The organism is Methylibium rhizosphaerae, from assembly GCF_006386545.1.
In the GTDB taxonomy this organism is placed as follows: domain Bacteria; phylum Pseudomonadota; class Gammaproteobacteria; order Burkholderiales; family Burkholderiaceae_C; genus Pseudorivibacter; species Pseudorivibacter rhizosphaerae.
This window is the reverse complement of sequence record NZ_SWAR01000008.1, coordinates 115,344-167,517: the sequence shown is the minus strand read 5'-3', so window position 1 is coordinate 167,517 and position 52,174 is coordinate 115,344. Positions and strand designations below refer to the sequence as shown.

Genomic DNA, 52,174 nt, shown 5'->3' with positions numbered 1-52,174 from the left:
TCCCGAGGGCGAGCAAAGAACTCGCCCTCAGCCTGCGGCTTCGGAGCTCAGACAGCTTTGCTCGACCGCTTCGCGGCAACCCTCGGGCCGCGACGCTGCGCAGGCGGCACAGACGGGGCCCCGCTTTACGAAGTGACCGACGAGCCGGCCTCGGGGCCGGCTACACCCGCCGCGTCCTACGCCGCCACCAGCTCCCCCGGCTGCCGCGCCAGCTTGAACACCGACACCGCCCGCACCAGCTGATCCGCCTGGCGCTTCAGGCTGGCAGCGGCCGCGGCGCTTTCCTCCACCAGGGCGGTGTTCTGCTGCACCGCCTGGTCCATCTGGGTGACTGCCTGGCCGACCTGGGTAATGCCGCTGCTCTGCTCGGCGCTGGCCGAGCTGATCTCGCCCACGATGCCGCTCACCCGCTCGATGGCCTGCACGATCTCGCTCATCGTGGCGCCGGCCTTGTCGACCAGCGCGGTGCCCTCCTCCACCTGCGCCACGCTGCCGCTGATGAGGGCTTTGATGTCCTTGGCTGCGGCGGCGCTGCGCTGCGCCAGGGTGCGCACCTCGCCTGCCACCACGGCGAAGCCCCGCCCCTGTTCGCCGGCGCGTGCCGCCTCGACGGCGGCATTGAGCGCCAGCAGGTTGGTCTGGAAGGCGAGGCCGTCGATCACGGCAGTGATGTCGGCGATCTTCTTCGAGCTGGCGTTGATGTCGCGCATGGTCACCACCACCTGGCTCACCACGTCACCGCCCTTGCCGGCCACCTCCGAGGCGCTGTTGGCCAGCCGGCTGGCCTGCTGCGCGTTGCCGGCGTTGTTGCGCACCGTGGCGCCCAGCTCGTCCATCGTGGCGGCGGTCTCCTGCAGCGCACTGGCCTGGATCTCCGAGCGCCGGCTCAGGTCGGAGCTGCCCACCGCAATCTGCGAGCTGCCGACTGCGATGGAATCAGAGGCCTGGCGCACCTGGCCGACCAGCTGCGCCAGGCCGGCCTGCATGACACCCAGCGACGACAGCACGCTGCCGTTGCCCGCCTTGTCGGCCTGCGGCAGCGGACTCAGGTCGCCGCCGGCCACCTTCTGCGCCGCCAGGCTGAGTGCCGCGGGCTCGTCCCCCAGCGCACGCAGCAGGCTGCGGGTGATGAGCACGCCGCCGCCGACCGCCGCCAGCACCGCCAGCAGGCAGGCGCCGAAGACAAGCAGCCGCTGTCCGGCGTAGTGCGCCTCGGCCTCCTCCACCAGGACCTTTTCGCGGCCTTCGGTGTAGTCCCTGTAGGTGTCGGCCGCCTTGTCCATGGCGGCGAGCAGCGGCTGGCATTCCCTTTCCATCTTCGCGATGGCGTCCTCGCGCCGGCCCTGCAGGGCCAGGTCCACGATGGCCAGGGCCACCGGGGCGTACTGGGCCTCGATGCGTTCGATCTCGCCGATCAGTTCGCGCGCCTTCTGCGAGATGTCGGTGGACTCGGCCGCCATCTTCTTCAGCAGCGCCAGCTGGGTCTTCACCTCCTCGTGGGCATGCTTCACCGCGGCCTTCTCCACCTCGACCTCGGCCGGCGACGTGAACAGCAGGAGGTTGCGTGCGGCGATGGCGCGCCGGTCCACCGCACTGCTCACGTGTGCGGCGACCGTCGCACGGGCGCTGATGCCCTCGACGTAACCGATGAAACGCTCGTTCGATGAGCTCAAGGCGTGCAGCGAAACCGCGCTCACCACCACCACGATGGCGGTGAGGGCGCCGAAGGCGAGGGTGAGCCGGGCACGGACGGTCAGGTCGGCGAAAGGCATGAAATGGGGCTCCTGCAGCTGTAGTGGGTGGTGCCGGCGTACGGCCGTGGCCTTCATATCGCCTCCCTTGCGGGCAGGCTGAAGGGCCGCTCATGCCAACTCCTTGGCGCTTCTCGCGCCGGTAACACCATGTGTATCAGCCGGAGCCGGGTTTCAGCCCCGGCGCGCATCCTCCAGCAGGTGCGTGAGCGCGCCGGCGGTGGCGATGACCGCCCAGAAGATCAGGAAGGTGACGCTGTAGACCGCCATCACCGGCCAGTCGAGCGCCGGGCCGCCGAACCATCGGAACGACTCCGGGTCGACGACCACGAACACCAGCGCCTCCAGCACGCCGGCCATCAGGAAGGCCGGCCACAGGATCAGCAGGACGCGCCGCGCGAACGGGTAGGCGTCGGACTCCCAGGGCTCGTCCGGCTCGTCGTCGAGCAGCGGGTCAGCGCTTCGGCGCGGCGGCATGGTTGCGCGCCTGCACGGCAGGCGTCAGGTTGACGTCCGGGGCTGCCCTCACCACCGGGTCGGCACCCGCGACGGCCAGCGCCGCGGTCAGCACCCCGGCCAGCACCACCGCCAGCGGCCCGGCGATGACCAGCCAGACCATGCCCACCCGCCACCAGGGCAGCACGGGCTTCGGATCGCCTTGTTCAGCTTGCATGTCGTGATCTCCTTGGCCGCCCTCAGCGCGGCACCACGAAGGTGGACTTCTCCTGCAGCGCGCGGGCCGCGCCCTCGCCCGGCCCGACCGCCACGATCTCGAAGCGGATCGGATGGGCGCCCGGGCCGATCGCCTGCGCCGCCTCGGGCGGAATGCGCACCGCCACCGGCATCCAGCGCGACTGCGCGGGGCCGACGTCCACTTCAGCAGGGCCCGACACCTGTGCGCCCTCGATGCCGCTCACCGTCACCCGGTAGCGCTGCTGGCGCTCGGTGGCGTTCATGAGCTGCAGCCGGTAGACGTTCTCGATGCGGCCTTCGTCCACCAGCCGCGCCAGCGACGCGCGGTCGCGCACCACGTCCACCTTCAGCGGGCTGCGCATCGACAGGCTCACCAGGAAGGCCACGGCGATCGCCAGCAGCACGCTGCCGTAGATCAGCACCCGCGGGCGCAGCACGCGGCGCAGCATCTGGCCGCTCGACAGCCCCTGCTCCACGCCGTTCTCGGTGGCGTAGCGGATCAGCCCGCGCGGGTACTGCATCTTGTCCATCACGCCGTTGCAGGCGTCGATGCAGGCGGTGCAGGCGATGCACTCGTATTGCAGGCCGTCGCGGATGTCGATGCCCACCGGGCACACATGCACGCACAGCTTGCAGTCGATGCAGTGCCCCAGCTTCGCGGCCTGCAGGTCGGCGCTGCGTGCACGCGTGCCGCGCGGCTCGCCGCGTGCCGCGTCGTAGCTGACGATCAGCGTGTCGCGGTCGAACATGGCGCTCTGGAAGCGCGCATACGGGCACATGTACTTGCACACCTGCTCGCGCAGGAAGCCGGCATTGCCGTAGGTGGCAAAGCCGTAGAACAGCACCCAGAACCATTCCCACGGGCCGAAGGACAGGGTGAACGACTCGGCCCACAGCGCGCGGATCGGCGTGAAGTAGCCCACGAAGCTGAAGCCGGTCCACAGGCCGATGGCCAGCCACACCGCATGCTTGGCCGACTTGCGGGCCAGCTTGTCGGCGGTCCAGGGGCCGGCGTCGAGCTTGATGCGGGCGCCGCGTTCGCCTTCGATGCGCCGCTCCACCCACAGGAAGATCTCGGTGTAGACCGTCTGCGGGCAGGCATAGCCGCACCACAGCCGCCCGGCCACGGCGGTGAAGAAGAACAGCGCGTAGGCGCAGATCACCAGCAGGCCGGTGAGGTAGATGAAGTCCTGCGGGTACAGGACGAAGTCGAAGATGTAGAAGCGCCGCGCCGCCAGGTCGAACAGCATCGCCGGACGGCCGTTCCAGGTGAGCCACGGCAGGCCGTAGAACAGCAGCTGCGTCATCCACACCAGTGCCCAGCGCCACCGGGAGAACCAGCCCCGCACCGAGCGCGGGTGGATGGTCTTCTGCTTCTCGTAGAGCGAGACGAGCTTCTGCGGCGCATCGTCGTGCGCTTCGCCGGCGGCCGCAGCCGCCGGCTGGATCGGAATGACGCGGCGCTCCGGCTTGCGCGTGACCACCTGTTCCTGCATGCCGTCAGCTTCTTCGGTTCGTCACTTCGCGGCGTTGGGCTGCGACAGGCGCCACACATAGGCGGCCAGCACCCGGATCTGCTCCGGCGTGAGGCGCGAGCCGTGGGCCGGCATCACGTTGGTCTTGCCGTTCTGCACCATCGCGGTCACCGCCTTCTCGCCCCAGCCGTGCAGCCACACCTTGTCGGAAAGGTTGGGCGCGCCCAGGGCCGGGTTGCCCACGCCGCCGGCGCCGTGGCAGGCGGCACAGGCACCGAACTTCTTCTGGCCCAGGCTGGCATAGATGCCGTCGTGAGGGCTGCCCGACAGGCTCAGCACATAGTGGGCGACGTGTTTCACGTCCTCGGCCGAGCCCACGGCGGCGGCCATCGGCGGCATGGCGCCCTGGCGGCCGTTGGTGATGGTCTCGACGATCTTCTCCGGCGTGCCGCCCCACAGCCAGTCGCGGTCGGTCAGGTCCGGAAAGCCCTTGCTGCCGCGCGCGTCGGAGCCGTGGCAGGTGGCGCAGTTGTTCACGAACAGCCGCTCGCCGATCCCTATGGCCTGCGGGTCGCGGGCCAGGTCCTCGATGGCCTTGCCGGCAAACGCGGCGTAGATGGGCGCCGCGCGCTGCTGGGCCCTGGCCTGTTCGTCCAGGTACTGCTTGTTGCTGCTCCAGCCCAGGCTGCCTTGCGCGCTGCCGAGGCCGGGGTACAGCCACAGGTAGGCGCCGGAGAACAGCACCGTCAGCACGAACAGCCACATCCACCAGCGCGGCAGCGGGTTGTTCAGCTCGCGCAGGTCCTCGTCCCACACGTGGCCGGTGGTGTTGTCGCTGGCCATCACCTTGCGGCGCGCCGCGATGATCAGCAGCGCCAGGCAGGCCAGCAGGCTCACCACCGTGGCGATGGCGATGTAGAGCGACCAGCCGCTGTTGAAGAAGTCACTCATGAGCGTTCTCCATTCCCGTTCGACGCGGGTTCGGCCTCACCCGCGAAAGGTGCCATCGCGGCACGTTCGAAGTCGGCGCGGCGGCGCGGCAGCCAGGCCCAGGCCGCGATGCCGACGAAGAGCAGCAGGCTCACCAGGGTGACGCCGCTGCGAAGCATGTTCAGGTCCATGTCGGCTCCTTCACTTCATGCTGGTGCCGAGCACCTGCAGGTAGGCCACCAGGGCATCGAGTTCGCTCTTGCCTTCGAGCGCCTTGGCGGCGCCGGCGATCTCGTCTTCGCTGTAGGGCACGCCCAGGCGGCGCAGCGCGGTCATGCGCGGCGCCACGCTCTGCGGGTCGACCTTGTTGCGCTCGAGCCAGGCATAGGCCGGCATGTTGGATTCCGGCACGAGGTCACGCGGGTTGAGCAGGTGCAGGCGGTGCCATTCGTCGCTGTACTTGCCGCCCACGCGGTGCAGGTCGGGGCCGGTGCGCTTGCTGCCCCACTGGAACGGGCGGTCGTAGACGAACTCGCCCGCCGTCGAGTAGTGGCCGTAGCGCAGCGTCTCGGCATGCAGCGGGCGCACCATCTGCGAGTGGCAGTTGTAGCAGCCCTCGCGGACGTAGATGTCGCGGCCCACCAGCTGTACGGCGTCGTAGGGCTTCAGGCCCGGCGCGGCCTGCGTGGTCGAGCGCTGGAAGAACAGCGGCACGATCTCCACCAGGCCGCCCACGGCGACGGTGACGAGGATCAGCACGATCATCAGGAAGTTGCTGGTCTCGATGCGTTCGTGACCGGTGGCTTTTTGGTTCGCAGCCATGTGTTGCTCCTTTCTTGTGGCCACTTCAGGCGGCCGCCGCCAGGCGCGGGATGGCCGCCGGGGCCACCCGGCCGCTGCGCACCGTCATCACCACGTTCCAGGCCATCACGCACATGCCGGCGAGGTAGAGCAGGCCGCCCGCCAGGCGGATCACGTAAAAGGGATAGGTCGCCTTCACGCTCTCGACGAAGCTGTAGACCAGCGTGCCGTCGGGATTGAGGGCGCGCCACATCAGCCCCTGCATCACGCCGGCGATCCACATCGCGGCGATGTAGAGCACGATGCCCAGCGTGGCGATCCAGAAGTGCACGTTGATGGCCGGCACGCTGTACATCGTGGTGCGGCCGAACATGCGCGGGATCAGGTAGTACAGCGAGCCCATCGACACCAGCCCCACCCAGCCCAGGGCGCCCGAGTGCACGTGGCCCACGGTCCAGTCGGTGTAGTGCGACAGCGCGTTGACCGTCTTGATGGACATCATCGGCCCCTCGAAGGTGGACATGCCGTAGAACGACAGCGCCACGATGAGGAACTTCAGGATCGGGTCGTCGCGCAGCTTGTGCCAGGCGCCCGACAGCGTCATCACGCCGTTGATCATGCCGCCCCAGCTCGGCGCGAGCAGCACCAGCGAGAACAGCATGCCCACGCTCTGCGCCCAGTCGGGCAGCGCGGTGTAGTGCAGGTGGTGGGGGCCGGCCCACATGTAGGTGAAGATCAGCGCCCAGAAGTGCACGATGGACAGGCGGTAGCTGTACACCGGGCGCTCGGCCTGCTTGGGGATGTAGTAGTACATCATCCCGAGGAAGCCCGCAGTGAGGAAGAAGCCCACCGCGTTGTGGCCGTACCACCACTGCACCATCGCGTCCTGCACGCCGGCGTAGGCCGAGTAGCTCTTCCACAGGCCGGCCGGCATGGCGGCGCTGTTGACCAGGTGCAGCAGGGCCACCGCGAGGATGAAGGCGCCGAAGAACCAGTTGGCCACGTAGATGTGGCGCACGCGGCGCATGCCGACGGTGCCGAAGAACACGACCGCATAGGCCACCCACACGAGCGTGATGAGGATGTCGATCGGCCATTCGAGTTCGGCGTACTCCTTGCCGCTGGTGATGCCCAGCGGCAGCGTCACCGCGGCCAGCACGATGACCGCCTGCCAGCCCCAGAAGGTGAAGTTGGCGAGCCAGGGCGCGAACAGCTTGACCTGGCAGGTGCGCTGCACCACGTGGTACGAGGTGGCGAAGAGTGCGCAGCCGCCGAACGCGAAGATCACCGCGTTGGTGTGCAGCGGGCGCAGGCGCCCGTAGCTGAGCCAGGGAATGCCGGCGCCCAGCTCGGGCCATGCCAGCTGTGCGGCGATGAACACGCCGACGGCCATGCCGACGATGCCCCAGAGCACCGCGGCGAGCGCGAACCCGCGCACCGCGAAATCGTCGTAGGTGGTTTCAATCGTTCTGTCGCTGGAGGCTGCCATTGCTTGCCCCTTTCTCCGTCGTGGGTACGGACGGATTGTTCGATCGGGCATCAGCAGGAGGCTTGATCGCTGTCAACCAAATGCGAGGCTTCGCGCGATTCGCTCGGCGCGTCGTCTTCGAGGATGCGTGCGCCTTCGCGTTCGACGTTGTCGAACTGCCCGCCCTGCAGCGCCCAGGCGAACACGCCGATGATGGCGAGCACCAGCAGCGCGGACAGCGGCACGAGCAGGAAGAGGATGTCCATGGTGTGTGTTCGATCGCTCAGCGCATGCCCATGCCGAGCCCGGGTCGCGCCCGCGATGCACTGCGGCGTGCCTCATGCAGCGGGCGTGTGTCGCTGCGCAGCCTGCCGGCGTTGAGCACCACCAGCAGCGAGCTCGCCGCCATGCCGAGCCCGGCGGCCCATGGCGGCAGCCAGCCCAGCATGGCCAGCGGCACGCACACCGCGTTGTAGGCAGCGGCCCAGGCGAGGTTCTGCCGCACCACCGACACGGTGCGCCGCGCCAGGCGACGGGCGGCGGCCACATCGGCGAGATGGGCGCCGAGCGAGGTGAAGTCGGCCTGGGCGCACAACTGCGGCGCGCCCTGCCCGATGGCGAAGGACACGTCGGCCCGTGCGGCCACCGGGCCATCGTTGACGCCGTCGCCCACCATGGCGACAGCCACGCCTTCGGCCTGCGCGGCCTGTACGAAGGCCAGCTTGTCCTCCGGCGTCGCGCCGCCTGTCACGTCCGCAATGCCCAGCGCCTGCGCGACGCGGCGTGCGGCCGCGGGCTGGTCGCCCGACAGCAGCGCCACGCGCACGCCTTCGGCCTGCAGCTGCGCCAGCGCCCCGCGTGCATCGGGCCGCAGCGTTTCGTCGAGGCAGAAGACGCCCATCGGCCGGCCGTCCATCGACAGCCAGGCCGTGGTGCGCTCCGCCGGTGGCGGGTGCGTGCCGGGGCAGGCGAAGGCCGGCGCCCCCAGGCGCCAGGTGCGGCCTTGCACATCGAGGCCGCACAGGCCGCGGCCGGCATGTTCCTCGACGTCTTGCATCACCGCGGCGCCGCCGGGCGGCGCGGCTGCGGCCAGCGCGCGTGCCACCGGGTGCAGCGAGGCCGATGCGAGGGCGGCGGCATGGCGCAGCAGGTCTGCCTCGGACATCTCGCCCAGGCGTTCGACGCCGGCCAGCTCCAGCCGGTCCTCGGTGAGCGTGCCGGTCTTGTCGAACACGAACAGCTCGACGCGGGCCAGGCTTTCCAGCGCCGAGAACTGGCGCACCAGCACGCCGCGCCGCGCGAGGGCGCCGCCGGCAGCCAGCAGCGCGGCCGGCGTGGCCAGCGACAGCGCGCACGGGCAGGTCACGATGAGCACCGAGACGGCCACCCAGACGGCCTGCCCCGGCTCGATGAAGCTCCAGGCCAGCGCCGACACCCCCGCCACCAGCAGCACGGCCCACAGGAACGGCCCGGCGATGCGATCGGCCAGTCGCGCGACCTCGGGCCGCTCGGTGGCGGCACGCTGCATCAGCGAGACGATCTGCGCCTGCCGGGTGTCCTGTGCGGTGCGCTGCACCAGCATGACCACCGGCGCCGACAGGTTGAAGCTGCCGGCGACGACCTCGTCGCCGGCCCTGCGCAGCACCGGCCTCGACTCGCCGGTGAGCAGCGCCTCGTCCACCTGCGCCTGGCCATCGAGCAGGCGCCCGTCGGCCGGGAAGGCCTGGCCGGGCCGCACGCGCACGCGGTCGCCCACGCGCAGGCGCCGCACCGGCACCGCTTGGCTGCCGCCTTCGTCCGAGAGGCGCTCGGCCGTCTCTGGCACCGCATTCACCAGGCCTTCGAGCGCCGCGGCCGTGGCATCGCGCGAGCGCATCTCGAGGTAGCGGCCGCCGAGCAGGAAGAACACGAACATGGTGAGCGAGTCGAAGTACACCTCGCCGCCGAACATGCCGCCCGGCTCGAAGGTGACCGCGGTGCTCGCCACGAAGGTGACCGCGATGCCCAGGGCCACCGGCACGTCCATGCCGACGCGCCGGCGCTTCAGGTCGGCCCAGGCACCACGGAAGAAAGGCCCGGCCGAGAACATGACCACCGGCACAGACAGCAGCCAGCTCGCCCACTGCAGCAGCCGCTCGATGTCGGCCCCCATGCTGCCCGGCTCGGCCACGTAGGCCGGCGTGGCGTACATCATCACCTGCATCATGCAGAAGCCGGCGACGAACAGGCGCCACAGCATCTGCCGGCGCTGCCGCTCGCGCGCCGCTTCGGCCAGCATCGACAGCGCGGGGAAGGCGCGGTAGCCGGCGTTCTCGACGGCTTGCGCGATGCGCGACGCGGTGGTGCGCTGCGGGTCCCAGCGCACGGTCGCGCGACCGGTCACCGCATTGACGTTCGCCGCCTCGACACCCGGCAGGGCCAGCAGTGCGCGCTCGATGTCGAGCGAGCAGGCGGCGCAGTCCATGCCTTCGATGCACAGCGCCGACTCGGCCAGCGGCTCACCGGCGGCGCCAAGGACCTGGCGCGTGAAGCGTGCCTGCTCGTCGGCGTCGTCCCAGGCCGCGCTGCTGCTGACCTCCTGCTCGGACATCGAGGGTGGTCGTTATCGGATGATCAGCACCGGCGTCCTGCACTGCGCGAGCACGCGGGTCGTCACCGAGCCCAGCACCAGCCCGCCCAGTGCGGAATGGCCGTGCGAGCCCATGGCCACCAGGTCGAAGCCGCGGCTGTTGGCCGCCTCGGCGATCAGGTCGGGCGCGTGGCCGACCAGGTGCTCGAACTCCGCCGTCCAGCCCTGCTGCGCGATGAAGCTTCGCACCGGGCCGAGCGCCTTCTCGGCTTCGTCCTTGTAGTAGTCCTGCAGTTCGGCGTTCGAGAAATACGCGCCGGCGCGCGGCGGCACCGGCGGCACCGCGGTCACCACGACGTACTGCGTGTCGCCGCTCAGGAACTCGTCATGCGCGGCCAGGTAGGCCAGCATGCGCTTGGTATAGGCACTGCCGTCGACGGCCAGCAGAACTTTCATGGGAACCTCCGCCTTGCTTGGTTGCGATGCGCGGATGTTGCTTGCACCGCCCCACTTGCGGCTTGATGCGCATCAAGCAGTCAGCGGCCGGCCGGCTGCGCCGCGGGTATGGCCTTGCGCGATGTCAACCGGCCGGCCGCACCGGCGTCGCGACAATCCGTCCCCATGCACAAGATTTCGTTGCCCGGCCAGCAGGAGCGCGCCGCCACCTTCGACGAGCCGTTTGCCATGCTCGACGCCTGCCACGACCGGGTGCGCCGCTCGCTCGCGCTGCTGCAGCGGCTGGTGCAGCATGCGGCCGCACATGGTGCCGATGCGCAGGCCCGCGACGCCGCGCGCGACGTGCTGCGCTACTTCACGCTGGCCGCGCCGGTCCATCATGAAGACGAGGAGCGGCACGTGATCCCTGTGCTGCTGGCCAGCGGCGACCCGGCGGCCGTGGCGGCTGCGCGGCAGATGCTCGACGACCATGTGCACATCCGCTCGGCGTGGGTGGCACTCGAGCCCCTGCTCAAGACGCTGGAGGCCGGCAACACGCCGGCACAGCCCGCGCTCCAGCCCGCGCTCGAGCACGCGGCGCAGCGGTTCGTCGACGTGCATGCGAACCACCTACCGCTCGAAGACGGCGTCGCATTCCCGCATGCGCACCGCCTGCTCGGGCAGCAACCTTCACAAGCGCTGGCGGCGATGGGCCGCGAGATGGCCGAACGACGCGGCGTGCGCCACGGCAACAAGCCTTGATGCGCCGCAACATGCGCGGCGGCAGGGCCGGATGAAATGTCTGCAGCGGGATTACCCGCAACGGTTGTTCAACAACGAAAGCAGACACCATGTCGCTCAAGACATCCAAGACCCTTCTCGCGCTGGCCGTCGCGGCCGCCGCCGCATCGCCCCTCGCGTCCCAGGCACAGGACGGCCCCTGGCTCGTGCGCCTGCGCGCCGTCCACCTCGACAGCGCCAACAAGGACTCCACCGGCCTGGACCTGTCGATCAACGACAAGGTCATTCCCGAGGTCGACGTCTCCTACTTCTTCACGCCCGAATTCGCGGCCGAGCTCGTGCTGACCTACCCGCAGAAGCACAAGCTGCGCTCGGGCGGCACCGAGATCGGCTCGCTCAAGCACCTGCCGCCCACCTTCACGCTGCAGTACCACTTCACCCGGCTGGGCGCCTTCAAGCCCTATGTGGGCGCCGGCGTGAACTACACCCGCTTCTCCAGCGTGGAGTTCAACCCGGCGGTGCAGGCGCTGCTGCAGCCCAGCATCGAGAAGAACAGCTTCGGCCTGGCCGCGCAGCTGGGTGCCGACTACGAGATCAGCAAGGGCGTCTACCTGAACGTGGACGTGAAGAAGGTGCAGATCCGCACCGACGTGAAGTCCTTCGGCAACAAGGTCGGCGAGTTCCGCGTGGACCCGTGGCTGGCGGGCGTGGGCGTGGGCATGCGGTTCTGAACCGCGACGAGCCCTGAGCTGCCGGGCAGCCGCCTACTGCGCGGCCTGCCTGCAGCTCACGCCCTCGGTGCTGTGACCGTTGGTGTTGTAGTTGAAGTCCTGCACCCCGGCGTCCAGCCCAGGGTTGCACAGGGAAGCGGCCCCGGTCATCGGCACGGCATTGGCGAAGCGCACGCGGTACGGGAACTGCGTGCCTTGCGTGGCCCCGCTGCCCTGCCACCCCAGCGTCTCGTAGGCATACGGGGTCGCGGTCACCGCCAGGTACAGCCGCTCCCCTGCGACATGTTCGAGGGCCGTGGCCGCGGTTCCGGTCCCGTCCACCTTCGCAAGGCTGCTGTAGCGAACGTTGCCGTCCGACGCAACCGCCACCAGCGCAAAGCGCCATGCGGCGTCGTTGGCCACGGTGGCACCCGTGAGCTGTGCGGTCACCTTGCCGGGAGCCGCGGTCAGCGGAACCAGGTGCGTGCCGTACTCGAGCAGCGGACGTTCGGCCGGCGAGGCGTAGACGCCCTGCGTGGCCGCAGCCGTCAACGGCACGAAGCGTTTCGCGACACGCTGCGCCGTGCCGCCTGCGGATTCCAGCTCGTTCGTCAGCTCCCGCTGCGCACCGAAGTCCATGGCCGCCAGCCTGGCGCCATACCAGCCCATGTCGTCGGCAAAGGACTTGTAGCCGTTCGGATAGACACCGGCTTCCTGGCCCAGGCGTACCAGCGCCTGCACGTAGTCTTCCGTCGTGGCTCCGGCATCCGTGCGCCTGTTCTGCAGCCAGGTCCGCCACACGAGCGCGCGCGTCGCATCGTTCTCCTGCAGATGCAGGAAGAACGGAAAGGCACCGTAGCGGCTGTGCGAAAACAGCGGGCCGCTCTCGAGGTTGTCGGCGTAATAGGGCAGCGACAGCGCCGACGGCACGAACGTGAAGGCATTCCACTCGGCGCCCGTCTCCCAGATCGGACCCGCGGCCTCCTTGTCGCGGAAACCGCCCGAGTAGAACTGCAGGACGTGCCCGAACTCATGCATGAGCGTGAAAGGGTCGAGGATGGCCCAACCGCCGACCCACATCGCCTCGGCCGCGCTGGCACCGCAGTCTTCGAGGTCGCCGCCTTCCAGGAACACGAGCCCGGTCCCGCAGACATAGACATTGACCTTCCTGCGTGTTGTGCTGCTGCCGTCGGCATAGGGCATGGGCGCCTTGCGCAGGTCCCGGTTCCACAGCCACTGGCGCTCGAGCAGCATGCCCACCTGTTCGAGCACGCCATCCCAGCCGCCACGCTCGGCGGCAATGCGCTTGCTGCTCTGGCCGTTGGAATCCACGCCGCGCCAGATGGCGAAATGCTGGGTGGCATGAAGGACGAGGGTGCCGTTGTCGAGGTCTTGCCGGGTCGGGCCGTCCGGCTCGAAGTACACCTCGTAGGTGGCCGGGTCGGCGGTCGATTCATGCGCGGCGATCGCCTCGCTCACCATGCTCGCATCCGCATCGGCAAGCTCCGACAGGCCCAGTTGCCGGCGGCAGCCGTCGGCCATCTCGAACAGGACCTGACGCGGCACGCCCAGGCTGTCGTCACCGAAGGCCACGATGAGCCGCGCCTCGAACGTCTTGCCCGGCGAACCGCGCAGCGTCCAGGTCCTCGTGTCGGCCCGTCCCCACGGATAGTCGCTCGCCGTGGAACGGCAGGCCTTCTCACTGGAAGGTACTTCCAGGACCTCGGGGGCCGGCACAGCACTCTCGGTGCCGCCGCCACCACAGCCGGCAACCAGCACGAGGGCCAACGACAGCACCGCGAAGGTGGGAAATCCTCTGACTTGCATGGACGCGCATCCTTGCCGGGTTGCAAAGCGCGTCAGTCTGCCGAAATGCTCGATGCGATGCGTGACGAAGCTCCGACGGTGCGATGGCGAATCGATGGCTGCGACGACCCGCGCATCCAGCGTGTGGCAGCGCCCGTCAGGACTGAAGTGCCCCGGCGTACCGGGCGAACTTCTCCTGCCCTTGCCTGATGCTCTGCACCAGTTCGCCGACGGAGAAGCCGTCGAACTGGTTGGGGTTGGACATCAGCGCCGGCGACATGCCCGCACCCAGCAGCAACCTGTTCAGCAGCAGGAAGCCGACCGTGCGTGCGTTTCCGTCGTTGAAGAAATGAGCCTGCTCCAGCGTTCGACAGGTCTCGGCGATACGGCGCAGCTTGCCATCGTCCGATCTCTCGCCGCGCATGGCCTTCGCGTGCGAGCGCAGCACCTTGTCGGCCAGTGCCTTGCATTCTGTGGACGTCTTGAAGTCACAGACCCATTGCAGAGGGCTCTGTTCAGCCCATTGGGATGCCAGCCGGGCGTAACCTGACCCAGGGGTCAACATCCTCGCCCAGCCCTTGAAGTTGCGTTCGGCATGCTGGAGCTCGGCGAGGCCGTCCTTGCTGAGGTTCCAGCCCGGCTTCAACTCATAGTGGGCACCTTGCACGCCTCTAAAACCCGTCTCGAAGTGGCTCAGTTGATCGGGCAGCCTGCGACGCAAGATCTCTTCGGCCTCGATCGTCGCCTGCTGGTAGTTTGCGCGCGGGGCGGTCAGCGCATCGACCACTGCTGCCGTGACGGGACCATCCCCCTTCAAGCCCTGCGGAAAGTGACGCGTGAACACCCCGGCGACAGCCGTGTCGTGCAGTTCCTCGAATTCCGCTGCCGTCGGCACACGACCCTTGTGATTGAGGTCGTCTTCGAGCACCTGCTTCAGACCGCGCAGCATCGCGCCCATGTATCCCGCCTCGTTGTCGAACCGCAGGCCATCGGCACCGCCGGGCTCGTGCCAACGGTCGTGGTCCATGCAAAAGCGCCACGCCTCCTGCACCGGGAAGTCACGGAACGCGGGATGTCTGCGCATCACCTCGCCGAGTTCGGCCTCCGCCGTCAGCTTCTCGCGCACGCCGTAGAGCGCGAACTTGAGGAGGTTGCGAAACTGAATGGGATCTTCCGCGGCAACCGTCCCGTCGCAAACGGCGCGACGCATCACTTCAGCCGCATCAGCGGGCGCCAGTCCCGTCTGCATGGACAGCGATCGCGCATCAGCCATCACGCTGGCCAGCAAATGCCCATGGAGCTCGCCACTCAGCAGCTCTTCCGCCCTGTACCAGTTGAAGGACAGGTCGACACCGCCGTTACCGCGGACTTCTGCGTCCAGATCGCGCATCAGCGTCAACGATGAGCCGGCGGCGGACCAGCGGCGCAGCGCTTCGCCCTCGGTGGGCCCGCGCCCCGTCGATGCAAGGCTGCCAGGCGGGCTCGGCATGCTGCCAGCCGCCGACGAAGATGCGGCCGGGTCCGCAAGCGGCGGCAGGGCTGCCTGCCTTCTGAACGCCTCACCATCCTCCGCGGGATTGCGGCGCGGCACCAGCGTTTCGGACGCCGGCAATGAGGCGCCCGCGTGCTGTCGTGCACGCGACGAAGCGGCCGTGGTGGGGTCGGGTTCTCGATGCCCCTGGGCCCGAAAGCAGTTGAAGATCGATTTCAGATGGGGCATGGGAGGAAGTACCGACGCGGGCGGCCCGCGCAGCCTGTCGATCGCGCAGGCTATCGAAACACGCAGTGCAGGCAAGTCCGCATGCGAAGCACGGTGGCCGGTGGCGAAGCTCGACACGGGTTCAAGACGCGCGCAGACCCGAAGAAGCCTCCGCGACTCGCGCCGCATCGCCCTCCAGCGATCGCAGCCCGGCGATCACCGGGTCGAGCTGCTCGCCCACCGCCGCCAGCAGCGCGTCGACGTCCGCCGCGCCTGCGCCGTTGGCGCAGGCGTCTTCCAGCGCCTTGGCGGCCTCGCTGACGCCCGCCATCCCCAGGGTGCCCGACTCGCTCTTCAGGTCGTGCGCCAGGCGGGTAGCCGTTGGCCTGTCGTGCGCCGCACAGGCCGCCCGGAAATGGGCCGCAAAGCCGGCTTCGCGGTCGCGGAAGCGGCCGAGCAGGCGCTCGTAGAGCTGCTCGTCGCCCATCATCCTCGCCAGCGCCGCCGTGCGATCGATGCCCGGCACGGCAATGCCAGCCCCCGCGCCGCCCGGGTGCAGCCAGCGTGCCAGCGTGGTGAACAGCTCGGTCACGTTGATCGGCTTGGCAATGTGGTCGTTCATGCCGGCCGCCAGCACCTTCTCACGGTCGCCCACCATCGCGTTGGCGGTCATCGCGATGATCGGCAGCTCGCGCCACTTCGGGTCGCGGCGCAGCTCGCGCGTGGCCGCATAGCCGTCCATCACCGGCATCTGGCAATCCATGAGCACCGCGTCGAAGCGCTCGCGCGCCAGCATGTCCAGGGCTTCGCGTCCATTGTTGGCGATCTGCACTACGACCTGCGCACGCCCCAGCAGGTCGCTCGCCAGCTCCTGGTTGAACGCGTTGTCTTCCACCAGCAGCACATGCGCACCGGCCAGGACGGCGCGGTTGCTCTGAAGCGCCTCTTCGCGCAGTTCGCTGCGCATGGCACGCTGCCGCTGCCGGCCGGTCGCCTGCAGGCAGGCGTCGAGCAGCGTCGAAGGCGTGACGGGCTTGGTGAGGGTGGCCGTGACGGTGACCCGTTCGGCCTCGAGCGCGCGCGCCATCTCGTCGCGCGAGAAGGCCGTGAGCATCAGCAGGGTCGGTGGCGGGTGCGCGAGCGGCATGCGCGCCAGCTGCCTCGCGCAGTCGATGCCGTTCATGCCGGGCATCTTCCAGTCGAGCAGGAGCAGGTCGAAGGGCTCGCCGCGCGCATCGGCCGCAGTGATCTCCTGGATCGCCTCATGCCCATCGCCGGCGTCCGACGCGCGCAACCCCAGCGAGCCGGCCATGTGCACCAGCACCTCGCGCGCAGCCTCGTTGTCGTCGACCACCAGCACCCGGGCCCCACGCAGGCCGCCACGGTACGAGGCCGCCTCGTCCGGGGCCCCTTCGGCGCCGAGGCCGAAGGTGGCCGTGAAGTGGAACCGGCTGCCGCGACCCGGCACGCTGTCGACGCCGAGCTCGCCTCCCATCATGCGCACGAGGTGGTGGCTGATCGCCAGGCCCAGCCCGGTGCCGCCGAATCGGCGGCTGGTCGACGAGTCGGCCTGCGAGAACGGCTTGAACAGCCGCTGCTGCTCCTCAGGCGTGATGCCGATGCCGGTGTCGCTGACATCGAAGCGCAGGCGCACCGAGCCGGCATCGCGCGCGAGCACCTCGACAGCGACGATGACCTCGCCCCGTTCGGTGAACTTGACGGCGTTGTTGCCGAGGTTGATGAGCACCTGCCCGAGCCGAGACGGGTCGCCCACCAGCGCACCGGGCAGATCCGGCGGCAGCGAGAACACCAGTTCCAGGCCCTTCTCCTCGGCCTTCATGCCGACCAGGTTCGCCAGGTCGTCCAGCACGCTGCCCAGGTCGAAGGTGAGCACCTCCATGTCGAGCTTGCCGGCTTCGATCTTCGAGAAGTCGAGGATGTCGTTGATGATGCGCAGCAGCGACTCGGCCGAGCGGTGCACCTTCTTCACGTAGTTGTGCTGCTGCGGGTCGAGGTCGCCTTGCAGCGCCAGGCGCGACATGCCGAGGATCACGTTCATCGGCGTGCGGATTTCGTGGCTCATGTTGGCGACGAACTCGCTCTTGGCCTGGCTCGCCACCTCGGCCCGCTTCATCGCTTCGCCCAGCGCCGCCGTGCGTTCGCGCACCGCCTCCTCCAGGGAGTCGCGATGGCTGCGCAGGTCCTCCAGCGCCTGCTTGCGCGACGTGATGTCGGCGACCTGCCCGTGGAACCCGCCCGACTGGCCGCCCGCCTGCGCACCGCCTTGCCGCCACCCGTTGAGCTGCACCCAGACCGGGCTGCCGTCGGCGCGCCGGAGCTCCAGTTCCATGCCGGCGATCTCGCCGTCGCGCTCGAGCGCGGCGAACATGGCGTCGGTCTGCTCGGGCGCGAACAGCGGCCGGCGCGACGGTCCGCCATTCGGTTCGCCGTTCACGGCCGCCATCAGTTCGGCTGGCGTGGCATAGCCCATCAGCTGGGCCAGGGCCGCGTTCACGTCATGCAGCCTGCCCGACCGGTCGAGGTGAAACATGCCCTCCAGCGAGTTCTCGAAGATCCCGCGGTAAGTCGCCTCGCTTTCGCGCAGCCGGCGTGCGGAGTCGCGCAGCCGGTCCGCCATCGCATTGACGCGTGCGCCCAGCCGGCCCAGCTCATCGCGGGATTCGACCGCGCAGCGTGCGTCCATGTCGCCTTCGGCAATGCGATCGACCGTCGCTTCCAGCCGGTTGATCGGCACGCTCACCATGCGCCGCAGCAACACGAAGGTCGCTGCATACAGCACCGCCACGATGCCGGCCACCAGCGCCAGGATGGCGCGGCGCGCCGAGGCGATGGTCTGCTCCACCACCGCGCGTGTGAGCACCACCCGCACCTCGCCGATCTTCTGCCTGGCCCCGCCCGGCGGCGCGTACTCGATGGGCTGCACGCGCACGATGGGGTCGACGAGATCCGCGTCTGCAATCTTGGTGATCTCGGACACCGTGCCCTCGCCCACCGTCGTGATGCGGAAGTGCGCGACCTCCGGATTCGGCGCCAGCGCCGCGAGCTGGCGGTCGACGGCTGCATGGTCGAGGTTCCACAGCGGATAGGCCATGGAGCGGCTGAACAGGTCGGCAATGCGCACCGCACGGCCTTGCAGCTCCAGGAAGCGACGCTCGCGCTCGCGCTCGATCAGCACATAGGCCGAGGCGAGGGCCACCAATGCCACCAGGACCGCCAGGGCCAGCATCAGCTTGGCGTGCAAGCTCGTCGCCCGAGGGACCAGCCGAAACCGCAATGGCATGTCCGCTCCTCCTGCAGAGACCGAAATGGTGTATACGTCCGCCGGTTGGGAAATGCAACACGTGCTCACAACCGGAGTCCCCGTATGCGCAGCCTGACGATCCTGGACATTGGCATGTTCGTGCTGTTGGCGTCGCTCCATTCGACTGCCGGCGCAACCGAGGCACCCGTGAAGGTGGTGGCCTCCGAGTTCCCTCCGCTGACCACCCATGCGAGCGGGCAACCCGGCGGCGTCGTGCTCGAAGTGCTGCGCGAGGCGGGCCAGCGCGCGAAAGTCCCCCTCGACTTCAGCTTCCTGCCGTGGCAGCGGGCGCAGCTGGAGGTCCAGACCAGGAACGACGTGCTGATCATTCCCTTCACCCGCACGGCCAGCCGGGAGGCGCACTACCAGTGGGTGGCGCCCGTGCTCGAGTTCCATACTGTCCTGGTGACGCTGGCGCCTCCGCCTTCTTCCGTCGAGGAAGCCCGGGCGCTGGTCGTCGGCTACGTTCGCGGCACGAGCTTCAAGGACGAAGCCGAGCAGGCAGGGTTCGCATACGTCGAGGAGACCAACGACGACGCGACGAACGCCAGGAAGCTGAAGCTCGGGCGCATCGGCGCCTGGATCACCACTGACCTCATGGCGCACGGCGTGTACCGGCAGGCCGGGTTCGACCCCGCCGAGCTGAAGTACGGCCCCAACCTGGGCCCGGTGAAGGTCTCCTGGGTGGCGGCGTCTCATGACTTCCCGAAAGACACCGCCAGGAAGCTCGCTCACGCCATCGAGCAGATGCGGGCCGATGGCTCGTACCAGGCCATCGTGAAGCGCTACCGGTAAGGGTCTAGCTGCACCCGGCGCTGCCGCAGCGCGTGATCGCCTGGGCCGGCAGCACACCGGTCACGGCTCCGGTGGCCGGCTCGAAGCCCACGGCGGCCATGTGCTGCGCGAGGCCGGCGTCCATCATCTGCGCATGCTGCGGAAACCACAGCGCCAGCTCGTTCACCAGCACGCCCAGCGGTTCCCAGCGTGCCTCCTCGCGCGCGAGCCGCACCCCCTCGCGCATCGCGGTGAGCACGGTCGCATGCTGGCGCGTGTGGCAGTTCTCGGGCGCGAAACCGGTGGCCAGCATCCAGCGGTCTTCCTGCGCGAAATGCTCGACCGTGTGGTCGAGCAGGCGCTCGAAGTCGGCCAGCGCCCGGAGCGGGTCGCCCGCTTCGATCGACGCGCGCGCCTGCGCCAGCAGGTCGACGAATTCCTCGTGGGTGCGGTCCATCTGCGGCTGGTTCAGGCGCAGGTCTTCTGTCCAGGCAAGTGCGGTCATGGGCAAGGCAATGGAGGGTCCGGGCCAGCCTATCCGGCGGCATCGCCAGGGGCCTTGAGCTGGCGCAAGGGTTGCCTAAACTTGCGCGCTGTCGCGCCCGGCGCGGGCATCCACCACGGGGAAGGACACATGAACACACAGGAACGGGACAAGCTCCTCCAGACGCTGGAGGCACGCTTCGGCAAGCACATGCGCCGGCACCAGGGCATCGCCTGGGCCGACGTGCGCGCCAGGCTGGAAGGCAACGCGAAGGCGCTGGAGTCGCTGCTGGCGATGGAAGCCTCGGGCGGCGAGCCCGACGTGATCAGCCGCGACGGCGACACCGGCCGCTACACCTTCTGCGACTGCTCGGCCGAAAGCCCGGCCGGCCGCAGGAGCCTGTGCTACGACCGCGAAGCCCGCGAGTCGCGCAAGGAACACGCGCCGGCCGACAGCGCGGTCGAGATGGCCGCGCAGATGGGCATCGAGCTGCTGACCGAGGAGCAGTACCGCGAGCTGCAGAACTTCGGCGACTTCGACGCCAAGACCTCGAGCTGGGTGGCCACCCCGCAGGAAGTCCGGTCGCTGGGCGGCGCGCTGTTCTGCGACCGGCGCTACGGCCGGGTGTTCACCTACCACAACGGCGTGCAGTCGTACTACGCGGCGCGGGGCTTCCGCGGCTGGCTGGTGGTCTGAGAGCCCCAGCCGGCCGCCGATTGCTGCATCGTGATTTGCAGCCTACGCTGAAACATGCAACCCGGGTGGAAGTCGGAGATTTTTTCAGCCGAACTGGTATATTCACCGGACGCTGAAAAACTAGGCTCCGATGAAATACCCTCCCACCGAGGTTGAGGATGCATGGCCCACCCTGTTGGTGGCCCTCCTGGAGCGGTCGCCTCTGGTGACCGACGTGCTGGTCGAGGCATCGGTCGCCGATCGCGATGGCAGCGATACCGAACTGGACGGCGATATCAGCTTCAAGGTCGCGGGCGAACCTCACCGGCTGATCGTCGAATGCAAGTCTTCGGGACAGCCGCGTCATGCCCGGGGTGCGATCCTGAAGTTGGGCCAGGCCATCTTCCGGGCCCATGAGTTGACCCGAGGCCTGTTCGTTGCGCCCTTCATTTCGCCGGCCGTCAGAGAGTTGCTGGCCCAGACCAACATCGGCTGGCTCGACCTCGCCGGGAACGCGCGCGTGCTGTTTCCCAGGCTGCACCTCGAAGTCCACAAGGCGGACCGTGATCCGTTCGCGACCAAGCGAGAGCAGCGATCGCTCTTCTTCCCGAAGTCGGCGCGCATCCTGAAGGTGCTGCTGCATCAGCCCCACGTTCCTTGGAAAGTGGCTGACCTGGCAGACAAGGCCCAAGTCAGCCTCGGCCAGGTGAGCAACGTCCGCCGGGCACTGATCGATCGAGAGTGGGCCACTGCAGAGGCGGGCGAAGGACTGAGACTCACACAGCCCGACGCCCTGCTCGATGCCTGGCGCGACGACGGCCTGCATCCTCCCAGCGTCGCATTGCGAGGCTACACGCTGAGGCACGGGAAGTCTCTCGAGGCGGCGATGGAGGCGGTGTTCTTGGATCCCGCCCTCAACGGCGACTCGCGCGTGCTGCTCGCCTCTCACTCCGTTGCCCGGCGGGCCGCTCCGTATGCTCGGATCGCCGGAGAGTTCTTCTATGCCAGCGATGTCGGCATCCGCCTGCTCAAGCGTCATCTCGATATCGCCCCGGCCGACAAGGGTGAGAACGTCACCATCTACCGTCCCAGCGACGACGGTCTGTGGATGGAAACCATGCCGCTGCGTCCGCCGTTGCAGGGCACCGGACCGATCCAGACCTACCTGGACCTGTTGACCACCGGTGAGCGCGGCCGCGAAGCGGCCGAGCACTGGAGGGCCGAGAAGATCAAACCCATGTTGAGCGGAGCCGTGTGATGGAAGGAGCCTCTGCGGCCGAGTACGACGAAGTCACCGCCAACGCGGTGCTGTCGGTCCTGCTCGAGATCGGGCAGGTCCTTGGCGCCTTCAAGGACCGGTTCGTCGTCATCGGCGGATCGGTCCCATGGCTGCTGCTTCCGCAATCCGACCCGGCCCATCTCGGAACGCTCGACATCGACCTCAGCCTTGACGCAGAGGCGCTCGGCGACGGCGATTACAAGACCTTGGTCGAAGCCCTCATGGACGCCGGCTACGAGCGCAACCAGGACCAGATGAAGTGGTTCCAGTTGCGCCGCGTCGTGGAGGTTCGGGGCCACGCGCCAGTGGCCGTCCTGGTCGACCTGCTGATGCCTCGAGAGGCCAAGTTCAAGCGCAACAAGCCACCGCTTCTAGCGGACTTTGCGGTACAGAAGGCCGATGGCGCGGCCGTGGCCATGAGGTCGTTCGTCCCGCACACCATCGACGGCACGATGCCCGATGGCCGGCGCAACTCGGTGGCCTTGCGGGTGGCAAGCATCCCAGCGCTTCTGGTCATGAAGGGCTACGCACTCGTCGGCCGGAGCAAGCAGAAGGATGCCTACGACATCTACTTCTCCGTGCGCGGCTACGAGGCCGGCATGGACGCGCTGGCCGCCGAGTGTGCGAGCCTCCTGGACGACACTGTCGCAATGAACGGTTTCAGGCACATTGCGAGCAAGTTCCGTTCGGAGGATGACTTCGGTCCCACCACGGTGCGCGACTTCCTCGCCGCGGGCGAACCCTTCGCAGGCATGACCCCCGAGCAGTTGCGGCTCGACGCCTATCAACAGGTGCGCGCGTTGCTCGATCGCCTGCGGCTGTGATCTGTCGAGACGAAGCGCGCGTGGATAGGCATGGCTACGCCGCCCTCTTCGCTGCGCGATGAATGTGCCCCCCCGCAGGCCGGTCAGTCGGCTCAGCCGCAGGCCCCCAGGTGGCCGCAGGCGGTGCAGAAGTTGCACCCGTCCTTGTGGATCAGCGTGGCATTGCCGCACTCGGGGCACCTCGCCCCGGCGATGGGCGATGCGGCCGGGGTCGAGCCTTCCGGCACGGCCAGGATGCCCATCTCCTGCAGCGGGTAGCCGTCCTCGTCGAGCACGCCCAGCATCGCGTAGCGGTGGATGATGAGCCGGGCCATGTAGGCCACGGTGGACGGCCAGGTCTGCTGGCGCCGCTCGTGCGCGGGCAGCCCGGGCACGAAGGCCATGAAATGGCCCAGCGGCTCGGCATAGTTCACCAGCTTGCGCAGCTTCATGCCGATCCAGGCCGGGTCGATGACGCGCATGTCGAGCGACAGCACACGCGCCAGCCCGTCGAGGGCGCGCGGGTAGTTGCCCGAGAAGCCGATCGCGCAGGGCCGCGTGCGCGAGGTGCCGTCGGGGCCGGGCAGCAGCACCTCCTTCAGCGTGAGGGTGAAGTCCTCGCCGGTGCTGTGGTTCTCGATGTCCACCGCCCAGGCGAGCGTGCCGGAGGGGCCGGTGTGCGGCTCGGTGCGGCTGAACATCGCATCCAGCACGGGCGTCGGCGCGCCTTCGCTGCCGTCCCACAGGCCCAGCTGCTCGCAGCGCCAGCGCACCACGGCCGCGGTGGCGGCCACCACGCCGGGGAACAGGCGCCTTTCGCCATGCGGCGGGAAAGGCATCTCGAAGGCGCGCTCCTCCTGCACGGTGGCCAAGGCGTCGAGCTTCAGGCGCACCCAGGCGGCGTCCTTGGCGCGCAGGTCCATCGACAGCGTCTTGGCCAGTGCGCCCAGCCCGCGCGGCTGCTCGGCACCGTTGACCCACACCTCGAAAGGCAGCGGCCTGCCGCGCGGGCCGCCCTCCTCCGCCGGCAGCTCGCCCACGAACAGCGAGAACTTGGCGTCCGGGTGGCGGACCATGTAGCTCCACGCCATGTTGCCGGCCGGCAGGTCGGGGCGGCCCGGCCAGCGCAGCGATGCCAGCACCGGCTGCGGCAGCCGTTCCAGCGCCAGCCGCTGGTCGGGATGGGTCATCGCGGCCGCCGGCTGCCGGGCCTGCGGCTGCGCGGCGGCCGGCTCCACGCTGAGCACCGAGCCCAGCACCGAGTTGGGCCGGTAGGTCGCCAGGCCCTTGAGGCCCGATTCCCAGGCGCGCATGTACAGGTCCTGGAAGCGCTCGTAGGGGTAGTCCTCCGGAACGTTCACCGTCTTGGAGATCGCGGTGTCGATGCTGGGCGCCACCGCGGCCACCATCTCCTGGTGCGCCTGCGCGCTCATCTCGAGCGCGGTGACGAAGGCATCGGTCAGCGACGCGTCGGTGCCCTTCAGGTGGCGGTACAGGCGCCATGCATGGTCTTCGACGGCGTATTCCTTGAAGGTGCCGTCGGGCATGCGCTTCTTGCGCTTGTAGCTCCATGAAAACGCCGGCTCGATGCCGTTGCTCGCGTTGTCGGCGAAGGCCAGGCTGATGGTGCCGGTGGGCGCGATGGACAGCAGGTGCGAGTTGCGGATGCCGTGCTTGCGGATGCGTTCCTTCAGCTCGGCCGGCAGGCGGGATGCGAAGGTGCCGCGGCTGCCGTACAGGTCGGCATTGAACAGCGGGAAGGCGCCGCGCTCGACGGCGAGGTCCACCGACGCGCCGTAGGCGGCGTCGCGCATGAGCGTGGCGATGCGCTGGGCCATGGCGCGCGCCTCGGGCCGGTCGTAGCGAAGGTTGAGCATCACCAGCGCGTCGCCCAGGCCGGTGAAGCCCAGGCCGATGCGGCGCTTGTTGCGCGCCTCGTGCTGCTGCGCGGCAAGCGGCCAGTAGGTGATGTCGAGCACGTTGTCGAGCATGCGCACGCCGGTGCGCACCAGTGCGGTGAAGCCTGTTTCGTCGAAGCCTGCGTCGGCCTCGAACGGGTGGCGCACGAAGCGGGTGAGGTCCACCGATCCCAGGCAGCAGCAGCCGTAGGCCGGCAGCGGCTGTTCGCCGCAGGGGTTGGTGGCGGCGATGGTTTCGCAGTACGACAGGTTGTTGTCGCGGTTGATGCGGTCGAGGAACAGCACGCCGGGTTCGGCGTGGTCGTAGGTCGACCGCATGATCTGGTCCCACAGCTCGCGTGCCGGCAGCCGGCGGTACACCCACAGGCCGTCGGCACGCTGGTGGGCGCCTTCGGACTTCTGCCGCGCGCCCGGCTCGGAGCGGTGCACCAGCTCCACGTCGCCGCCGTCGCGCACCGCCTCCATGAAGGCGTCGGTCACGCCCACCGAGATGTTGAAGTTGCGCAGGTCGCCGCTGTCCTTGGCATGGATGAATTCCTCCACGTCCGGGTGGTCGCAGCGCAGCACACCCATCTGCGCGCCGCGGCGCGCGCCGGCGGATTCGACCGTCTCGCAGGAACGGTCGAACACCCGCATGTACGACACCGGCCCGGACGCATTGCTGTGGGTGCTGCCCACCGCCGCGCCGCGCGGACGGATGCGCGAGAAGTCGTAGCCCACGCCGCCGCCGCGGCGCATGGTCTCTGCGGCTTCGGTGAGCGCCGTGTAGATGCCGGGGTGGTCCTCGTCCATGTGGGCGATGGAGTCGCCCACCGGCTGCACGAAGCAGTTGATGAGCGTGGCCTCGAGCTCGGTGCCCGCCGCGGAGTTGATGCGGCCGGCCGGCACGAAGCCCGCCTCCAGCGCGTGGTCGAACTCCGCCTCCCATCGCGCACGCTGCTCGGGCGCCTCGGCCTGCGCCAGTGCACGCGCCACCCGGGCACGCACCTCGGCCGCGCTGCGCTCGTCGCCCTTGGCGTATTTCTCCAGCAGCACCTCCTCGGTGATGGGCTGGACGGGCAGCGTGGCAATGGTGGCGGTGGTGGCGTTGGTCATGGATCCTCCGGCTTTGAATGACCGCGGGACGTTAGTGACACTGTGTCTCCACAGGGTTGACCTGCATCACGGTGAGGTGATGCCGGCGCCAGCGCAAACATGCTGTACGGAGGTGGCTGTGTGCGCCCGCTGGAACCAGAATTCATTCACCGCGGAGACGCGGTGAAGGTCTTCGGCAACCCATCGCGAACAACGACACCCGCTCGCCTCCCAAAGGGCCGCCGAGTCAAGCCCACAACGGCCCGATCGCGTCGAGCGTGTTCTTCAGCACCAGGCCCATCTCGGTGTCGCCTTCCATCACCAGCGCACGCTCGAAGAAGAGCCGGTCGGCATCGTCCTGCCCGCGCAGCAGGCGCCAGTAGGTCGGGCCGTCGGCGGCGATGCGCAGGGCTGCAGGGGCGGCCTTCGAGGCCGGCACGAAGCCGCGCGGCGTCGGCAGCAGTTGCAGGCGCAGCACCAGGCCGAGGTCGGTGACCGCCACTTCCACCGTTCGCGATGCCAGCACGGCATGTGCATCGGCCGGCAGGCGGGGCAGCAGCCAGTGGTCGAGCGCCAGCGCCAGCAGCCGCGCCGGCGGCTGCATCGGCAGGCGCGAGACGAGCGGGCGTGCACGCCGCGCAAGGCCCTGCATCAGGGCGGCGTCGATCATGCGCGGCTCCATTCGAGGCCGGGGCGGGCCCGTGCAAAGCCGTCGGACAGGCCGCCAGGCAGGCTCATCGCGTCGAGCGCCACCAGCGCGGCGTCGGCGCTGGCGCCATGGTTCATCACCTGGTCGAAGATCTGCACCACCTCGGCGAAGCGCGCCGACGACGGCGACAGACGCAGGCGCGACACGCCGGCCGCGCGCAGCGCATCGCCCTCGGCCACCAGGCATTGCAGCGCAGCCGACTGCGTCTGGATGCCGTTGATCACGAGGAAGGGCTGCTCGTCGGTGGTGGACAGCAGCAGGCCATCGGCGTCGTCGCGGCAGCGGAAACCGCACTGGTCCTTCGACAGGCGGTGGTGCCGCGCGGTGAAGCAGCGCGCTGAAAACGCCAGCGGCAGGCGCCCCCAGCCGAACACCTCGGTGGGCAGCACCGGCCGCGGCGCGTTCATGCGGCCGATGCCGTGCAGCGGCAGCTCCACCGGCGCGACCCAGCGCATGGCACCGGCCATCGCATGCTCGACCAGCGCCGCACGGCTGTACACGTTGATGTGCGGTCCGAGCACGTACTTCGCACCCACCTGCGACAGCAGGTTGAGGGCCGAGGCGTCACCGGCTTCGACGATGAAGTCGCCCTGCCCCGCGATGCGGCGCAGCAGCCGCAGGTCGGCCTCGGACTCGACCAGCGCCTGCGTGGCCAGCACCACCTCCTTGCGGGCGCCGGCGAGGTCGCGGGCCAGAGACAGCCAGTCGGCCAGCTGCATATCGTGCCGGCGCGAGCACACCACCTCGCCCAGCACCACGGTGTCGGCAGGCGACTCGGCCACCTCGGCATAGAAGTGCAGCAGCGTCTCACGCGGCCAGTAGTAGAGCACCGGCCCGATGGTCAGGGCCATGCGTTGTTGGACAGTCATGGATGTTCGGCCTGTATTGCAAGGTAGGGGCCGCGGATCCGGCTTTGCCGGGCCGGTGGCGCCGCCCCCTCGAGGGGGAGCGCCGCAGGCGCTGCGGGGGTGGACGTCATCTCCATGGCCTATCCAGCGCGCCCAGCGTGTGCTGCTGCCCTTCGGCCAGGTGGCCGAGCGTTGCGGTCCACTCGGGCAGCACGCGGTACCGGTCGGGCGCGGCCGCCGCGGCATCGATGGCGGCACGCCACACGCGGGTGACCTGCTGTACATAAGCCGGGCTGCGCTGCCGGCCTTCGATCTTGATGGCGCGCACCCCCATGCCGATGAGCTCCGGCAGGATGGCCAGCGTGTTGAGGCTGGTGGGCTCCTCCAGCGCGTAGTCGCGCCGGCCGTTCACGTTGAAGCGGCCCTTGCACAAGGTGGGGTAGCCGCGCGGCTCGCTGGCGGCATAGCGGTCGATCAGCAGGCCGTTCAGCCGTGCCTCCACGCCCTCCTGTGTGTCGTGCCAGCGCACCGCAGAAGGCGGCGAGCACACACCTGCGTTGTTGGGCGACTGGCCGGTGGCATAGGACGACAGCGCGCAGCGCCCTTCCACCATCACGCACAGGCTGCCGAAGCCGAAGACCTCGATCTCCACGTCGGTGTTGCGCAGCACGTGGCCCACCTGCGACAGCGTCAGCACGCGAGGCAACACCGCGCGCTCGACGCCGTAGCGGCGGCGGTAGAAGGCGATGGCCTCGTGGCTGGTGGCCGAGGCCTGCACCGACAGGTGCAGCCGCAGCCCGGGGTGCTGCCGGCGCGCATGGGCCATCACCGCGGTGTCGGCGCAGATCAGCGCGTCGGCGCCCAGGTCCACCGCGGCATCCACAGCGGCATACCAGGTCGCCTCATCGTCGGCACGCGCATAGGTGTTCAGCGCCATCAGCACTTGGGCGCCGCGCGCATGGGCATGGGCCACGCCTTCGCGCAGCTGCCCGTCATCGAAGTTCAGGCCGGCGAAGTTGCGCGCGTTGGTGGCGTTGCGCAGGCCCAGGTACACCGCGTCGGCGCCGGCATCCACCGCGAGCTGCAGCGCGCGCAGCGATCCGGCCGGGCACACGAGCTCGGGCTTGCCCGCGGGGTTGTGCTTGTCGTTGTGCATGGCCGGCGCACTCTAGGTGCGCACAAGCCGTGGGGGATTGCGGAGGGTCAAACAGCGTGGCCTTGGGGGCGGGATGTCCTACCCCGGCCTGCCGTCGAACCGGGGCCTGCCCCACCAGCGGCCGTAGCGCAGCGCCCAGGCGCCGCAGCAGGCGGCCCACGCCAGTGCGGCCAACGCGATCCATGCATCGGCGCCTGCAGCCCCCAGGCTGCCCGCCAGCGCCGCCCCGACCCGCGCCACCACCGCCAGCTGCAGCAGCCAGAACAGGCGCCACACGAGGTCGTCGGCCACCAGCGCGCGCCCGCCATGGCCGCAGCTCACCCGTGTGACCATCGCGATCAACGTGGAGCCGAGAAAGCCCATCGTGTAGGCGTGCAGCGGCGCGAGGCCGAGCGACAGGCTGCCGCCGCTGGCGGCGAGCAGCGCGTTCGATACACCGGACATCAGCAACGCCAGGCCCAGCCACACGAAGCCCAGGTGCAGCATGGCCAGCAGCCGCACCTTGAGGCTTTGCACCAGGCCCCAGCGCACCGCGAGCGCCAGCAGGGCGACGCCCGCGGCCGTCTCGATCGCCGCCTGCGCTGCCAGCAGCGGTGCCGGCAACGGCCACCAGAACGTCTGCGCCACGGCCAGGACCGCCTGCTCGCCCAGCACGGCCACGAAGACCCACAGCAACCACATCGGGCGCCAGGCATCGAGCACCGGCAGCGCCGACGCGGTGAAGAACGGGATCATGCGGTGGGCCACCGCCAGGTACACCACGCCGATGAAACCCCACAGCGCCACCTGCACCGCGGCGCGCACCACGTCGAAGCTGCCGGTGGCCAGGCCGAGCGTGGCGGCCCACAGGGCGGCTGCGCCCACGAGGCCCGCCACCGCCACGATGCGCGCATGCGTCTGGTCGGCCACCGGGCTGGTGCGCAGCAGGTCGCCGAAGCGGCGCAGCATGCCCGTCCACCCGACCGTCACCGCGCACAGGCCCAGCGCGCCGAACATCTGCCCGAAGGCGGGCTCGCGCGCATGCACGCCCAGGCCGAACACGCCCCAGCCGGCCAGCATGGCCAGCACCGGCGTCAGCAGCACCTGCGCATTCACCGGTGGCTGGCCGAGCCACTTGGGTCCGGCGGTGAACAGGAAGCCGGCGAAGAACAAGGGCACGAAGCCCAGGCTCATGACGAGGCCGTGGGCCAGCGACGGCGCCAGGGCCCACGGCACCACCACGCCCTGGCTGCGGGACAGCATGGCCAGGGCCCACCATGACGCGCTGGCCGCGAGCACGAGCGAGGCAGCGGTGAAGGCAAGGCGGTGCGGGGCCGCGAACAGCCAGGCAAGACGCCAGGGGGGCGCCTGTTGCGCAGTGCGCTCGGCGGGAGGTGAGGCAGCGGCGGCCGGCATGCTGCGGATGGGAATGGTCTTCATGCAGCCTGCGCGGGCGGCGGGGCCAGCAGCTTCTCCATGAGCTCGCGCACGCTGGCGATGCGCTCGCCGAACGGCAGCGCCCCCACGCCGCGGAAGAACAGGCCCTTCTTCACGTCGCCGCGCAGCGCGGCGGCGAGCTGGTGGTCGATGCAGAACTGGCCCCAGGTGGCGAAGCCGTCGCGCAGGCCGCACTGGGCCAGGCAGTCGAAGGCCTTGGTGCAGCGCGCCTTGGCATGCGCCACCGCCTGCAGCTTCGGCTCGAGCTTGAGATAGGCCCGCAGCCAGGGCGTCGGCACCGCACGCGCCGGCAGGCCCGCCACGCTGGTGAATTCCACCAGCTCGTCGTCCTGCGCCTCGGCCAGCACGCGCTTGAACTCGGGGTGAGCATCGCCCTCTTCGGTGACGGCGAAGGGCGTGCCCAGCTGCACGGCGGCTGCGCCGAGCGACTGCACCCGCGCAATATCGCCATGGGTGCGGATGCCTCCGGCGGCGATGAGCGGTATCTCTCGCTCGATGCCGGCGCTCTTCAGGAACTCGCGCGACTGCGGGATCACGTTCTCGAAGTCGAAGCGGGTGTCCTGCAGGTCTTCGATCTTCGCCGCTCCCAGGTGGCCGCCGGCCAGGCGCGGATGCTCGATCACGATGGCGTCGGGCAGGCGCTTCTTGCGTTCCCACTTGCGCACGATGAGCTGCACGCCCCGCGCGTCCGACAGGATGGGCACCAGCAGCGCTTTCGGATGCTCGGCGGCGAGGTCGGGCAGGTCCAGCGGCAGCCCTGCGCCCACCACCACCGCATCGATGCCGTCCTCGAGAGCGCGCTTCACGCTCGCCGCGTACTCGCCCACGGCGCGCATGACGTTCACCGCCAGCAGGCCCAGGCCTCCGGCGAGCTGGCGCGCCCGCGCGATCTCGCGCGACAGCGCCTCCAGGTTGGCGGCATCGATGAGGGCCTTGGCGCTTTCGCCGAAGCCGATGCCGCGGGTGCGCTCCATGAGGTCCGGGTGGTGGCGCCGCAGGTCCACCGAACTGATGGTGCCCACGCCGCCCAGTGCCGCCACGCTGCCGGCCAGCCGGTGCGCCGACACGCCCACGCCCATGCCGCCCTGCACGAGCGGCAGCAGCTCCCTGCCGCCCAGGGTCAGGCTTGCCAGGCCGCTGCCTGCCAGCAGCGGCCGCATCTCGGGGTGGATGGCCATCAGTGCAGCACCAGCAGGGGCAGCCGGCTGCGCTGCATCACGGCCTTGGTGTGGGAGCCGAACAGCAGCTCGCCGAAGGAGCCGCGTCCATGGGTCACCATCACGATCATGTCGCACTGGTGGGCCTCGGCCGCATGGGCGATGGCCACGTCGACGTTGTGCGCATGCGAGAACTCGCCGGAGAACGGCACGCCGGCTCCCTGCGCCTGGCGCTCGAAGTCGCGCAGCACGCGGCGCGCATGTTCGGCCGCGCGCTCTTCGTGGACGCTGCAGGCCTCCTCGACAGCCCGCGGGCTGGAGCCCGGCGCCGGCGACGGCCCCACCGGTTCGGCCACGAAGCCGGTGATCGCGGCGCCGAGCTGGCGCGCCAGCTCGATGCTCTTTTGCATCGCGCGGGCAGACAGCTCGCTGCCATCGACAGGAACGAGCAGGCGTTGGTACATCGTGTCTCCTGATGAGGCTTCTTCGCCGGGCAGTCTAGGCAGCAGCCGCTCCGGCCGCCTTGACCTGTCTCAACGAGTACCGCCTTGCAGGGCGGCGTCGATCTCGTTGAACACCGGTCCCTCGTCGCTCCACTTGTACGGGCCGGTGCCGCTGTGTTCTGCACGTGAAGCCGGCACGAAGCTGCCGCTCTTCACGTCGAACACATGCACCTCGCCGTCCTCGATCACGTAGTGCCAGCCGTGCAGCGACAGCTCGCTGCGCTCGACGCGGCTGCGCACCATCGGGTAGTCCATCAGGCGCTCGAGCTGCAGCACCACGGCGCGCTGCTCGGTGCGGCGCAGGGCCTCGGGCGTCGGCTGCACCGGCAGGGCCGCCTCCCGGGCGAGGTCGAGCCAGGCGCCCAGGTTGCGCGCCTCGGGCGATACGTCTTCGTACAGCGCCTTCATCGCACCGCAATGGCTGTGGCCGCACACGACGATGTGGCGGACCTTGAGATTGAGCACCGCGAACTCGATGGCGGCGGCAGTACCGTGGTGGCCGCCATCGGAGGTACCGCAGCAAGGCGGCACCAAGGCGCCCACGTTGCGCACCATGAACAGCTCGCCCGGCCCGGCGCCAGTCAGCAGGTAGGGCACGAGCCGCGAGTCGGAGCAGCCGATGAACAGCGTGGTCGGGTGCTGCCCGTCGGTCACCAGGTCGCGGAAGCGTGCGCGGTACTGCGGAAACGCGTCGTCATGGAAACGCCGCAGGCGCTGCAGCAGTTCGTCGGGCATGGCGGCTCACTGCACGAGCGGCGTGTCGGCGGCTTCGAGCAGCACGCCCTCGATGCAGGCATCGGCTGCCAGCAGCAGCAGGTACTGCCGCAGCATGGTGACCCAGGCACGCTGGCGCAGCGACAGCTGCACGGCGGCACGCACCTGTTCGAACCCCGGTACCTCGCCGCGCTCGCGAGCCAGCGCTTCCACCACGTGCAGGCCGAAGCGGCTGTGCACGAGGCGCGGCAGCACGCCGATCTCCTGCGTACCGAACACCTCGCGGGCAAATTCAGGCGCACAGTCCTCGCGGCCGAGCCAGCCCAGTTCGCCGCCCTGCCGGCCGCTCGGGCAGTTGGACCATTGCGCCGCGGCTTCGGCAAAGGCGCCGTCCTGCGGCGTGGCGCAGCGCAGCGCCAGCAGCACGCCTTCGGCCTTGTGCCGCAGGGCCTTCACGTCCACGCCGGGTGTCACCGCGAACAGCACATGCCGCAACAGCACCCGCTCGCCATGGGCATAGCCCTGCCGGTTGGCCTCGTAGTGGCGGCGGCAGGCTTCCTCCGAAGGCTCGGGCAGCACGAGCCGGCGATCGAGCAGCTGCTCGATCGCCTCGCTCGCGGCACCGCTCATCACGCCCGCCTGCGGCGCGGGGTCGTCCGGCGACAACAGGCCGCCGCGCTGGGCGGCCTGGCGCAGCAGCTCGCTACAGGCGCGCTGGCGCAGGGCTTCTTCTTCGATCTGCTCGCCCGCCGCGTGCAGCGCAACGCCGTTCACGTGGGCGATGGTGGTGGTCAGCATGCGGCCTCCCTCTCGTCAGGTGCGCGCTTCGCGCTGGTGGGCGGGCACGGTGGCGTAGCCCGGCTGCTCGGCGGCAGCAGCCTGCCCACCCTGCGGTACCACCGGCAGGACGCGCTGCGGCGTCAACTGCCCTTGCGGCAGGTTGAGACGTCGGCTGCGGGCCAGCTGGTAGGGCCGCAGCACATAGGCCAGCGTGCCGAAGCCGCTCCACACATGCACCAGCCGCGTGAACGGGAACACCAGGAACATCGTCATGCCGAGCACCATGTGGGCCTTGAACACCCAGCCCACGCCCGCCATCAGCTCGGGGGCGCCCGGGCGGAAGGTGACGATGCGCTGCGCCCACTCGGCCAGCTGCATCATCATGCTGCCGTCGAGGTGCCGGGCCGACAGCGGAATGGTCGCCAGGCCCAGCGCGAGCTGCAGCCACAAGAGCACCAGGATCGCGATGTCGCTGGTCTTCGACGTGGCCCGGATGCGGGCGTCGAACAGCCGGCGGTGCAGCAGCAGCGACACGCCGGCGAAGCCGAGCACCCCCGCCACGCCGCCGCTCACCATGGCCACGAGTTGCTTGCTGCCCGCGCTGATGAAGGGCTCGTAGAGGAAGTGCGGCGTGAGCATGCCCACGCTGTGACCGAAGAACAGGAACAGCACGCCGGCGTGGAACAGGTTGCTGCCCCAGCGCAGCGAGCCGGTGCGCAGCAGCTGCGACGAATCGCTCTTCCAGGTGTACTGGTCGCGGTCGAAGCGCAGCAGGCTGCCGACGAAGAAGACGGTGAGGCAGATGTAGGGATACAGGCCGAAGAGGAAGACGTCGAGGGTTTTCATGCAGCGCCTCCAAGGGCGGACGGGTTCGTTGTCCTGCGCACGATGTGCACGGGCTGCACAGCGCCCGGCCGCTGGCTGCCCTTGCTGGTGCAGCCGTCGAAGGCCTCGGGCTCGGCCCAGCTCGCATCGAGCGGCTCTTCCTCGGCCACGGCCACCGGCTTCAGCGGCTCGCCGGCGAGTTCGAGCGCGGCGGCCACCACGGCGGCATACGGGCTGCGCTTCTTCTCGAGCGCCGCATGCAGCGCGTTGAGAATGTGCGCCATCTCGGCCAGGAACTCCTGCGCCACGTCGGCCGGCTGGGTGGATGCGAACTCCAGCACCGCCGGCAGGTAGTCGGGCAGCTCGCCGGGCGCCAGCTGGAGGCCGGCACGCTCGTAGGTCTGCTGCAGGTCGATCATGGCCGGCCCGCGGTCGCGGGAATCGCCGTGCACATGCTCGAACAGGTGCAAAGAGGTGCGCCGGCCGCGGTCGAAGCAGTCGACGTAGGCGGCCTGCGCATCCAGCGCGTCGCTCTCCAGCAGGTGGTCGACGAGGCCCTGCAGCGCGTCGCTGGCAGCGGCCGACAGCGCGAGTTCGAAGACGCGCGCCTGCTGCAGCCGGGGCAGCAGTTCGCGCACCTCGTCGTCGGGGTAGCGCAGCAGCAAGGCCAGCGAGCGGCAGGCGTTGCGGTGGACGAAACCTGGATTCATGTGTCTGCCCTGCCTTTCACACCGAGGCCTTGATGGGGATGGTGCGGCGCTTCCTGCCGCCGAAGAGGCTCGCCTCGCCAGCGCCGTCGGAGCAGCCGTTGCCGAAGGAGAAGCCGCAGCCGCCCTTCATGTCGAAGGCGTTCTCGGCGTACTCGCGGTGGGTGCTCGGGATGACGAAGCGGTCCTCGTAGTTGGCGATCGCCATGATCTGGTACATGTCCTGCACTTCGGCGATGCTGAGGCCGACCTGCTGCAGCGCCGCCAGGTTCTCGCGGCCTTCGACGTGGCGCTCGCGCTGGTAGGCGCGCATGGCCAGCATGCGTTCGAGCGCGCGCACCACCGGTCCGGTGTCGCCTGCGGTCAGCAGGTTGGCCAGGTACTGCACCGGGATGCGCAGCTGGTTCACGTCGGGGATCTCGCCGTTCACGCCCATCTGGCCGGCCTGGGCGGCGGCGGTGATGGGCGACAGCGGCGGCACGTACCACACCATGGGCAGCGTGCGGTACTCGGGGTGCAGCGGCAGCGCGATCTTCCAGTCCACCGCCATCTTGTAGACGGGGCTCTTCTTCGCCGCCTCCAGCCAGGCCTCGGGGATGCCGTCGGCACGGGCCTGCGCGATCACCTTCGGGTCGTGCGGGTCCAGGAAGATGTCGAGCTGCGCCTGGTAGAGGTCGCGGTCATGCTCGATGCTCGCGGCCTGTTCGATGCGGTCTGCGTCGTACAGCAGCACGCCCAGGTAGCGGATGCGGCCCACGCACGTCTCGGAGCACACCGTGGGCTGGCCCGCCTCGATGCGCGGGTAGCAGAAGATGCACTTCTCGGCCTTGCCGGTCTCCCAGTTGTAGTAGATCTTCTTGTACGGGCAGCCCGAGACGCACATGCGCCAGCCGCGGCACTTGTCCTGGTCGATCAGCACGATGCCGTCTTCCTCGCGCTTGTAGATCGAGCCCGAGGGGCACGACGCCACGCAGGCCGGGTTGAGGCAGTGCTCGCACAGCCGCGGCAGGTACATCATGAAGGTGTTCTCGAACTGGCCGTAGATGTCCTTCTGAACGCGATCGAAGTCCTCGAAGTTCCTGTCCTTCGAGCGCTTGCTGAACTCACCGCCGAGGATCTCTTCCCAGTTCGGACCCCACTCGATCTTCTCCATGCGCTGCCCGGTGATCAGGCTGCGCGGCCGCGCGGTCGGCGCCGCCTTGCTTTCCGGCGACGACTGCAGGTGGTCGTAGTCGAAGGTGAAGGGCTCGTAGTAGTCGTCGATCTGCGGCAGGTTGGGGTTGGCGAAGACCTTCATCAGGAGCTTCCACTTGCCCCCCTGGCGCGGCTCGATCGAGCCGTCGGCCTTGCGGATCCAGCCGCCGTTCCACTTGTCCTGGTTCTCCCATTCCTTCGGGTAGCCGATGCCCGGCTTGGTCTCGACGTTGTTGAACCAGGCGTACTCCATGCCTGGCCGGCTGGTCCACACGTTCTTGCAGGTGACCGAGCAGGTGTGGCAGCCGATGCACTTGTCGAGGTTCAGGACCATGCCGATTTGTGCGCGCACCTTCATGCTGCCTCCCGCCGAGCCGTCTCAAGGGAGGCAACCCCCTCGGGGGGCCACGAGCGAATGCGAGTGTGGGGGCTCATGCAGTTTCTCCTTCCTGGGCCGCGATCTCGCCGTCCATCCAGTCGATCTTCTTCATCTTGCGCACCACCACGAACTCGTCGCGGTTGGTGCCGATGGTTCCGTAGTAGTTGAAGCCGTAGCTCAGCTGCGCATAGCCGCCGATCATGTGGGTGGGCTTGAGCACGATGCGGGTCACCGAGTTGTGGATGCCGCCGCGCTGGCCGGTGATTTCGGACCCCGGCGTGTTCACGATCTTTTCCTGCGCGTGGTACATGAGCACCATGCCCGGATTGACACGCTGGCTCACCACCGCGCGTGCGGCGATGGCGCCGTTCACGTTGTAGAGCTCGATCCAGTCGTTGTCCTCGATGCCGCCCGCCTTCGCGTCGGTCTCGCTGATCCACACCACCGGCCCGCCGCGGTTGAGCGTGAGCATCAGCAGGTTGTCGCTGTAGGTCGAGTGGATGCCCCATTTCTGGTGCGGCGTGATGAAGTTGAGCACCAGCTCCTGCTCGCCGTTGGGCTTGCGGCCCTTCACGTCGGCAATGGTCTTCAGGTCCACCGGCGGCCGATAGGAAGTGAAGCCTTCGCCGAAGTCGCGCATCCACGGGTGGTCCTGGTAGAACTGCTGCCGCCCGGTGAGGGTGCGCCAGGGAATCAGTTCGTGCACGTTGGTGTAGCCGGCGTTGTAGGAGACCTTCTCGCTTTCCAGCCCGCTCCAGGTGGGCGAGCTGATGATCTTGCGCGGCTGCGCCTGGATGTCGCGGAAGCGGATCTTCTCGTCTTCGCGGTGCAGCGCCAGGTGCGCATGCTCGCGGCCGGTCTGCCTGCTCAAGGCTTCCCAGGCCTTCACCGCGACGTGGCCGTTGGTCTCGGGCGCCAGCATCATCACCACCTCGGCGGCATCGATGTCGGTGTCGATCCGCGGCAGGCCCTGCGAGGCGCCGGGTTCGCTCACCGTGCCGTTGAGCTCGGCCAGGTGCTGCACCTCGTCCTGCGTGTTCCAGCCGATGCCCTTGCCGCCGTTGCCCAGCTGGCCCATCAGAGGGCCGAGCGAGGTGAAGCGCCTGAAGACGTTCGGGTAGTCGCGCTCGACCACGGCGACCTGCGGCGCCGTCTTGCCGGGCACGAGGTCGCATTCGCCGCGCTTCCAGTCGGCCACGCCGAACGGCTGGGCCAGCTCGGCCGCGGTGTCGTGCATCAGGGGCTGGAGCACCACCTCCTTCTCCACGCCCAGGTGGCCCACGCAGACTTCGCTGAACTTCTTCGCGAAGCCTTTGTAGATCTCCCAGTCGCTGCGGGCCTGCCAGGCCGGGTCCACCGCGGTGGACAGCGGATGGATGAACGGATGCATGTCGCTGGTGTTGAGGTCGTTCTTCTCGTACCAGGTGGCCGTGGGCAGCACGATGTCCGAATACAGGCAGGTGGTGCTCATGCGGAAGTCGAGCGTGACCAGCAGGTCGAGCTTGCCTTCCGGGGCCTTGTCGTGCCAGACCACTTCCTGCGGCCTGGTTTCCTCGCTGCCGAGGTCCTTGCCCTGCACGCCGTGGCTGGTGCCCAGCAGGTGCTTCAGGAAGTACTCGTGGCCCTTGCCTGACGACCCCAGGATGTTGGAGCGCCACACGAACATGTTGCGCGGCCAGTTGGCCGGATGGTCCGGGTCCTCGCAGCTCATCTGCAGCGCGCCGCTCCTGAGCCCGTCGACCACGTACTGCTTCGTGTCCACGCCGTGAGCGGCCGCGTCGCGCACCACCTTCAGCGGGTTGGTCTTCAGCTGCGGGGCGCTGGGCAGCCAGCCCATGCGCTCGGCCCGCACGTTGTAGTCGATGAGGCTGCCGCTGTAGGCACCCTTGTCCGCCAGCGGCGACAGCACCTCGTCGACCGCCAGCTTCTCGTAGCGCCACTGGTCGGTGTGGGCGTAGAAGAAGCTGGTGGAGTTCTGCTGGCGAGGCGGGCGCAGCCAGTCGAGCGCGAAGGCCAGCGCCGTCCAGCCGGTCTGCGGGCGCAGCTTCTCCTGCCCCACGTAGTGCGCCCAGCCGCCGCCGCTTTGCCCCACGCAGCCGCACAGCATCAGCATGTTGATGATGCCGCGGTAGTTCATGTCGCAGTGGTACCAATGGTTCATCGCCGCGCCGATGATCACCATCGACTTGCCGTGCGTCTTGTCGGCGTTGTCGGCGAACTGCTCGGCCACGGTGACGATCTGGTCGCGCTTCACGCCGGTGATGTGTTCGGCCCAGGCCGGCGTGTAGGGCTTGTTGTCGTCGAAGCTCTCCGGCACGTCGTCGCCGTCGAAGCCGCGGTCGATGCCGTAGTGCGCCACCATCAGGTCGAACACGGTGGCGACGATGGCCTCGCGCTGCACGCCGTGCTCCTCGACCGGCAGCGTGGTCACCGGCACCTGGCGGGCCAGCACGTCCTGCTGCTTGTTGGCGGTGAACTGCGGCGAGTCGATCCCGCCGAAGTACGGGAAGCCCACGGTGCGCACCTCATGCGCCTGGGCGCCGCACTCGTCCTCCAGCACCGACAGCTTCAGGTGGACGTCGTTGCCGTGGCGTGCTTCCTTGTTCTCGAGGTTCCACTTGCCCTTGTCGGGGTCGCCCTCGGGGCCCCAGCGAAAGCCGATGGAGCCGTTGGGCAGCACCGCCTTGCCGGTGGCGTCGAAGCCCACCGTCTTCCAGTCGGCATGGTGTTTCTGGCCCAGTTGGCCATGGAAGTCGCTGGCCCGCAGGTAGCGGTCGGGCACCAGCAGCCTGCGGCCGTCGGCCAGCACCTGCTCCTTGAGCATGACCAGCAGCGGCAGGTCGGTGTAGCGGCGGGCGTAGTCGTCGAAGTACTCGCTTCGCTTGTCGAAGTAGAACTTCTTCAGGATCACATGCCCCATCGCCATGGCGATGGCTGCGTCGGTGCCCTGCTTCGGGTGCAGCCACAGATCGGCCAGCTTGCTGACCTCGGCATAGTCGGGCGTCACCGCCACCGTCTTGGCACCCTTGTAGCGGACCTCGGTGAAGAAGTGCGCATCGGGCGTGCGGGTCTGGGGCACGTTCGAACCCCAGGCGATGATGAAGGTCGAGTTGTACCAGTCGGCCGACTCCGGCACGTCGGTCTGCTCGCCCCAGGTCTGCGGGCTCGAGGGCGGCAGGTCGCAGTACCAGTCGTAGAAGCTCATGCACACGCCGCCGATGAGGCTCAGGTAGCGGCTGCCCGCGGCGTAGCTCACCATGCTCATCGCCGGGATGGGCGAGAAGCCGATGATGCGGTCCGGCCCGTGCTGCTTGATGGTGAACACGTTGGCCGCCGCGACGATCTCGTTCACCTCGTCCCAGCTCGAGCGCACGAAGCCGCCCAGGCCGCGCTGGCGCTGGTAATCGGCGCGCCGCAGCGGGTCGTTCACGATGGAGGCCCAGGCTTCCACCGGCCCCATGGACTGTCGCGCGGCGCGCCAGTGCCTGAGCAGGCGGCCGCGCACCAGCGGGTACTTCACCCGGTTGGCGCTGTAGAGGTACCAGCTGTAGCTCGCGCCGCGGGCGCAGCCGCGCGGCTCGTGGTTGGGCAGGTCCCAGCGGGTGCGCGGGTAGTCGGTCTGCTGGGTCTCCCAGGTGACGATGCCGCCCTTCACATGGATCTTCCACGAGCAGGAGCCCGTGCAGTTCACGCCGTGGGTGGAACGCACGATCTTGTCGTGGGCCCAGCGCTGGCGGTAGGCGTCTTCCCAGGTGCGGTCTTCACCGGTGGTGAGGCCGTGGCCGTCAGAGAAGCTCTCCTTCGGCTGGGCGAAGAACGTCAGGCGGTCCAGGAAATGACTCATTCAAGACTCCGAGATCTGGTCAAGTGCAGCGAGGGCCCGAACACCGCGGATCCGGCTCCGCCGGGCGGCTGGTGCTGACCCCTCGATGGGCGGCCGAAGGCCGTGGGAGTGGTCCATGTCAGCAGGGCATCTCGGCACCCTTGCGGCTGTAGTACCACCAGGTCATCACGATGCAGGTGACGTAAAAGCCGACGAACACGTACAGCGCGGCTTCCGGGCCGCCGGTCATCGAGATCGAGGTGCCGTAGCTCTTGGGAATGAAGAAGCCGCCGTAGGCGCCGACCGCGGAGCTGAAGCCCAACACGGCAGCCGCTTCCTTGTTCGCGTCCTTCACCGCCTGATCCTGTTCAGCCCGGCCCTTGCCGGCGGCACGCTGCCGCTCCGTCAGGAAGATGATCGGGATCATGCGGAAGGTCGAGCCGTTGCCGATGCCCGAGGTGGCGAAGAGGAACAGGAAGGCGATGAGGAAGCCGTTGAAGTTGCCGCCCTGCCCCCCGTGCGGCATGAACTGCAGCACCGCCAGCACGCCGGCCACCATGGCGATGAAGTTCCAGAAGGTCACGCGGGCGCCGCCGAGCTTGTCGGACAGCCAGCCGCCCGCGGGCCGCACCAGCGCCCCCACCAGCGGCCCCAGCCATGCGTACTGCAGTGCGTTGACGCCGGGGAACTGGCTCTTGATGAGCAGCGGGAAGCCGGCCGAGTAGCCGATGAAGCTGCCGAAGGTGCCGAGGTAGAGCCAGCACATCAGCCAGTTGTGCTTGCGCTTGAAGATCACCGCCTGGTCGGCGAACGAGGCCTTGGCCTCGGCCAGGTCGTTCATGCCGAACCACGCGGCCACCGCGCTGGCCAGGATGAACGGCACCCACACGTAGCCGGCGTTCTGCAGCCACATGAGGCTATGCTGGCCGGCCTTGTTGATGGCCTGCGGCTCGCCACCCAGTTCGCCGAACACGCCGGCGGTGATGACCAGCGGCACCACGAACTGCACGATCGACACGCCCAGGTTGCCCAGGCCGGCGTTGAGGCCCAGCGCCGTGCCCTTCTTTTCCTTCGGGAAGAAGAAGCTGATGTTGCTCATGCTGGAGGCGAAGTTGCCGCCGCCGAAGCCGCACAGCAGCGCCAGCAGCACGAACACCTCGTACGGCGTGCCGGGGTTCTGCACCGCCAGGCCGATCCCACCCGCAGGCAGCAGCAGCGACGCGGTGGAGATGGCTGTCCAGCGCCGGCCGCCGAAGATCGGCACCGCGAACGAGTAGAAGATGCGCAACGTGGCGCCGCACAGCGCCGGCAGAGAGGCCAGCCAGAACAGCTGGTTGGTGGAGAACTTGAAGCCCACCGCGGGCAGGTTCACGACAACCACCGACCACACCATCCACACCGCGAATGCAAGCGTGAGCGCGGGAATCGAAAGCCAGAGGTTGCGCTGCGCGATGGACGCGCCCTTGTTGCGCCAGAAACCCTGGTCTTCCGGGTTCCAGTGCGAGATGACTGCTGAAGAAGCCATGTCGTGCTCCTCGATGCGACGTGTTGAGAGGGAGATCAGGCCCGTGCCGCGTTGGCGGCAGCACCGGGGTTGGCCGTGGCGGGCGGTGCGGGCGTGTGCTGCGGCAGCAGGTGCGGCGACTCGGGCGCGTTCCTGCCCATCACTTCGGTGCGCCGCACCTCGGTGAAGTACATCCAGATGAGCGAGACCCACACCACGCCGTACATCAGCATGAAGGCCGACGAGCGCACGCCGGTGAGGTCGAGCAGCGCACCGAACATGATGGGCAGCACGAAGCCGCCCAGGCCGCCGGCCAGGCCCACGATGCCGGAGATGGCGCCGATGTTCTGCGGGTACTCGTCGCTGATGTACTTGAAGACGCTGGCCTTGCCGAAGGCCCAGGCCACGCCCAGCACTGCCATCACCGCGGTGAAGGCATAGACGTTCAAGCCGAAGCTGAAGCTGCGCGGTCCGTTGACGGTGGCGACGGTGAACTCGGTCTGCGGGTAGCTCAGCAGGAACAGGCAGATCCAGCTCACCCACATGACCCACCAGGTCACGCTGTGGGCCCCGTGCCTGTCGGACAGCCAGCCGCCGATGGCGCGCAGCACGCCGCCGGGCAGCGAGAAGCAGGCGGCCAGCAGCGCCGCCACGCGGATGTCGAGCCCGTACTCGCCCACGTAGTACTGCACCATCCACAGCGACAGCGCCACGTAGCCGCCGAACACGATGCTGTAGTACTGGCAGTACTTCAGCACCCTCGGGTCCTTCAGCGCCTTGAGCTGGTCGGTGAAGCTGACATTGCCGGGCACCAGGTGCGCCGGGTCGTGCGCACTGAAGAACCAGAACAGCACCACGGTGCCGAGCATGACGGCCGCATACACCTGCGGCACCATGGCCCAGCCGAAGGCCACCACCAGCGCGGGAGCCACGAACTTGTTGACCGCGGCGCCCGAGTTGCCGGCGCCGTACACGCCCATCGCGAAGCCCTGCTTGTGCTTCGGGAACCAGCGCGCCACATAGGGCGTGCCCACCGAGAACGAGCCGCCGGCCAGGCCGACGAACAGGCCGATGACCAGGAAATGCCAGTACTGCGTGGCATGGCTCATGAGCCAGATGGCCGGCACGGTGGCGGCCATGAGCAGCGCCATCACGATGCGTCCGCCGAAGCGGTCGGTCCAGATGCCCAGCGGCACACGCACCAGCGAGCCGGTGAGCACCGGCGTGGCGGTGAGCAGGCCGAATTCGGTGGCGTTGAGGTTGAGCGCCTTCTTGATCGGGATGCCGATGACGCCGAACATCATCCACACCATGAAGCACACGGTGAAGGCCAGCGTGCTGACCACGAGAATTGAAACCGCCTGCCTGCGGCGCTGCGGTGAGCCGGCTTGTGCGGGGGCGGCTGCCATGGAAGCTCTCCTTGGTTTCTCCATGGCATGCACTATCGAATCGGGCGGCTCGCGGCGGCATCCTCCGGAAGGGCCGTGGGGCCGCGGCAGAAGAACGATGCGCCGCCGAGCGGCATCGTCCTGAAGAACTACGGCGCGGGCATCACGGGCCGCGCTTGCGCTGCGTCAACCGGCCTCAGCCGACGCTGGCGTAGCGCCCGGGCCGGTGGTTCCAGAGCAGCACCAGGTTCACCAGCGCGGAGCCTGCCACCGAGTAGGCCACCTGCAGCGGATCGGCCACGGCGAATGCGGCCGCGACGATCGCGAGGTCGGCGGCGAGCTGCACCGCGCCCGCACGCCAGCCGCGGCGCTGCTGCAGCAGCAGCGCCAGCACGCCGATGCCGCCCAGGCTCGCGCGATGGCGAAACAGCACGAGCAACCCCACGCCGATGAGCATGCCGCCCGCCACGGCAGCGAACAGCGGATGCACCGACTGCAGCTGCAGGGCCGCATTGACCACCTCGACGCCCGCTGACAGGCAGACCATGGCCAGCAGCGTCCGGAGCGTGAAGCGCGGCCCCATCGTCCGCCAGGCGAGCAGGCAGAACGGCAGGTTCACCAGCAACAGCGCCCAGCCGAGCGGCATGCCGGTGGCATAGCGCAGCAGGAAGGCGAGCCCGGGCACGCCGCCGGTGAGCAGGTGGGCCGAGCCCAGCAGGGACAGGCCGAGCGCGATGAGCACGATGGCGGTGGCGAAGGCCTGGGCGTCGTCGAGCAGGGTGTGCGGCGGGGTGCGGGTTCGTTCGTCCATGGCGCATGCAAGGCCAGGCAGTGTCGCCCGGCCGGCATGGCGCGCGTCTTGAGCCAGGGCAAACGCTGCCGCCTTCGCACGGCGCAATAGCGCGCGACTGCCCGAAAGAGCAAGAGGCGCCACCCCTGTTTCGTCGATTGCCTTGACGGCCGTCAAACGGCCCCGCCTTGCTGCGTGATGACATACCGCACGTGAACCGCGGGCGCCACCAGCGGCTTGCGTCTGCGGGGAGCAAACGCCCATGCCCATCTGCGCCAGACGCCCTGCCACGCTGCAGCTTCACCGGCCGCGGTGTGCACCGCCACTGAGCTTTCGCGAGGACCGCATGCGCAATCTCCTGTCGCCCTCCAGCGTGCACGGCTCGGCGCTGCGTACCGCTGCAGGCTATGCCGTGTTCGGGCTGCTGTGGATCCTGTTCTCCGACCGCCTCCTGCTCAGCCTCACCCGTGACGTCGCCGTGCTCTCCGCCGCGGGCGTCTACAAGGGTTTCGCCTTCGTGCTGGCCACCAGCGCACTGCTGTACCTGGTGGTCAGGCGCGCCGCCAGCCGCCAGTTGCCGGCGCCACTGCCGGCCGTTGACGATGCCGGGGCCCCGCATCCGCACATGCTGGCCTGGGTGCTGGCCTCGGTGGCGGCCGTCGTGCTGCTGGCCGGCATGGTGGGGGTGACCCGCTCCGCCCGCGAAGTGCACGCCCAGGCCGCGGCCAGGCTGCACACGGTGGCCGACCTGAAGGCCCGGGTCGTGTCGCAGTGGATCGAGGCTCGGCGCGACGACATGCAGCTGCTGCATCGCGACCGGGACCTGCAGCGCTACCTGGAGCAATGGCGGACCCAGGCCGACGAGGCAAGCCGCGAGCGCCTTGCCGGCCACCTGCGAGCCATCCTCTTCGCGGCCCAGTACACGAGCGTGCGGCTGCTCGACGCCAACGGCGACACGCTGCTGGTCGAAGGCGAGGCAGCCGCCGCCCTGGAACCCGCCGCCCAGCGGAGCGCGCAGCAGGCCCTGGCGAGCGGTGAAGTCCGGGACACCGGACTCTTCCTGTCGAGCGCGGATTCCACCCTGAGCTTCGAGATGGCCGTCCCCGTGGCTGCCGGCCGGGGCCAGCCGCCCCTGGTGCTTGTGCTGCGGGCCGATCCGCAGCGCGAGCTGCAGCCGCGCGTGCACACCTGGTCAGGCGCCGAAGCGGGCGCCGGCGTGCTGCTGCTGCGCCGAGACGGCAGCGACCTCGTGCTGTTCGGCGACGCCGCCCAGCCGACCCGCGTGCCGGCGGACGACGCTGCCCTGGCGGTGGCCCAGGTGTTCCGCCAGGGCGCCGCCGCGCCCGGCGTGGCGCTGCGGGGGCTGGGCGACAGCGGTGAGGGCGTCGAGTCGCTGGCGGTGCCGGTGCAGGTGCCCGGCAGCGACTGGTTCGTGGCCACCCACGTGCCCGCGAAACCGATCGACGCGCAGATCTGGCAGGACGCCGTCTGGATCGCCCTGGTGAACGGGCTGGCGCTGCTGGCCGCAGGCATCGTCGTCCACAGCGTGCTGCAGCGCCGCGAGCTGCGCAGCGCACGGCTGCAGCAGGCCCAGCAGGACGAGCGCCTGCGCGCCCTCAACCTGCTCGACGCGATCGCCAACGGCTCGAGCGACGCGATCTTCGCGAAGGACCTGCAAGGCCGCTACCTCTTCATCAACCGGGAAGCCTGCCGGCTCACCGGCCGATCGGCCGAAGAGATCCTCGGGCACGACGACTTCCTGCTGTTCCCGCCCGCGCAGGCGGCCGTCGTGAAGCAGCACGACCGCGCTGCCGCACAGGCCGGGCGCCCCATCACCCATGAGACCCTGCTGCAGACCACCGCCGGCGAACGGGTGCTGCTGGACACCAAGGGTCCGCTGCGCGAGGCCGACGGCCGCGTCATCGGCGTGTTCGGCATCAGCCGCGACATCACCGAGCGCAAACGTTCGGAGGAGCTGCACCGGCAGTGGTCGATGGCCTTCGAGCACACGCGCGACGGCATGCTGATCACCGACGCTCGCAAGCGCATCCGCAGCGTCAACCGCGCATTCGTCGACATCACCGGCTATACCCAGGAAGAGGTTCTTGGCCGCACGCCAACGCTGCTGCGGTCGGACCAGCACGATGCGGGCTTCTACCGGGCCATGTGGGCGTCGATCGCCCGGCAGGGCCACTGGCAGGGCGAGATCTGGAACCGCCGCAAGAACGGCGAGACCTACCCGCAGTGGCTCACCGTCAACCAGGTGAAGGACCCGCAGGGCCAGGCGACGCACTACGTGGCGGTGTTCACCGACATCTCTCAGCTCAAGCGCGGCGAGGCCGAGCTCGAACGCATGGCCCACTACGACCCGCTGACCAACCTGCCCAACCGCCGCCTGCTGCAGCAGAGCCTGGAGCATGCGCTGGCGCGTGCGCAGCGGCACGGCACGCGCTCGGCAGTGCTGTACATCGACCTGGACGGGTTCAAGACGGTCAACGACAGCCTGGGCCACCCTTCCGGAGACGAGCTGCTGGTGTGCGTGGCACAGCGGCTCAAGGCCCGCCTGCGCACCGAAGACACGCTGGGCCGCCTGGGCGGAGACGAGTTCCTCGTGGTGATCGAGTCGCTGCACGACGCGCCGGCCGCCGCCGCGCTGGCGCGCGACCTGCTGGCAGCCGTGGCCGAGCCGGTGTCGCTGTCCTGCGGCCGCGACGCCTACGTGACCGCGAGCATCGGCATCAGCGTGCATCCAGAGGACGGCAGCACCACCGCCGTGGAGATGCTGCGCGATGCCGACGCGGCCATGTACCGGGCCAAGGATGAAGGCCGCAACCGCTTCTGCTTCTATACCGGCGACCTCAACAGCGACGCCGTGGCCAAGCTCGAGCTCGAGGCGGCCCTGAGCCGTGCCATCGAGCGAGACGAACTGCTGCTGCACTACCAGCCCAAGGTGGACGCCTCCAGCGGCGCCATCTGCGGTGCCGAGGCGCTGCTGCGCTGGAACCGCAACAGCGCGGGGCTGGTGCCGCCCGGCCAGTTCATTCCGCTGGCCGAGCGCAGCAGCCTCATTCTGTCGATCGGCGACTGGGTGATCGACCAGGCGTGCCGGCAACTGCGGCAGTGGCTCGACCAGGGTCTGCCGGTGCTGCGCGTGGCCGTCAACGTGGCCGCCCGGCAGTTCGCCGCCGGCAACCTGGACCAGGTGATCGCAGACGCCCTGCGGCGCCATGGCGTGCCGGGACACTGCCTGGAGGTCGAACTCACCGAGGGCATGCTGATGGAGCGGCCCGAAGCCACCGCGGCCATGCTGCATCGCCTCAAGACATTGGGCCTGGTGCTGTCGCTCGACGACTTCGGCACCGGCTACTCCAGCCTGGGCTACCTGCGGCGCTTCCCGATCGACGTGCTGAAGATCGACCGGTCGTTCGTGCGCACGATCGACGACGTCCCGGACGGCTCGGCCATCGTCGACGCCGTGATCGCACTGGCGCACCGGCTGCACCTGCGGGTGGTGGCCGAGGGCGTGGAAACGGCGGCCCAGCACGACTACCTGGTGCGCCGCGGCTGCGACGAGCTGCAGGGTTATCGGTTCGGCCGGCCTGAAGACGCCGCCGCCCTGCAGGCGTTGCTGGCGCTGCAGGCGCCGGCCGAGGTCTAGGCTGCCTGCTCGCGGCGCTGCGTCGCAAACACTGCGGCCTGGACCCTGGAGTTCAGGTTGAGCTTGCGCAGGATGTGCTGCACATGGATCTTCACCGTGGTCTCGGCGATGTCCAGCCCGCGCGCGATCTCCTTGTTGCTGGCACCTCGGGCGATGCAGCGCAGGATCTCCTGCTCGCGCGGTGAAAGGACTGCCAGCGGATCGGCGGCGGCCGCCGGCTCGGCAGCGGCAGGCGACGGGCTGCCGCTCATTGCGCGGAACGCCGTCACCAGCTTGCCGGTCAGCTCGGGGCTCACCACCGACTCTCCGCGCACGGTGCGGCGTATGGCCTGGGCCAGCACCTCGCCGTCCACCGTCTTGAGCACATAGCCCTGCGCGCCGTTGCGCAGCGCGTCGGCGAGGTCCTGTTCGTCTTCGCTGACGGTGAGCATCAGCACGCGGGTTGCGGGGGCCGCCTGCCGAAGGTCCGGCAGTGCATCGACGCCGCGCGCACCGGGCAGGTGGTTGTCCAGCAGCACCAGGTCGGGCTGCAGCGCCTGCGCGCGCCGCAGCGCTTCGCCGGCGTCGGCCGCTTCGCCCACCACCTGCAGGTCGGCGTACTGGGCCAGCAGCGCGATGAGGCCGCGGCGGAACAGCGTGTGGTCGTCCACCACCAGCAGGCGGATCGGGGCTGGAGCGTTCATAGGGCCTCGGACCTTTCCTCGGAGTTCACGACAGCGGCCGGCGCCAGGCTCAGCACCACCGTCGTGCCGGCGCCGGGGCGGGACTGCACCGCCACCTGCGCGCCGATGCGCTGCGCACGCTCGCGCATGATGCTGAGCCCCACATGCATCTCGCTGCGGTCCTCGCCGGGATCGAAGCCGCAGCCGTCGTCGGCGATCTCGAAGCTCCAGTGCGGCGACTGCCTCACATGCAGCTGCACGCGGCTGGCCCCGGCATGCTTGCGCACGTTGGACAGCGCCTCCTGCACGATGTGCAGCACCTGGATCTGCAGGTCGGCCGGCAGCGCGATGCCGTGGCCTTCGCTGGTGAGCTGCGTGAGCACGCCCGACTGGTGCTCGAACTTCGACAAGGTGGTGCGCAGCGCCGCGGTGATGTCTTCCTCGCTGGCGCGGGTGCGGAAGTGCAGCAGCAGCTCCCGCACGTCGGCATAGCTTTCCCGCACACCGGCGTCGAGCTCCTGCACCGTTCTTTCCATGGCGGCCGCGTCATGGCGCCTCATGGATTCGCGCAGCAGTGCCACCTGCATCTTCAGGAAGGCCAGCGACTGCGCGATGGAGTCGTGCAGCTCCTGCGCCAGCAGGGTGCGCTCCTGCGCCACCGCGCCCTCCTTCTCGAGCGCCGCCGCGCGCAGGCTCTCGATGCCGCTGGCCAGGTGGCTGGCGAGCGTCTCATAGAGAGACCTCTCCTCGTCGGCCAGCGTCACCGGCCGGCGGAAGAACAGGTCCATCTCGCCGAGCATGCGGTGGTGCGTGCCCACCGGCACCGACAGCAGCGTGCGAAACCCCAGCCGCCCGCATTGCCCTTCGGCCGCCGCTCCTTCGACGTGCAGCGGGATGACGCGCAGCTTCGCGCCGTCTGCCGGCTGCCCGCAGTGGCAGTGGCCCGAGGGCAGGCATTGCTCGTCCTGCGCCAGCACCTCGGGCAGGCCGTCTGCCGCCAGCATGAGGTAGCGCTCGTTGGCCTCGTCGGACCAGCGCACCGCCACCGCGTCGGCCCGGGCGATGCGGCGCACCAGCCCCGCCACGCCCTGGGCCAGCGCCGGCAGCGTCTCGGCGCCCGCGATGAAGGCACTCACCTCGTACAAGGCAGCCAGACGCTGCCGCTTCACTTCCAGGCGTTCGGTCTTCTCGGCGACCTTGGCTTCGAGCTCGCCATACAGCGCCTGCAGGTGCCCTGCCATGCGATTGAAGCCATCGGCCAGCTGGCTGAATTCGTCGCCCGAGTCGAGCTCGATGCGGGCCGAGAAATCCTTGTCGCTCACCCGCTGCAGGCCCTGCTGCAGCCGCTGCAGCGGCTCGAAGACCACCAGGTGCGCGGTGTAGAGCAGCGCCACTGCGCTGCCGATGGCCAGCGCCACCATGGTGAGCTGGAAGGCGCGCAGCACGTCGGTCCAGCGCGACAGGTTGTGCTCGATGGCCCCGACGAAACCGTCGATCATCAGCACGAAGCCATCGAGCTCGGCCACCGTCGGCGGGTGGCCACCGAGCCACAGCGGGCGCAGCGCCTGCCAGCGCGACTGCACCGCCGAGAACGTCTCGCGGGTACGGTCGTTCCAGGGCACGAACAGCGGCCGCGACGGCTCGCCTGCGGCAAGGCGCTGCAGGCTCGCGTCGAGCACCTCGAAGGTGGCACGCACCTGCGCGGCCTCGCTGCCCTCCTGCTGCAGGGCCATGCGGTAGCTCAGCATGCGCATGCGCCCCGCCTCGTTGACCGCCGCGGCCCCCCCTTCGAGCTGCCACGACACCCACAGCGTCAGCGCGATGGACACCAGCGCCAGCGCGAGCAGGCAGAGTCCGATGGCAAACAGCTTCGATGCCACGGTGCGGCGGTGCGTGTTCATGAAACCACTCTACGGGCCGCCCCCCGCGGGCGGCTTGACACTCGTCAAGCCCGGATTCGAGCCGGCGGCTCAGCCGCCGATGTAGTGCATCGCGACGCGGCCGTCGCCGGCATCGCCCGGCGGCTGGCTGCCGCGCTGTTCCGAGTAGCGGTCGCTGCGTGCGCGCCAGGTGCCGCGGATCGCCGCGCCCAGCTGCGCGTCGCCGGCACCCGCCTCGCGCAGCAGCGCACGCAGGTCCAGCCCGTGCCGGCCGAACAGGCAGGTGACGAGGCGGCCGTCTGCCGACAGCCGCGCACGGTTGCAGTCGCCGCAGAAGGCCTGCGTCACGCTGCTGATGAAGCCGATCTCGCCTGCGCCGTCGGCATGGCGCCAGCGGCTGGCGGTTTCTCCCTTGCGGGCCGGCTCCATCGGCAGCAGCGCATGGCGGCGGGCGAGCCGCTGCAGCAGTTCGGCCGACGGCACCACCTGGTCCATGCGCCAGCCATGGCTGCCGCCCACATCCATGTACTCGATGAAGCGCGGCACCACCGGCGTGTGGCGGAAGTGCCGCACGATGGCCTCGACCTCATGGTCGTTCACGCCGCGCTGCACCACGGTGTTGACCTTCAGCGGCGAAAGGCCCGCGGCCAGTGCGGCGTCGATGCCGCGCAGCACCTCGGCCACCGGGAAGTCGGCGTCGTTCATGCGGCGGAACACGGCGTCGTCCAGTGCATCGAGGCTGACTGTCACCCGGTGGAGTCCCGCGGCCTTCAGCGCGGCCGCCTTGCGCGCCAGCAGCGAACCGTTGGTGGTGAGCGTCAGCTCCACCGGCTCGCCGGCGGGTGTGCGCAGCATGGCCAGCATGCCGACCAGCCGTTCGACGTCGCGCCGCAGCAGGGGCTCTCCGCCGGTGAGGCGGATCTTGCGCACGCCCTGGCTCACGAACACCGACGCGAGCCGCGTGATCTCGTCGAAGTCGAGCAGTTCGGAACGCGGCATGAACAGGCCCTGCCCGGCGAACAGCTCGCGCGGCATGCAGTAGCCGCAGCGGAAGTTGCAGCGGTCGGTCACCGAGATGCGCAGGTCGTGCAGCGGGCGGCCGAGGGTGTCGTGCACCGGCACGCTGCCGGCCGGTTCGTCATGCAGGAGCGCATGCGCAGCCATGCGGCGCATGCGCTCGTCGACCAGGGGAATGACGCGGGCTTTCATCTCGGGTGGCATCGTGTCGTGAACCGGCCCTCGAAGTCCTTGACGGTGGTCAAGACCGCCACCGAACGCGCTCAGCCCAGGATGGCCGCGGCGCAGAGGAAGTAGATCAGCAGGCTCAGCACGTCCTGGATGATGGTGGCCAGGGGGCCGCTGCCATAGGCCGGGTCCAGGCCGCGCCGCTGCAGCGCCCATGGCAGCAGCAGGCCCAGCAGCGAGGCGACCGTGCTGGCAGCCGCCAGCGCCGCGCCCACCGTGGCGGCCAGGCGTGCATCACCGAACACCCACCACACCATCGGAAACACCAGCAGCGCGAGCAGCAGGCCGATCAGCAGCCCGCTGCGAAGCTCGCCGCTCGCCAGCCGGGCCAGGCCCATGCGGCTGATGGACAGGCCGCGCACCGCCACCGCCTCCGTCTGGGTGCCGATCGCATCGGCCAGGTACACGAGGCCCGGCACGAAAAAGGCCAGCGCGGTGCGTTCGGCAATGGACGCCTCGAACCGCGACACCACCAGCGTGGCCAGCATGCTGCCTGCCAGCCCCACCAGCAGCCAGGGCAGGCGGTGGCGCACCCGCCGCAGCGGCGGCTCCTCGATCGCCTGCCGCGCCTTGCGCGTTTCGCGGGTGATGCCCGCCAGCCGGTGCAGGTCGGACACATGCTCGCGGCGCAGGATGTCCATCAGCGCAGCCGGGCCGGCCACGCCGAGCAGGCGCCCTTGTTCGTCGAGCACCGGCATCGCGGCCACGCCGTGGTGCAGCGCCATCGAGGCCATCTGCTCCGGCTCGGCCGAAGCGCGCACCGAGGGCGGCTGCCTGTCCATGCAGGCGCCCGCCCGGGCCGCATCGGGCAGCACCAGCAGGTCTCGAGCCGACAGCGTGCCGAGCAGGTGCCGGTCCTGGTCGACCACGCACACCAGCTCCCACACCCCGTTGCGGCCGAGCCGCCGCACCGAGTGGCGCACGGTCTCGACGGTGTCGTCCTCATGCGCCAGCAGGGCCCGCGGGCTCAGGTGTTCGGCGCAGGTCTCGCGGCCGGGTGCCTCGTGATCACGCCGAGGATCCGCAGGGCGCTTCATGCAGCACGCCCTGCGCGGCGCCGGCGCAGGGCCTTCTCGGCCTCGACCGCCACGAAGACCACCGAGGCCGCCGCCGCGCAGATCGCCAGTTCCGGCGCCGACAGCGCCTCGGTGCGAAACACCGCCTGCAGCGCGGGCAGGTAGACGACCGCCAGCTGCAACCCGAGCGTGAGCAGCACCGCCGCGGCGAGCGGCCGGTTGCTGCGCAGCCCGAGCGAGAACAGCGAGTCGGTCTCGGAGCGGATGGCCAGCACGTGCGCCATCTGCGCCAGCGTGAGCACCGAGAACACCATGGTCTGCCACGGCATGCCGGCCTGCAGCGCCCAGGCCTGCACGCCCAGGCACAGCGCCGCGATGAGCAGCCCGACCC

Annotated in this window: 43 protein-coding genes (1 of these 43 running past the window's edge); 7 read left to right on the top strand and 36 right to left on the bottom strand. The window is 69.4% G+C overall.

Going from position 1 to position 52,174, the window contains the following annotated elements:
* Positions 1-176: 176 nt before the first annotated feature.
* The 11 genes from E8D38_RS29290 to E8D38_RS08800 all read right to left on the bottom strand — a co-directional run bounded on the left by E8D38_RS29290 (position 177) and on the right by E8D38_RS08800 (position 10,143).
* Positions 177-1,772, bottom strand: coding sequence for a methyl-accepting chemotaxis protein (locus E8D38_RS29290; protein WP_181179002.1), 1,596 nt, complete (start codon positions 1,770-1,772; stop codon positions 177-179).
* Positions 1,773-1,925: 153 nt separating this feature from the next.
* Positions 1,926-2,228 (bottom strand): hypothetical protein, encoded by a 303-nt coding sequence (locus E8D38_RS28845; RefSeq protein ID WP_246099410.1) that lies wholly within the window; start codon positions 2,226-2,228, stop codon positions 1,926-1,928.
* Positions 2,206-2,424, bottom strand: coding sequence for a nitrogen fixation protein FixH (locus tag E8D38_RS08840; protein WP_140628038.1), 219 nt, complete (start codon positions 2,422-2,424; stop codon positions 2,206-2,208). The genes E8D38_RS28845 and E8D38_RS08840 overlap by 23 nt, the downstream gene beginning before the upstream one ends.
* A 22-nt stretch (positions 2,425-2,446) precedes the next feature.
* The gene (gene ccoG, locus E8D38_RS08835) at positions 2,447-3,940 is read right to left on the bottom strand and encodes a cytochrome c oxidase accessory protein CcoG (protein ID WP_140628035.1); all 1,494 of its coding nucleotides are present in this window, start codon (positions 3,938-3,940) and stop codon (positions 2,447-2,449) included.
* A gap of 21 nt (positions 3,941-3,961) precedes the next feature.
* The gene (gene ccoP / locus E8D38_RS08830) at positions 3,962-4,870 is read right to left on the bottom strand and encodes a cytochrome-c oxidase, cbb3-type subunit III (protein WP_140628032.1); all 909 of its coding nucleotides are present in this window, start codon (positions 4,868-4,870) and stop codon (positions 3,962-3,964) included.
* Positions 4,867-5,040, bottom strand: coding sequence for a cbb3-type cytochrome oxidase subunit 3 (locus E8D38_RS08825; protein ID WP_140628029.1), 174 nt, complete (start codon positions 5,038-5,040; stop codon positions 4,867-4,869). Before E8D38_RS08825 ends, ccoP begins: the two co-directional genes overlap by 4 nt.
* Before the next feature lie 10 nt (positions 5,041-5,050).
* The gene (ccoO, locus tag E8D38_RS08820) at positions 5,051-5,671 is read right to left on the bottom strand and encodes a cytochrome-c oxidase, cbb3-type subunit II (RefSeq protein ID WP_140628026.1); all 621 of its coding nucleotides are present in this window, start codon (positions 5,669-5,671) and stop codon (positions 5,051-5,053) included.
* Between the two features lie 25 nt (positions 5,672-5,696).
* The gene (gene ccoN, locus E8D38_RS08815) at positions 5,697-7,139 is read right to left on the bottom strand and encodes a cytochrome-c oxidase, cbb3-type subunit I (RefSeq protein ID WP_140628024.1); all 1,443 of its coding nucleotides are present in this window, start codon (positions 7,137-7,139) and stop codon (positions 5,697-5,699) included.
* A 50-nt stretch (positions 7,140-7,189) separates the two neighbouring features.
* A complete protein-coding gene (ccoS, locus tag E8D38_RS08810) occupies positions 7,190-7,384 on the bottom strand; it encodes a cbb3-type cytochrome oxidase assembly protein CcoS (RefSeq protein ID WP_140628021.1) in 195 nt (64 codons plus the stop codon).
* Positions 7,385-7,401: 17 nt separating this feature from the next.
* On the bottom strand, positions 7,402-9,708 hold the full coding sequence (locus E8D38_RS08805) for a heavy metal translocating P-type ATPase (protein WP_140628017.1): 2,307 nt from the start codon (positions 9,706-9,708) through the stop codon (positions 7,402-7,404).
* A gap of 12 nt (positions 9,709-9,720) precedes the next feature.
* The gene (locus E8D38_RS08800) at positions 9,721-10,143 is read right to left on the bottom strand and encodes a universal stress protein (RefSeq protein ID WP_140628014.1); all 423 of its coding nucleotides are present in this window, start codon (positions 10,141-10,143) and stop codon (positions 9,721-9,723) included.
* A gap of 165 nt (positions 10,144-10,308) precedes the next feature.
* On the opposite strand from E8D38_RS08800, the gene E8D38_RS08795 reads away from it, so the two are divergent.
* Both E8D38_RS08795 and E8D38_RS08790 read left to right on the top strand, forming a co-directional pair.
* Positions 10,309-10,884: a hemerythrin domain-containing protein gene (locus E8D38_RS08795; RefSeq protein ID WP_140628011.1), complete on the top strand. Its 576-nt coding sequence runs from the start codon at positions 10,309-10,311 to the stop codon at positions 10,882-10,884.
* A gap of 89 nt (positions 10,885-10,973) precedes the next feature.
* Positions 10,974-11,594: an OmpW/AlkL family protein gene (locus tag E8D38_RS08790; RefSeq protein WP_140628008.1), complete on the top strand. Its 621-nt coding sequence runs from the start codon at positions 10,974-10,976 to the stop codon at positions 11,592-11,594.
* Positions 11,595-11,627: 33 nt separating this feature from the next.
* Here the strand turns inward: E8D38_RS08790 and E8D38_RS08785 are convergent, their stop codons facing one another.
* From E8D38_RS08785 to E8D38_RS08775, 3 genes are all read right to left on the bottom strand, one after another.
* Positions 11,628-13,400, bottom strand: a complete 1,773-nt coding sequence (locus E8D38_RS08785) for a DUF6055 domain-containing protein (protein ID WP_140628005.1) — start codon at positions 13,398-13,400, stop codon at positions 11,628-11,630.
* 136 nt (positions 13,401-13,536) lie between these two features.
* Positions 13,537-15,099: a hypothetical protein gene (locus E8D38_RS08780; RefSeq protein ID WP_140628002.1), complete on the bottom strand. Its 1,563-nt coding sequence runs from the start codon at positions 15,097-15,099 to the stop codon at positions 13,537-13,539.
* Between the two features lie 121 nt (positions 15,100-15,220).
* Complete coding sequence (locus tag E8D38_RS08775) at positions 15,221-18,340, bottom strand: response regulator (RefSeq protein ID WP_181179001.1); 3,120 nt, start codon at positions 18,338-18,340, stop codon at positions 15,221-15,223.
* 123 nt (positions 18,341-18,463) lie between these two features.
* Between E8D38_RS08775 and E8D38_RS08770 the strand changes: the two genes are divergently transcribed.
* Positions 18,464-19,195 (top strand): substrate-binding periplasmic protein, encoded by a 732-nt coding sequence (locus tag E8D38_RS08770; protein ID WP_181179000.1) that lies wholly within the window; start codon positions 18,464-18,466, stop codon positions 19,193-19,195.
* Positions 19,196-19,199: 4 nt separating this feature from the next.
* Here E8D38_RS08770 and E8D38_RS08765 read toward each other — a convergent pair whose 3' ends face one another.
* Positions 19,200-19,679: a hemerythrin domain-containing protein gene (locus tag E8D38_RS08765; protein ID WP_140627995.1), complete on the bottom strand. Its 480-nt coding sequence runs from the start codon at positions 19,677-19,679 to the stop codon at positions 19,200-19,202.
* Between the two features lie 129 nt (positions 19,680-19,808).
* Between E8D38_RS08765 and E8D38_RS08760 the strand changes: the two genes are divergently transcribed.
* The 3 genes from E8D38_RS08760 (at position 19,809) to E8D38_RS08750 (ending at position 22,436) form a co-directional block, all read left to right on the top strand.
* Positions 19,809-20,354, top strand: coding sequence for a DUF4256 domain-containing protein (locus E8D38_RS08760; RefSeq protein ID WP_140627992.1), 546 nt, complete (start codon positions 19,809-19,811; stop codon positions 20,352-20,354).
* 130 nt (positions 20,355-20,484) lie between these two features.
* Positions 20,485-21,591 carry a hypothetical protein gene (locus E8D38_RS08755; RefSeq protein ID WP_140627989.1) on the top strand — a complete coding sequence of 369 codons (1,107 nt, stop codon included), beginning with the start codon at positions 20,485-20,487 and terminating at the stop codon, positions 21,589-21,591.
* Positions 21,591-22,436, top strand: coding sequence for a nucleotidyl transferase AbiEii/AbiGii toxin family protein (locus E8D38_RS08750; RefSeq protein ID WP_140627986.1), 846 nt, complete (start codon positions 21,591-21,593; stop codon positions 22,434-22,436). The genes E8D38_RS08755 and E8D38_RS08750 overlap by 1 nt, the downstream gene beginning before the upstream one ends.
* Positions 22,437-22,528: 92 nt before the next feature.
* On the opposite strand, the gene E8D38_RS08745 is transcribed toward E8D38_RS08750, so the two are convergent.
* The 16 genes from E8D38_RS08745 to E8D38_RS08670 all read right to left on the bottom strand — a co-directional run bounded on the left by E8D38_RS08745 (position 22,529) and on the right by E8D38_RS08670 (position 43,343).
* Entirely contained in the window at positions 22,529-25,429 is a 2,901-nt protein-coding gene (locus E8D38_RS08745) for an adenosylcobalamin-dependent ribonucleoside-diphosphate reductase (protein ID WP_140627983.1), read from the bottom strand.
* Positions 25,430-25,655: 226 nt separating this feature from the next.
* Positions 25,656-26,078, bottom strand: coding sequence for a ubiquinone anaerobic biosynthesis accessory factor UbiT (gene ubiT / locus E8D38_RS08740; RefSeq protein ID WP_246099409.1), 423 nt, complete (start codon positions 26,076-26,078; stop codon positions 25,656-25,658).
* Positions 26,075-26,986 (bottom strand): U32 family peptidase, encoded by a 912-nt coding sequence (locus E8D38_RS08735; protein ID WP_140627977.1) that lies wholly within the window; start codon positions 26,984-26,986, stop codon positions 26,075-26,077. Before E8D38_RS08735 ends, ubiT begins: the two co-directional genes overlap by 4 nt.
* A gap of 106 nt (positions 26,987-27,092) precedes the next feature.
* Positions 27,093-28,121 carry a ubiquinone anaerobic biosynthesis protein UbiU gene (gene ubiU / locus E8D38_RS08730; protein ID WP_140627974.1) on the bottom strand — a complete coding sequence of 343 codons (1,029 nt, stop codon included), beginning with the start codon at positions 28,119-28,121 and terminating at the stop codon, positions 27,093-27,095.
* A 78-nt stretch (positions 28,122-28,199) separates the two neighbouring features.
* Complete coding sequence (locus E8D38_RS08725) at positions 28,200-29,540, bottom strand: NnrS family protein (protein WP_140627972.1); 1,341 nt, start codon at positions 29,538-29,540, stop codon at positions 28,200-28,202.
* The gene (locus E8D38_RS08720; protein ID WP_140627969.1) at positions 29,537-30,736 is read right to left on the bottom strand and encodes an NAD(P)H-dependent flavin oxidoreductase; all 1,200 of its coding nucleotides are present in this window, start codon (positions 30,734-30,736) and stop codon (positions 29,537-29,539) included. Before E8D38_RS08720 ends, E8D38_RS08725 begins: the two co-directional genes overlap by 4 nt.
* A complete protein-coding gene (locus tag E8D38_RS08715) occupies positions 30,736-31,179 on the bottom strand; it encodes a universal stress protein (RefSeq protein ID WP_140627966.1) in 444 nt (147 codons plus the stop codon). The genes E8D38_RS08720 and E8D38_RS08715 overlap by 1 nt, the downstream gene beginning before the upstream one ends.
* Before the next feature lie 69 nt (positions 31,180-31,248).
* On the bottom strand, positions 31,249-31,953 hold the full coding sequence (locus E8D38_RS08710; RefSeq protein ID WP_140627963.1) for a carbonic anhydrase: 705 nt from the start codon (positions 31,951-31,953) through the stop codon (positions 31,249-31,251).
* 6 nt (positions 31,954-31,959) lie between these two features.
* A complete protein-coding gene (locus tag E8D38_RS08705) occupies positions 31,960-32,730 on the bottom strand; it encodes a peptidylprolyl isomerase (protein ID WP_140627961.1) in 771 nt (256 codons plus the stop codon).
* Between the two features lie 15 nt (positions 32,731-32,745).
* On the bottom strand, positions 32,746-33,558 hold the full coding sequence (narI, locus tag E8D38_RS08700) for a respiratory nitrate reductase subunit gamma (protein WP_140627958.1): 813 nt from the start codon (positions 33,556-33,558) through the stop codon (positions 32,746-32,748).
* On the bottom strand, positions 33,555-34,247 hold the full coding sequence (gene narJ / locus E8D38_RS08695) for a nitrate reductase molybdenum cofactor assembly chaperone (RefSeq protein WP_140627955.1): 693 nt from the start codon (positions 34,245-34,247) through the stop codon (positions 33,555-33,557). The genes narI and narJ overlap by 4 nt, the downstream gene beginning before the upstream one ends.
* Positions 34,248-34,263: 16 nt before the next feature.
* The gene (gene narH / locus E8D38_RS08690; RefSeq protein ID WP_140627952.1) at positions 34,264-35,796 is read right to left on the bottom strand and encodes a nitrate reductase subunit beta; all 1,533 of its coding nucleotides are present in this window, start codon (positions 35,794-35,796) and stop codon (positions 34,264-34,266) included.
* A 73-nt stretch (positions 35,797-35,869) separates the two neighbouring features.
* Entirely contained in the window at positions 35,870-39,661 is a 3,792-nt protein-coding gene (locus tag E8D38_RS08685; RefSeq protein WP_140627949.1) for a nitrate reductase subunit alpha, read from the bottom strand.
* A 118-nt stretch (positions 39,662-39,779) separates the two neighbouring features.
* Positions 39,780-41,165, bottom strand: coding sequence for a NarK family nitrate/nitrite MFS transporter (locus E8D38_RS08680; protein ID WP_140627946.1), 1,386 nt, complete (start codon positions 41,163-41,165; stop codon positions 39,780-39,782).
* A 35-nt stretch (positions 41,166-41,200) separates the two neighbouring features.
* Positions 41,201-42,553, bottom strand: a complete 1,353-nt coding sequence (locus E8D38_RS08675; protein WP_140627942.1) for an MFS transporter — start codon at positions 42,551-42,553, stop codon at positions 41,201-41,203.
* Positions 42,554-42,728: 175 nt separating this feature from the next.
* Entirely contained in the window at positions 42,729-43,343 is a 615-nt protein-coding gene (locus E8D38_RS08670) for a YitT family protein (RefSeq protein ID WP_140627939.1), read from the bottom strand.
* Positions 43,344-43,668: 325 nt separating this feature from the next.
* On the opposite strand from E8D38_RS08670, the gene E8D38_RS08665 reads away from it, so the two are divergent.
* Entirely contained in the window at positions 43,669-46,980 is a 3,312-nt protein-coding gene (locus E8D38_RS08665; RefSeq protein ID WP_181178999.1) for a bifunctional diguanylate cyclase/phosphodiesterase, read from the top strand.
* Here E8D38_RS08665 and E8D38_RS08660 read toward each other — a convergent pair.
* The 5 genes from E8D38_RS08660 to E8D38_RS08640 form a co-directional block, all read right to left on the bottom strand.
* Complete coding sequence (locus E8D38_RS08660; RefSeq protein ID WP_140627933.1) at positions 46,977-47,663, bottom strand: response regulator; 687 nt, start codon at positions 47,661-47,663, stop codon at positions 46,977-46,979. The two genes, E8D38_RS08665 and E8D38_RS08660, sit on opposite strands and share 4 nt — an antisense overlap.
* On the bottom strand, positions 47,660-49,543 hold the full coding sequence (locus E8D38_RS08655) for a type IV pili methyl-accepting chemotaxis transducer N-terminal domain-containing protein (protein WP_140627930.1): 1,884 nt from the start codon (positions 49,541-49,543) through the stop codon (positions 47,660-47,662). The genes E8D38_RS08660 and E8D38_RS08655 overlap by 4 nt, the downstream gene beginning before the upstream one ends.
* A gap of 69 nt (positions 49,544-49,612) precedes the next feature.
* Positions 49,613-50,731, bottom strand: a complete 1,119-nt coding sequence (moaA, locus tag E8D38_RS08650) for a GTP 3',8-cyclase MoaA (protein WP_140627927.1) — start codon at positions 50,729-50,731, stop codon at positions 49,613-49,615.
* Between the two features lie 71 nt (positions 50,732-50,802).
* On the bottom strand, positions 50,803-51,804 hold the full coding sequence (locus E8D38_RS08645; protein ID WP_140627924.1) for a magnesium transporter: 1,002 nt from the start codon (positions 51,802-51,804) through the stop codon (positions 50,803-50,805).
* A protein-coding gene (locus tag E8D38_RS08640; RefSeq protein WP_246099408.1) for a cation-translocating P-type ATPase crosses the window boundary here: on the bottom strand, positions 51,801-52,174 show its end. Its footprint extends 2,290 nt past the window's final position; 374 of the gene's 2,664 nt are visible here — the last part of the coding sequence; the start codon falls outside the window, past its right edge; its stop codon occupies positions 51,801-51,803. Before E8D38_RS08640 ends, E8D38_RS08645 begins: the two co-directional genes overlap by 4 nt.

Excerpts from the sequence above, each read along its gene's own strand:
- E8D38_RS29290 (WP_181179002.1), bottom strand. The coding sequence starts at position 1,772 with ATGCCTTTCGCCGACCTGACCGTCCGTGCCCGGCTCACCCTCGCCTTC.
- E8D38_RS28845 (WP_246099410.1), bottom strand. The coding sequence starts at position 2,228 with ATGCCGCCGCGCCGAAGCGCTGACCCGCTGCTCGACGACGAGCCGGAC.
- E8D38_RS08840 (WP_140628038.1), bottom strand. The coding sequence starts at position 2,424 with ATGCAAGCTGAACAAGGCGATCCGAAGCCCGTGCTGCCCTGGTGGCGG.
- ccoG (WP_140628035.1), bottom strand. The coding sequence starts at position 3,940 with ATGCAGGAACAGGTGGTCACGCGCAAGCCGGAGCGCCGCGTCATTCCG.
- ccoP (WP_140628032.1), bottom strand. The coding sequence starts at position 4,870 with ATGAGTGACTTCTTCAACAGCGGCTGGTCGCTCTACATCGCCATCGCC.
- E8D38_RS08825 (WP_140628029.1), bottom strand. The coding sequence starts at position 5,040 with ATGGACCTGAACATGCTTCGCAGCGGCGTCACCCTGGTGAGCCTGCTG.
- ccoO (WP_140628026.1), bottom strand. The coding sequence starts at position 5,671 with ATGGCTGCGAACCAAAAAGCCACCGGTCACGAACGCATCGAGACCAGC.
- ccoN (WP_140628024.1), bottom strand. The coding sequence starts at position 7,139 with ATGGCAGCCTCCAGCGACAGAACGATTGAAACCACCTACGACGATTTC.
- ccoS (WP_140628021.1), bottom strand. The coding sequence starts at position 7,384 with ATGGACATCCTCTTCCTGCTCGTGCCGCTGTCCGCGCTGCTGGTGCTC.
- E8D38_RS08805 (WP_140628017.1), bottom strand. The coding sequence starts at position 9,708 with ATGTCCGAGCAGGAGGTCAGCAGCAGCGCGGCCTGGGACGACGCCGAC.
- E8D38_RS08800 (WP_140628014.1), bottom strand. The coding sequence starts at position 10,143 with ATGAAAGTTCTGCTGGCCGTCGACGGCAGTGCCTATACCAAGCGCATG.
- E8D38_RS08795 (WP_140628011.1), top strand. The coding sequence starts at position 10,309 with ATGCACAAGATTTCGTTGCCCGGCCAGCAGGAGCGCGCCGCCACCTTC.
- E8D38_RS08790 (WP_140628008.1), top strand. The coding sequence starts at position 10,974 with ATGTCGCTCAAGACATCCAAGACCCTTCTCGCGCTGGCCGTCGCGGCC.
- E8D38_RS08785 (WP_140628005.1), bottom strand. The coding sequence starts at position 13,400 with ATGCAAGTCAGAGGATTTCCCACCTTCGCGGTGCTGTCGTTGGCCCTC.
- E8D38_RS08780 (WP_140628002.1), bottom strand. The coding sequence starts at position 15,099 with ATGCCCCATCTGAAATCGATCTTCAACTGCTTTCGGGCCCAGGGGCAT.
- E8D38_RS08770 (WP_181179000.1), top strand. The coding sequence starts at position 18,464 with ATGCGCAGCCTGACGATCCTGGACATTGGCATGTTCGTGCTGTTGGCG.
- E8D38_RS08765 (WP_140627995.1), bottom strand. The coding sequence starts at position 19,679 with ATGACCGCACTTGCCTGGACAGAAGACCTGCGCCTGAACCAGCCGCAG.
- E8D38_RS08760 (WP_140627992.1), top strand. The coding sequence starts at position 19,809 with ATGAACACACAGGAACGGGACAAGCTCCTCCAGACGCTGGAGGCACGC.
- E8D38_RS08755 (WP_140627989.1), top strand. The coding sequence starts at position 20,485 with ATGAAATACCCTCCCACCGAGGTTGAGGATGCATGGCCCACCCTGTTG.
- E8D38_RS08750 (WP_140627986.1), top strand. The coding sequence starts at position 21,591 with ATGGAAGGAGCCTCTGCGGCCGAGTACGACGAAGTCACCGCCAACGCG.
- E8D38_RS08745 (WP_140627983.1), bottom strand. The coding sequence starts at position 25,429 with ATGACCAACGCCACCACCGCCACCATTGCCACGCTGCCCGTCCAGCCC.
- ubiT (WP_246099409.1), bottom strand. The coding sequence starts at position 26,078 with ATGATCGACGCCGCCCTGATGCAGGGCCTTGCGCGGCGTGCACGCCCG.
- E8D38_RS08735 (WP_140627977.1), bottom strand. The coding sequence starts at position 26,986 with ATGACTGTCCAACAACGCATGGCCCTGACCATCGGGCCGGTGCTCTAC.
- ubiU (WP_140627974.1), bottom strand. The coding sequence starts at position 28,121 with ATGCACAACGACAAGCACAACCCCGCGGGCAAGCCCGAGCTCGTGTGC.
- E8D38_RS08725 (WP_140627972.1), bottom strand. The coding sequence starts at position 29,540 with ATGAAGACCATTCCCATCCGCAGCATGCCGGCCGCCGCTGCCTCACCT.
- E8D38_RS08720 (WP_140627969.1), bottom strand. The coding sequence starts at position 30,736 with ATGGCCATCCACCCCGAGATGCGGCCGCTGCTGGCAGGCAGCGGCCTG.
- E8D38_RS08715 (WP_140627966.1), bottom strand. The coding sequence starts at position 31,179 with ATGTACCAACGCCTGCTCGTTCCTGTCGATGGCAGCGAGCTGTCTGCC.
- E8D38_RS08710 (WP_140627963.1), bottom strand. The coding sequence starts at position 31,953 with ATGCCCGACGAACTGCTGCAGCGCCTGCGGCGTTTCCATGACGACGCG.
- E8D38_RS08705 (WP_140627961.1), bottom strand. The coding sequence starts at position 32,730 with ATGCTGACCACCACCATCGCCCACGTGAACGGCGTTGCGCTGCACGCG.
- narI (WP_140627958.1), bottom strand. The coding sequence starts at position 33,558 with ATGAAAACCCTCGACGTCTTCCTCTTCGGCCTGTATCCCTACATCTGC.
- narJ (WP_140627955.1), bottom strand. The coding sequence starts at position 34,247 with ATGAATCCAGGTTTCGTCCACCGCAACGCCTGCCGCTCGCTGGCCTTG.
- narH (WP_140627952.1), bottom strand. The coding sequence starts at position 35,796 with ATGAAGGTGCGCGCACAAATCGGCATGGTCCTGAACCTCGACAAGTGC.
- E8D38_RS08685 (WP_140627949.1), bottom strand. The coding sequence starts at position 39,661 with ATGAGTCATTTCCTGGACCGCCTGACGTTCTTCGCCCAGCCGAAGGAG.
- E8D38_RS08680 (WP_140627946.1), bottom strand. The coding sequence starts at position 41,165 with ATGGCTTCTTCAGCAGTCATCTCGCACTGGAACCCGGAAGACCAGGGT.
- E8D38_RS08675 (WP_140627942.1), bottom strand. The coding sequence starts at position 42,553 with ATGGCAGCCGCCCCCGCACAAGCCGGCTCACCGCAGCGCCGCAGGCAG.
- E8D38_RS08670 (WP_140627939.1), bottom strand. The coding sequence starts at position 43,343 with ATGGACGAACGAACCCGCACCCCGCCGCACACCCTGCTCGACGACGCC.
- E8D38_RS08665 (WP_181178999.1), top strand. The coding sequence starts at position 43,669 with ATGCGCAATCTCCTGTCGCCCTCCAGCGTGCACGGCTCGGCGCTGCGT.
- E8D38_RS08660 (WP_140627933.1), bottom strand. The coding sequence starts at position 47,663 with ATGAACGCTCCAGCCCCGATCCGCCTGCTGGTGGTGGACGACCACACG.
- E8D38_RS08655 (WP_140627930.1), bottom strand. The coding sequence starts at position 49,543 with ATGAACACGCACCGCCGCACCGTGGCATCGAAGCTGTTTGCCATCGGA.
- moaA (WP_140627927.1), bottom strand. The coding sequence starts at position 50,731 with ATGAAAGCCCGCGTCATTCCCCTGGTCGACGAGCGCATGCGCCGCATG.
- E8D38_RS08645 (WP_140627924.1), bottom strand. The coding sequence starts at position 51,804 with ATGAAGCGCCCTGCGGATCCTCGGCGTGATCACGAGGCACCCGGCCGC.